This window comes from Virgibacillus alimentarius (assembly GCF_017874635.1).
GTDB lineage: Bacteria > Bacillota > Bacilli > Bacillales > Amphibacillaceae > Virgibacillus_B > Virgibacillus_B alimentarius.
This window is the reverse complement of sequence record NZ_JAGIKX010000010.1, coordinates 1-57,671: the sequence shown is the minus strand read 5'-3', so window position 1 is coordinate 57,671 and position 57,671 is coordinate 1. Positions and strand designations below refer to the sequence as shown.

Sequence of the window (57,671 nt, the reverse complement as noted above, 5' to 3'; positions counted from 1 at the left end):
ACAAAACGATATAGATCTTCTATTAAGTGGAGTAAAGAAAAACAGACAGGCTTTATCTACTGTAGGAAATAATACTAACGTCGATATAGAAACTCCATTATTAGGTAAACTATGTGATTTAGCTGAACAGTTCGGTGGTGCTGGTAAACCATCAGGAGCTGGTGGCGGTGATTGTGGTATTGCATTTATGCCGTCAAAGGAAAAAGCAAAAGATCTGTTCCGTGCATGGGAAGCGGCGGGGATTAAACCGCTGGATATTGAACTATACGGTACTGGAGCTTCGACAATTTCATCATCTTATCACTGATAATAAAGCAGGATGACTCATGGGGTGATCCTGCTTTTAAATCTAGAAGTTTGTATAATTATGCATTTTTGTGCTTGGTTGAGTCATTGATCTGTTTTTGGATAAAATGAAAAGCAGAGGGAGGGACTGTCATGAATGAAAATATTTCAATTATCGGTGTCCCAATGGATTTAGGCCAATGTCGGCGAGGTGTTGATATGGGACCAAGCGCAATTAGATATGCAGGTGTTATTGAAAGACTCGAGCAATTAAAATACGATATTGATGATTTAGGTGACATCTCGATTTCGCGCCCCGACAGGAAACAAAGGGAACAAAAAAATAAGCTGCGAAATTTACCACAGGTGGCAGAAGCAAATGAAGAACTGGGAAAAATGGTTGATGAAGAAATAAAGAAACAGCGCTTTCCTTTAATTTTAGGTGGCGATCATAGTATAGCGATCGGAAGTCTGGCTGGGATTTCTAAACACTATGAAAATTTAGGAGTTATTTGGTATGATGCACATGGTGATTTGAATTCTGATAAGACGTCACCATCGGGCAACATTCATGGAATGCCATTAGCTGCTAATCTAGGTGTTGGTATCGAAAGATTGACACATATTTTAGGGTACTCACCTAAGATTAAGCCAGAGAATGTCGTAATAATTGGTGCGCGCTGTCTGGACCCGGGTGAGAAGGATTATATTCGTGACCTGGGAATAAAAGTATATACGATGCATGAAATTGATTTAATGGGGCTGCCAAAAGTAATGGCTGAGACAATTGATTATTTGGAGGCGCGTACAGATGGATTGCATCTTAGCCTTGATTTAGATGGTTTGGATCCGTCAGAAGCCCCAGGTGTAGGAACGCCAGTTATTGGCGGACTTACCTATCGTGAAAGCCATTTAGCAATGGAGATGCTTGCTGAATCAAATCTTTTAACATCAGCGGAATTTGTTGAAGTTAATCCAATTCTGGATGATAAAAATAAAACGGCATCAGTAGCTGTCGGGTTAATAGGATCTTTATTCGGCGAAAAATTAAAATAGAAAAGTAAAAAAGACATTAAGTTTCTTTATCTAATGTGAAATTTAATGTCTTTTTTATTTATTTATGCATATTTCATTTTGATATTCATTTATTAAATCATCCAACCTCATGCTGATCTTCACAACGATGTCAGAAGTTAGAGGATGAATATTGCTAAGTGATATCATTTCTTCCCGACAATGTTCAATTTCCTTTAATAATCCAGAATTTTTTCTCATTCATATAAACCTCCATTCCAATAATCTATAATATAAAATCCCACAGCTAAATGCAAGTTAAACTTTGTTACAAATTTTGTGATTTCAATGCCAGGGGGGTTACACTAACAAATCAAAGAAATGAAAATATTTATGGACTAACATGAAATGTGGTATAATATATACTGTTAGACGTCTTTAAATAGATTTTTATAGAAATTCACGTGTAAAAGGGTGTGGGAACATGCTTGATGGGGGATTTGATCTTTTAGATGTAGTAAGAATAGGCGTAGATATAGCTCTCGTCTGGTATGTTTTATATAAATTATTAATGTGGATTCGTGGTACGAAAGCGATACAGCTCCTGAAAGGGATTATCATTGTACTGGCTGTAAGAATGTTTAGTATTGTGTTTGACTTACAAACAATACAATGGATTACATATCAAGCAATTTTATGGGGTTTTCTCGTCATCATTATACTATTCCAGCCTGAATTAAGACGAGCATTAGAACAATTAGGAAGGGGAAGCCTTTTCTCAAGAAGTACAAAATCAGAGGAAGAAATTTTGGCAAAAACAATCGATTCACTTATTGAATCGTGCAATTATATGGCAAAACGTCGTATTGGTGCACTCATTACAATCGAAAGGGAAACTGGGATGGGAGAATATGCAGAAACAGGTATTCCGATAAACGGAAAGCTAACCCATCAGTTATTAACGAATATATTTACACCGAATACACCGTTGCATGATGGAGCTGTTATTCTAAGCGGCGAAGAAATAGTCGCAGCTGCTTGTTACCTGCCATTATCAGAAAACCCCTTTATATCGAAAGAATTGGGTACGCGACATAGAGCTGCAATGGGAGTTAGTGAAGTTACTGACGCAATTACAATTGTTGTTTCAGAAGAGACAGGAAATATAACATGTACAAGAAATGGTGAAATGCATAGAGATTTTAATCAAAGCGATTTACGAGCATTTTTGCAAGAAAATTTAACTTTAAACTTAAAAACCCCTGAAACAAAAACAAGGAATTGGAGGGGGAAGAAGAATGGATAAGTGGTTTAAAAGTAAATGGTTTGTACGTGTGCTCTCTTTGGCATTTGCGATTATGCTTTATGTTTTTGTTAATGTAGAAGCGAATACCACACAGTCTGATTCAAGATTTACTCCCAGTTCAAATGACGAAACGGAAACCGTAGAAGATGTTCCAGTAGATATACGTATCGACGATGAACGCTATGTTGTAAGTGGAGTTCCTGAACATGTATCCGTTTCTTTGGAAGGGATAAACAGTATACTGACACCAACTGTCAGGCAGCGAAACTTTAATGTTTTTGTAGACCTTGAGGGCCTAGGTGAGGGTAAACATACGGTAGAAATTGAGCATGAAAATATACCTAAAGGTCTCTCTGCTTATATTGAGCCCAAAACAGTTGATGTAACGATTGAAGAGCGAGAGACGAAAGAATTTAGTGTTTTTGCGGAGTTTATGAATAAAGAACAACTCCCAGAAGGATATGAGCTTGGCGAACCAGAAGTAGATCCTGGCCAAGTAACCATAACAAGTTCAAAAAGTGTAATTGATCAAATAGCGATGGTTAAAGTGTATATCGATGTTGCAGATGTAACAGAACCCATTAATAAGCGAGAGATTCCTATCAATGTGTATGATAGCCAGGGAAATACACTAAATGTGCATGTAGAGCCAGAAAATATCCTTGTTTCTGTGGATGTGCATAATCCAAGTAAGACTGTATCTATTGATGTTCCAACAAAGGGAAAGCTGCCAGATGATTATGAGCTTGTTTCTCTATCACCTAATAAAGAGGAAGTAACGATATACGGAACAAATGATGTGTTAGCTGAAATTGATAATATATCTACGGAGGATATTGACTTATCAGAAATAAATAAATCAGAGACGATTAATACAAATCTAAAAGTTCCAGAAGGTGCAAGAATAGATGATGATAAGATAAAGGTTAAGGTTAACATTGAAGAAACGAAAGAGGAAGAAGCTGATTCAGCAAGCACTAAAGACGATGAAGATACGAAAAAAAAAACAGATAAACAAGAGTCTGAATCAAAGTCTAAATCAAAGTCTGAATCAGAAATGGAATCAAAAAACCTGAAAGAATCAAATGAATCAACAGAGTCATCGGGCTCATCAGATGAAGAAGAAAAAACGGATGAACTTAAATCTTCAGATAAAACTTTAGAGAATATACCTATTGAAATTCTAAACCAAGATGATGAACAAGAAATAGTTTTCGTTGATCCAAGCAATGCAGTGGTGGATATCACTGTAGAAGGCGATGAAAAGGAAATAAAAGAATTAAAAGAAGAAGATTTCAGTGCTTTTATAGATGTGGATGGTTTAGAAGAAGGAGAGCATGAAATTCCGATAACCATTGAAGGGTCAAGTGATATTCATGCAAGCAGTAGTTTAAAAGATGTCACGATCGAAGTCAATTCTTTAGCAAATGAATAGAATAACACCAGTAAATATACATGTAAGTATGTAAAAACGGCATTTAAATTAATGATATTGTTCTCCCTGCATCTTTTAAGGGGGTAAAGGAGAGGTACAACATGGGAATATATTTTGGAACAGACGGTGTAAGAGGGGTTGCCAATGGTGAATTAACACCAGAATTGGCATTTAGACTCGGGAGATTTGGCGGATATGTTTTAACAAAAGAAATTAAGAGCCCAAAAATCCTTATAGGCCGTGATACACGAATTTCAGGCTATATGCTCGAGGGTGCCCTCATTGCAGGTCTATTATCAATCGGCGCGGAGGTAATGCGTTTAGGTGTTGTGTCAACACCAGGAGTTGCTTATCTTACGAAGGCAAATAGCGCAGAGGCTGGAATCATGATATCAGCTTCTCATAATCCTGTCGAAGATAATGGGATTAAATTTTTCGGCCCCGATGGTTTTAAATTAACCAGTGACCAAGAAGAAGAAATCGAACGTTTAATGGAGGGCGAGGATAACTTACCGCGTCCTATAGGAGCAGATATAGGGGTCGTAAACGATTATTTTGAAAGCGGGCAAAAATATCTTTCTTTTCTAAAAGAAACGATTGATAATGATTTTGAAGGTATGCAAATTGCTATAGACTGTGCACATGGTGCAACATCTAGTTTAGCAACCCATCTGTTCGCAGATTTGGAGGCGGATATTTATTCCATTGGTTCCTCTCCAAACGGACTAAATATCAATGATGGAGTAGGATCCACACATCCGGAAAAGCTTCAGGAGTTTGTTAAAGAAAAAAAGGCTGATATCGGGCTTGCCTTTGATGGAGATGGTGATCGATTAATTGCTGTAGATGAGAACGGCAGCATTGTCGATGGTGACAAGATCATGTTTATTTGTGCAAAATATATGAATGAAAAAGGTTTTTTGCGTCATAATACCGTTGTATCAACTGTTATGAGTAACCTAGGCTTTTATAAAGCACTTGAAGAGAATGGAATGCGTAGTGATAAAACGGATGTTGGTGATCGTTATGTGATGGAGGAAATGCGGCGAGGCGGCTATAATTTAGGCGGAGAACAATCAGGACATATTATTTTCCTTGATTATAATACTACAGGGGATGGAATGTTATCAGCGATTCAGCTGTTGAATGTGTTGAAGGAAACAGGAAAGCCCCTATCAGAGCTTGCTAATGAAATGACTATTTTCCCACAAGTATTAAAAAACGTAAGAGTCATCGATAAGCAAAAAGCATTAATTAATCCAACCATTCTAGAGACAATTCAGGAAGTTGAAACAGAAATGGGAGAAGAGGGACGTGTCCTTGTTCGACCATCGGGTACCGAACCACTTGTTCGAGTAATGGTAGAAGCCCCGACAGAGGAAGCCTGTGAAAAATATGCGAATCGAGTTGTAACGGTCATTGAAGAATTACTGGGAATGAATAATTAATTGTAAAGCTGCAATCTCTAAAAGGGAAAGCAGCTTTTTCTATCCTATTTGAGGGAGGCATAATGATGATAAATATATTAGTTGTGGATGATGATCCGCATATACGTGAATTATTACGCTTTTACTTGCAAAAGGAACACTATCAACCAATTGAAGCAGTGGACGGTCAAGATGCTCTGAAACGTCTCGAAGAAAACCAAATCCATTTAGCAATTGTGGACATTATGATGCCTAATATAGACGGATATCAATTGTGTAAAGAAATTCGTGCATATTATGATATTCCCGTTCTTATGCTTACAGCGAAAGGAGAAATTATAGATAAGGAAAAAGCCTTTTTAGCAGGTACGGACGATTACCTTGTGAAGCCATTTGAACCAAAGGAAGTTTTATTCCGGATCAAGGCACTACTTCGTCGTTTTCAGATGATTAATGAAGAGAAAATCCATGTGGGTGAAATAACGATTAATCGCAAGAATTATGAAGTCGCTATTGGTGACAAAACAATTATTTTACCTTTGAAAGAATTTGAACTTCTGGCACAATTAGCTAGTTATCCAGATCGTATTTTCTCTCGTGAACAGTTAATTGACTTCGTTTGGGGGAATGACTTTATTGGTAATGACCGAACGGTTGACGTACATATTAAACGTCTCAGAGAGCGATTTTCTCCCGAGCAGAGCAAATTCTCTATCCAGACGGTACGCGGATTGGGGTACAAGTTGGAGGAAGTTAAGGAATAGGTACCACCTCACCTATCAGATTAAGTTCGGAGGTCAGTATCATGCGAACACTTTATGTCAGAATTATTGTTACAACAATGGCCATCATGATAGCAAGTTCGATTATTGCCTTTGCAGTGACCAATATCTATTATCAGCATTACCTAAAACCGGAGAATGATCGTAAAATTACTAAAATAGCTCAAAATATTGTGTATGTATTGGAAAAGAATGATAATCGGGACATTTCAACTTTTTTTGCTTCGATGACAAATTTAGGTTATCAGTTTTATGTTATTGACCAAAATGGCAATGAGCAGTTTTATGGTAAACCTTTTCGGAAAAATAATCTAAAAGCGAAGTACATCGATCATGTTTTAGAAGGAAACGTATATCATGGTATTGCACAATTTCCATGGAAACCTTTTGTTACTGGCTTTTTTGATAATGAACTAAAAAATACAGTGGGTGTACCGGTTACTCTGGATAATGAACGACAGGCGTTATTTGTACGTCCAAATACATCCCAGCAGTTTGGAGAAATGCGTGTCTTTCTAGCAGTGTTATTATTATTTGCTTTATTATTCAGCTTTTTATTAGTATTAATAAGTACACGTTTTATTGTTAATCCGATAAAGAAACTTACAGAAGCAACAAAAAAAATAGCAGCTGGGAATTATCATTTAAAATTGAATGTTCATCGCCGTGATGAGATTGGCCGACTTGCTAATAATTTCTCTATCATGAGCAATAGTTTGGAAAAAACAGAAGAAAAGAGACAAGAGTTTGTTTCCGGTGTCTCTCATGAAATTCAATCTCCACTTGCGTCAATTCAAGGATTTGCACAAACATTAAGAAATGAAAATTTATCTGAGCAAGAAAGAATACATTATTTAACAATCATCGAAAAAGAGAGTAAACGATTATCCGCTTTAAGTAAACAGCTGCTAACCCTTTCGTTTTTAGATAGTGAGATGGAGAGCAGTGAAAAAATTGCATTTGATTTAGCGGCGCAGTTGAAGGAAGTTGTGTATTCCACAGAGTGGCAATGGCGGGAGAAAGGTATTGCCTTTGAAATGAACCTCAATCCATGTGAGGCAGTAGGGGACCCGAGGCTCTTACAGCAAGTTTGGATGAATTTAATTACAAATGCGATTCGCTACACGGACAAGGGAGGAGAAGTAATAGTAACGGCAAATTGTGAAAAATCTGGCGTTTACGTTACTGTTAAAGATAACGGAATAGGGATTGCAGAGGAAGATATAACCCAGATTTTTGACCGTTTTTATAAAGTTGATAAGGCGCGTACACGTACGAAGAATAGTACAGGCCTAGGGCTAGCGATCGTAAAGAAAATTATCAGTCTACATGGTGGATCGATTATGGTGGATAGTGAACCTGGAACAGGCTCAGCCTTTCATGTTTATTTGCCAAAATCACAAATATCCGAATAAGTCCTATTTGAATATAAATATGGAGGAAACATGATGAGAGAACTTATTAAACTGATGGCAAATAGAATGAATGATATTCATGATATTTTAGTAGATACGTTTGGTGTACATATGACCGATAAGGAACTCCACTTTTGGGTTATAGGAATTATAGGGATCATTACCTATTTTATTGTTTACTTTTGTTTTAAAATTATAGAAAAGATGCAGTGGAGTATAACGATACTATCCTTTATTTATACATTTACTGTTATGGTTGTTTTGGTGTTTGCAATAGAGCTACAGCAGGCAATCACCAACCGCGGCAATATGGAATTTGCTGATGCTGTGATGGGTCTATGGGGTTATTTGGTATTTTTTTTGGTATATATCGTTGCAGCATTTATCATCTATACAATTATTAAACTTTTTAAGGGAAAAAAATAATATCTTAGCTTTTGATTATTTTCCATTTATTAACCGGTATTCCAATCCCTTTTTATAGATTATGACCAAGAGCAATCAGATTATTGTTTTGTTTAACAATAATTCCGGCGGAAACGCATCGAGTAACGCAAAAGAACTGCAATCGATGCTGAAGGTCAAATACGAAGGACTTGCACCAAAACAGCTTGATTTATTTGGGGACAGTCTCTCACCACTTTAAAGTGATGAGGGACTGTCCCCCATTCTTACTAGCCTTTTTCATAGGTCCATACGCGGTCGTGATTCGTGTTTTGCGGAAATTTTTCTCCTGCTTTAAGTTTAACTATTTTTGGATCGTTTACATTATTTCCTGTTTCTCCTATCTCACGGTATATGCCGTTATTAGGCGCTTTTTGGCCATAACGAAAATGACTGTATTCTCCCAAAATGATCACTCCTTTTTATTTTATTATGGCAATATAAGAAGTGATTCATTCACGATTGGATATTTAGATTTCTTTTGTTGAAACTGGAAGGAATAGCGGAATGCCTCGTTTATTAAAGGGAAGAAGTTTACTATCTGCCACTAAATGGCTAATATATCCAATGATACAAGTATAATAAATACCTTTCATATCAAGAGCTGCTTCTAAATGGAAGGCAATTATTCCAAAGAAAATAAGACCAATGATCGAGTGGGTATAACTGCGATGAGGAACCCAAGCAGATATAAAAATATAAATCCCTAGCAAGAATAACCATATTTCGTCTAAAAAATATCCTCCTGTCACAACACCAATACCTGTAATGAGCAGCATATGTTTTTGCTTGATGAGTGAAGAAAGTATAATCATTCCCAGTCCAATTCCAATGCCAATCGTTCTTTCTTCATCCGACCCCCCGTAAAAACTATAAGTGATCAGCAAAACTCCGATTAACTGGGCAATCGACCGAATGATTTTATGGGATATCGTGATTCTACCGCTAAGTTTCCCATCAATATCAAGATCAGGGATCAATCCTGAAATTAGTCCTAATCCCATGAAAAGAAGTGTTGCAGAAGGAGTGGCTGAAAAATAATTAGCAACAATAAATCCTGACGCAGTTCCAATCACCGCGTGTGAAGTACCTGTCATTTTGAACTTCTCCTCAAATAAGATTTTCAAACCCAATAATTATTTTACAATAAAACGGTTTAGATAGGATAGACGTCGTTTCATTTAGATCACAAAAATTTCCGGAATTTCCCCTTCCCCCTTTTTAATGTAATAAATTTCTTTTTCGTATATAATGCAAATAGCATGAATTTTTCAAATGATAGAGAGGGAAGGAACTATGAGGAAATTTTTGGTATTATTTATTGTTTTATGTTTATTATTACTAGCAGCATGTAATTCCGATTCTTCCGTATCTAAATCAAAGGATTCAGACTCCAAAGATACCTCAGCGAAGGAACAATCCGTTGCTGAAATTTTAAAAAAGACGGAAGAGGCACATAAGGATCTGGAATCACTGGAAGTTGAATTTATGGAGTCTTATGAAGGTGGACAGGATAAGGGCGTTGAAAAATATGATTATAAAAATAGTGTGGGGTTTTTGAAATATAATGAAGGGGTAGTGATGTATAAAGATAAGGATGGCTTTCTTCTTTCGTTAGATGGCAAGACAGAAGCGCCACAAATTGAAGAAAAAAATGTATTTGCAATGAAATTTGATAATCAAATGAGTCAACATAAAAATCAAATTCATTACTTAAAAGAGTTTGATTCCGATCTATATGAGAAATTTGATATGGAGGATAAGGATGAACATTTCATTCTTACTTATAGTGGAAGTGATAAAGATAAATTGCAATTAATGCAAGGATTTGCTGATACATATAATGAAAATTTAGCAGATGTTTTGGGGAGAGATGTCGAAGCGAAAGACCTTACCGTCGATAAGCTAACTATCACAGTAGAAATTAACAAAGATACGAATCAAATTGAAACCTTTGAAGAGGAAATGAAGTATTCTCAATTTGTTGATGGAAAGAATCGTGATTATGATCAAAAGGTAGTATATGAGTATTCGAACTATAATGACATTGATGAGATCAAAAAACCCGATTTCACGGGTGACAAAACTACAAAGGAGAAAGATAAATCACATGCATTAAGTAAAAAAGACGAGAAAAAATATGAAGAAGAGGCATCTGCTTATGTTGATGCATTGATTCAAGCAACTGTTTTTCAAAATGTAGATAAATACATGGAAAAGGCCCCGGATTCTAAAGAAGATAAAAAATCTGACGGGCAAATGCAAAAAAATCTATTTAAAGATTTCTATATTCAAAACACAAAACAAAATATGCAAGGATCGAGTGTTTCAGACAAGCAAATTAACGATTTGGCTGATGCCTTTTTGGGTGCACTTTCAAAAACCAAATATGAAATTGTAGATGTAACAGTCCAAACAGAAAGAGATATAGCCGTTACCGTCTCGGTTGAGGGGATTGATGATGCTTCTATCTATCAAGAAGCTGGACAAGAATTAAAGGAACTCTATGAGAATGAAGAGATTGGCAAGGAAGAGCTAGATGCAAAAAATATAGAAATATTAATTCAAAAGTATAATGAGGTAGAAGCTTTAACAGAACCAAAAATCGTGGAGGTTGATGTGACCCGAAATCAGGATTCATATGAGGTACTGATGCAGGATCAATATTTAGCAGGGTTTGTGCAGTAATATTTTTTTAAGGGTAATTAAGAAAAGATTGGAAGGAGACGGATCAGGTTGAGCAAGACATTATATTCCTTTGAGATCTCTACAACAGAAAAGCAATCGTTTACCAATTTGGACAAACAGTTGGAGCTGGCTCTTACTGAAAGCGGAATAAAAGATGGGATTATGATCGTTTATTGTCCGCATACAACAGCCGCCATCACTATCAATGAAAATGCAGATCCAGATGTGAAAACGGATTTGAAATTAGGATTGAATGAAACCTTTCCGAACAAAAAAGAATATATTCATATGGAGGGAAATTCAGATGGTCACATGAAATCTTCAGTGGTGGGTGCAAGCGAAATGTTGATTGTTTCAGATGGCAGTTTGATCTTAGGTACGTGGCAAAGTGTTTATTTTTGTGAATTTGATGGTCCGAGGAAGAGAAAAGTATTAGTGAAAATAATAGAAGGATAAACGATCAATTTAGCCTATCGCCAGCATGGAGGCGGTAGGCATTGTCAATTTAAGTCGAAATCATCAAAAAATTTAGTATGATATATTGCATTTTGCAGAAAAAGATAGTAATATAGATTCACTAATATATTGCATTTAGCAAAAGAATCTGACAATAGAGTTTAACATCAAGGGGCGTTTACATGAATAAGAAACTATCATTTTCATCCTATTTTATAATCGGGGTTATGTTATTTGCGCTATTTTTTGGAGCAGGAAATTTAATTTTCCCTGCCACACTCGGTCAAAATGCGGGTGAGAATCTTTGGCCTGCGGTAATCGGGTTTTTGATTACGGGTGTCGGGCTCCCATTTTTGGGAATTTTAGCAATAGGTTTTTCAGGAAGTCGTAATTTACAGGAACTTGCAGGAAGAATTCACCCGATTTATGGTATTATTTTTACTAGTCTACTATATTTGACGATCGGTCCATTTTTTGCAGCTCCACGTACAGGTGCAGTTGCGTATGACGTTGGGATAACACCGTTTGTAAGTGAGGAATATAGTCAAATAAGCTTATTCCTATTCTCAGCACTATTCTTTGCAGCTTCCCTTTGGCTTTCACTTACTCCGGCAAAACTAGTTGAACGATTTGGTAAACTATTATCTCCGGCTATCATTGTTCTTTTGATATTTTTGTTAGTGACGGCTATCATAAATCCGATGGGGTCTATTGAAGCACCACAAGAAGCATATAAAAGCGGAGCCTTCCTAAATGGGTTTTTAGAAGGTTATAACACAATGGATGCGTTAGCTTCTCTTGTGTTTGGTATTATCGTTATCAATGCTATCCGATCGTTTGGTGTGAAATCCACTCAAGGTGTACTGGCAGCAACAGCGAAATCAGGTATTGTTGCAGTCTTATTTTTAGGCATCATTTATACAGGCATTGCATATTTGGGAGCAACAAGCACGGAAGTATTTGGCCTTTTTGAGACTGGAGGACCTGTATTAGGGAATGCTGCTTCGCATTACTTTGGACTAGCAGGAACGATGATGTTATCCATTATTATTATCCTTGCTTGTTTGACAACAAGTATAGGGCTGATGACATCGTGTGGGGAATACTTCCATTCCCTATTTCCGAAAGTAAGTTACAAAGTATTTGTCACGTTCTTTACAACGCTCACATTTATCATTGCAAATTTCGGATTGACAAATATTATTAACTACTCAGTCCCTGTTTTGATGTTTCTATATCCGCTTGCCATTGTGGTGATGCTTTTAGCTTTCTTGTCCCCATTGTTTAACCATTCAAGAATGGTTTATGTATCGGCTACAATTGTTACATTTATGATTAGTATTATTGATGGTATCAAGACGCTTTTCGATCAATTTGAAATGGACTATGCCGGATGGCTGACATCGATAATAGCTTTTTATGAAAAATCATTGCCATTATATAATGAGGGACTTGGCTGGCTGGTGCCTGTGCTTGCTGTTATCTTGATCACAGGAATCATAGCACGAGTACAGCAGCTATCTACCGCTCACGCATAATATAAAATATAAAAGCCGTTTTCTATTCATTGATATAGAAAACGGCTTTTACTTACTGCTTTTTAAATAAGCGAAATTCATCGATTGCCCGAAGCCAGTTTTTCCGCATCACTGCAGAAACTTCATTGATCTTCTTTTTCTTCATTAATTGAATTACTGTCTTGTGTTCGGTAATTGATTGTTTGGTTAGAAAGATAGAGTTATGGAAAAATAGTCTTCGAACATGAGCTTGTAAGTAAGTAACGATATTATGAATATAGGCATTATTAGCTGTGTTTACAATGATTTGGTGAAATTCCTCATCAACTTTTAAAGCGGAGAAGTAGTTTTCTGAATGAATTGCTTTGGAAAAACGCTCATTCATATTCTCCAGAAGTGTAATCGTCTGATCAGTTATATTGGCAATGGCTAGTTCAGCGGATAAGGCTTGTAATGCAGCGAGAGTAGGGAGAAGGTCATTGAGTGAGTCTTTTTCCACTTCCGTTACTTGTGTCGCTTTACCCGGATACATTTTTACAAAGCCCTGTGCTTCTAATAACTGTAATGATTCCCGAATAGGAGTCCTGCTCACACCAAGTGCTTCAGCGAGTTCAGAATCATTCAACTTTTCACCGGGGTGCAAAGTTCCATCGATAATCCATTGTTGTAGTTGATTGAATGCGCTTTCCTTTGCGGATTTGCGAGTTGGCCTTGAATGATCAATTGGTATTGGCATAATGATTCACCCTCCAATATGATGTATTATATGTGCCTATTATACTATAAAAACAATCACTTTGATATACAATATATTGCGTTTAACAATGAAACTAGAAATACGAGATCTTTCTTCTGAAGCAAATAAAGTCATATTAGGAATGATTTAAAACATATAATGGCAATAGAGAGGATGGTATGCATTGGGGAGTTTTATTAGAAAGCTAAAGGGGGGCAGATTCATGTGTTAGGTGTAACAAATCCCGTACCTGGAATTTTACCTGTAAAAGGGAGTGGTGATGATTTCATCCATCTTTTCAAATAAATTATTGTTTCCGATCGTATTGCTTGTGATCAATTTAATGTATACCGCTTACTTCATTGGGATGTTATTCGATGGTTCCATATCCACTTTTGGAGGACTTTTCTTATTGTTTTCTTCGTTTATTGGCTTAATATCTATATTGTATATCAAAAGAAAGTTTGGTAATCGCAATAGCCTTATGATTCAAACTTTGGTTTTTATTAATTGGTTATTGATTATATTCCCTATACTGGCTCTGATACTGATTGTTCTCGCCAGCGCTGGAGTTTAAAAGAAATCCATACGATACGGCAGATGCTGAAAATGAACGTATGTTTCTGGAGTGATATATTATTAAATTACCATCATCAGTATTTTGATGAAATTTTAACACCTGAGCCTCAAGGAGTGGGTTTATGCCACAGAAACTTGCCGTTACTATTCTTTATGGCGCTGGCATACCAGAAGAGGATTTTGCGTGTGACACGATAAGAAAGATCAGCAATAAGTTTTCAAGCATATTGGTGGTCAATCAAAAATCACTGGGAAAGATAATAAATAGGAAGTGAGACTATGGTGAAAATTGAATAGATACATGAAAGTTTATCTATCGGAGATTTAGAAAAGACGATTTCCTCCTTCCAATTAGGAAAATCGTCTTTTCTTCGGATTTTTTAGTCACCATGAAAGTCAATTGTGAATGTCTCGTCGAATTAGTTTTTGTCTGCACGCGGAGCACTGTCAAAGTCGATCTTTTTATGAGATCCATCGCAAAAAGGTTTATTCTCTGAATGCCCGCAACGACATAATGATATTGCCTTTTTTGTTTCAAATTTTTCCCCTGTCGCATCTGTCAATTCGAATGAACCAGTTACAATATAGGGTCCATTATCATTTACACGAACCTTTGACTCAGTCATTTGATCAACTCCCTATATAAATCTAATAATATACCATATTATCCAGTATTCCCGTATTTATTCTATAACAAACGTATATGTTTTTATACATATGCAAGTAAAGGAAATATATTCTAGTATTTAATCATATAGAGAGCTTAATCTTTCTAATTAACCGAATCGCCCTGAAATATAATCTTCCGTGCGCTTATCTGTCGGATTATTGAATATTAAATTTGTGTTATCGTATTCTACCACCTCCCCGTTTAAAAAGAAGGCGGTTTTATCTGAAATACGGGCGGCTTGTTGCATATTATGTGTCACCACAATGATGGAGTACTCTTGTTTTAATTCTTGGATTAGCTCTTCAACCTTATGTGTTGACTTAGGGTCGAGTGCTGAAGTAGGTTCATCCATTAAAATGACATTTGGTTCTATAGCTAAGCAGCGTGCAATGCATAGGCGCTGTTGCTGTCCGCCGGATAACTCGTAGGCATTTTCATGGAGTCGATCCTTTACTTCATCCCATATATAAGCCCCGCGAAGACTACGCTCAACAATTTGATTGAGTACTTTTTTATTTCGGATTCCATGTATTTTCGGTCCATACGCAATATTTTCATAGATGGATTTTGGGAAGGGGTTTGGCTTCTGGAAGACCATTCCAACACGAGTTCTTAAATCTTCAACTTTGAGCGTTCTATCGAAAATACTTTTCCCGTTATACAGAATGGTTCCGGTTGTTTGGACTCCAGGTACAAGTTCAACCATGCGATTCAAAGTCTTTAAGTATGTGGATTTCCCGCAGCCTGAAGGTCCAATAATGGCAGTTACTTCTTTTTCGTAGATGGATAGGTTAATATCCTTTAAAGCATGCACATCACTGTACCAAAGGTTTAAATCCTGTGTATCATAGACAACCTTTTTAACCGGTAGATAGTTTCCTAAGTCTTTTTTTGTTAGTGTGTGATCACTTGTTTGTTGATAATCTAATAAAATACTCATTATGTTTCACTCCTTAAGAGATTTCATGGCAATTTCTTTAAAAAAAGGGCAAATCAAAATCGTTTTTGAAATTTATTTCGAATAATAACAGCAGCTGAATTTAAGATAAGTAACACGAATAACAAGACAATAATTGTTGCAGCGGCAAGATTCGCATATTCGGCTGTAAGTGATGAATCAAGCGTCCAATAATAGATTTGCATTGGAAGCACCGTAAAACGGTCCGTAATACCTCCTGGAAAAGGGATTAATAATGCAGGAATACCAATGACGACAAGTGGAGCAGTTTCTCCAATAGCGCGTGATAGGGACAAAATAGCGCCTGTTAATATTCCGGGCAAAGCTGCAGGAAGTATAATATTTTTGATGGTTTGCCATTTTGTGGCTCCCATTCCGTAGGATGCTTCACTTAAATGTTGTGGCACGGAACGAATAGCCTCTTGACTTGCGACAACTACGATTGGTAGCACGAGTAATGACATTGTTAAACCACCAGCAAGGACAATATTTCCAAGTTCCATTGCTCGAACAAAAATCGTCAATCCTAGAATTCCGTAAACAATGGACGGTACACCAGCTAAATTCGAGATATTTGTTTGAATAATCGCTTGCAGTCGTCCTTTTTTTGCGTACAATTCTAGATAAATAGCAGTTCCAACGCCTAAAAACATGGTAACTGGTGCAACGACAACCATTAGCCAAAATGTACCAAGAATTGCGCCCATAATACCTGCTTTGTCTGCTTGCGTTGATAATTTTCCGGTAATAAAGTCCATATTGATCCAATCTATTCCTTGAATAAGGACGCGTGCGATTAAAATTCCAAGCATAATCAGGCCAAAGATAGTAGAAAGGAAGAAGATTATTTTTGAAATGTTATTTTTTATGAGGCGCATATTTAATTTGTTTTGTACTTGTGCTGTATGAACATACTTCATTTTAATACTCCTCCCTAAACCTACGAGAGATATATCTTGCTGCTAAGTTCATGATTAGTGTAAAAACAAAGAGAGTCATGGCAACTGCATATAAACTGTAATAGATCGTTGAACCAGCAGGGGCATCTCCGCCAGTTACTTCCACAATGTATGCAGTCATTGTTTGCATGGATTGTGTAATATCAAAGGTGAAGTTTTTAGAACTTCCACTTGCAATGGTTACGATCATTGTTTCGCCAATTGCGCGGGATATTCCTAAAACGAAAGAAGCAATAATGCCTGATAAAGCTGCCGGAATAACGACGCGCGTTGTAACCTCTAATTTTGTAGCTCCTAATCCTAATGCTCCTTCTCGCATGGAGTTAGGGACAGAAGACATTGCATCCTCAGACATGGAGGCGATCATCGGAATAATCATAATTCCCATGACAATTCCAGGGCTAAGAATATTTGTTGGCTCAAGTCCGGGAATGATTTCTCTTAAAATGGGTGTAACGAATGTAAAAGCAAAAAAACCGTACACAATAGTGGGTATACCAGCAAGTACTTCCAATAATGGTTTGATTGTTTTCTTTACTCTATCTGATGCATACTCACTTAAATAAATGGCTGACATAAGACCGATAGGAGCTGCTACAATGATTGCAATTACGGATGAAAAGAATGTTCCTGTTATAAGTGGTAACACACCAAAACTAGGATCTTGACTTAAAGGTTCAAGTGTATTACCTGTAAAGAAGTCTAAAATAGGGACCCGTTTAAAAAATTCAATTGTTTCCGTTAATAAAGTAAATATAATTCCTATTGTTGTAAAAATAGAGATGGAGGTGATAATAAAGAGAAAGAACGGGATTGCTTTCTCAACTAGATTTGCAAAGCTTTTTTTCTGTTTCTTTTGATCGATTAATTCTCTGACCTGAACAGTATTATCGTCTTTCATCTTGGTGTTTGCAGCCATTATGTCGAGCACCCTTTCCAATGTTTATCGTTACAATAGGATGAGAGCCAAATTCTCGCTCTCATCCTATGAAAATTGTTTTTTTATTCTTTAAGCCCTTCTAGGAAATCAACATATTCTTGAACTTCCTCTTCTGGCAGTGGCGCAAATCCAGTTTCGCCAGCGAACTCATTTACGTGGTTCATAACGTAAATTGCATAATCCAGAACTTGCGGCTTTTCTTTAGCTTGATCAACATTTAAATATGTGAACACTGGCCGAGTGAATGGAGCATAGTCTCCGTCTTCAGCGATTGTATCAATAGATGGCTCAACAGGACCGTCACCGAAGTCTACATGTACTGCTTGTAATTTATCTTGGTTGTTTACATAGTAACCAAAGCCAAAGAAGGCAATCCCGTTAACATCTTCTGAAATAAGATTTACGAGCGTTGAGTATTCTTGTTGAAGGTTAATATCACTAACTAGATCTTTTTCCTCTAAAATGTTCTCATAGAAAAACTCATAAGTTCCGTGATTTTCATTCGGTCCATATGTGTTGATCTTTTCATCAGGAAATTCTGGATCGATATCTGACCATTTTTCAATATTTTCATCCTTTAGAAAGATCTTTTTTAAATCTTTTTCGGTAAGTTCAGTAGCCCAGTCATTGTCTGGATGAACGACAAAGGTAAGTCCATCTAATGCAACTTTTAATTCCTTTACTTCCATTCCTAGTTCTTCTGCCTTTTTAGCTTCTTCATCTTTAATTTGACGTGATGCATCATTAAAGTCAGTTCCATCTTCAGCTAAAAATTTTTTAAATCCTGCACTTGTACCTGCCCGGCTTACTTCAACAGAAACATTTTCCTGTTCATTCACCATATATTCTTCAGCTAATTTGGACATTAAAGGATAAACCGTTCCTGATCCATCAATAGCAACACTGCCTTCTAATTCATTTGATTCTTTTCCTTTTGCTTTATTTCCCTCTTCATCTTTTGAGTCATTTCCACATGCTGTAAGTATCATTGCGAAACTAATTAATACAAAGAATACAAAATACTTTTTGAAGTTCATTCAAATTGTCCTCCCCTATAGATGTTTATTTTGTTTAAGAGGTTTTCTTTTCCTCTCATTTAGAATTGTATCAACCGAGTATTAAGTGAATATGTCCTTCATGTAAATGTTTTGTAAATTTAAAAGAATTAGGATTATATGAGCGATTAGAGATTGGCAGAATCAAGGTCAATATGCTATGAATAGATTCATAGAGAGAGCTTTTTTGTTTGACAAGCGGGTACATGATTCATGGAATGATTGGAGATGAAGGGTATGTCCGAAAATAAGGAAGCACGCATTATTGACGAATTAATGCATCAAATTGTTTCAAATAGACTGGAGCCAGGGACCAGGCTGCCATCTGAAAACAAACTTGCAAATAAGTATTCGGTGCCTCGAATGACTGTCAGGAGTGCATTTGCAAAGCTGGAACAACGTGGTTATATTTATTCAAAACAAGGAAAAGGAAGATTTTTAAAAGAGAAGTCAAGGCAAATTGAATTACATCTAACTGGAAAAAACAGTTTCACGGAAAAAATGAAAAATTTAGGGCATGATCTAAAGACACGTAATATTTATTGTGAACAAATTGATTATGACGCAAAAATTTATCACATATTACAAGCGGAGAAAGATGGCAATGTACATAAAATAGGAAGAGTACGCTATATCAATGGAGAGCCGATTGCTTTACATATTTCATTTGTGAGTGAGGAAATGTTTCCAATGATCAAGAAAGATGGACATGCTATTGAATCCATGTTTTCCTATTATCATAAACTTGGCTATACGGAGTTTACGAGCAGTAAAAGTATGCTAAGTGTTGCCCATCCTACGCTTGATGAGCAATCATTGCTAGCATGCAACAGTCTAGTACCATTATTAATAGTTGAAACGGATTGCATTGACGTAACCTCTAAAAGAATTTTGGAATATACAAAAATCATCTATAGAAGTGATAAGTTTAAATATGATATAACGATCGATTAAAAGGCAGGAAGGTGCTATTTTCCCTTCGCTGCCTTTTTTGTTAAGTGAATTTACAAATAATTTACCGGATCTTAATACACACAAACTTGGCGACAAGATAAGATGAACTTGTGAAGGAGGTGCCATGAAAATGAAAAGACGCAAACGAACGGAAATTCTCATTCAGGATGATTCAAATTTAGCGCAGGATCTTGCTTCAATGATTTTGGAGAAGTATGAATGCCGCGAAGTAGTCATGCCGCAGTATGGATTGACGATGATCAAGATGCGGGAATCTGCGAAAAAATCATTGTTCTACATGGGAGAAGTTCTCATTACAGAAGCAAAAGTAGAGGTTCAATCGTGTATCGGTATTGGAATTATTGTTGGAATGGAAGAGAAAAAAGCTAGAAATATGGCTATTATTGATGCGGCTTATCAGGCAGGTCTGCCTGAAACAGAATCATGGGAAGCGGAACTAATAGAAGCAGAACAGCGAATCATTGAAAAGCGGTTAAAACATCAAGCAGATTTATCTGAAACGAAAGTTGATTTCGAAACGATGGATGTGTAATTCTATCATTTTAAAGAAAAGAGAAAAGGATGAGGAGAGATAAATATGTTAATCGATCAAGTACATGATCTGCAATATGTTTACCGAAGATTATTGCATAGTTTATCAAGGCCAGGAACGATATCATCTATTCAGAAATCAGCAGAAAAAGTGGATCATTCACTCCCCTGTTTTGATGCAACGTTACTTTGCGCGATGACTTTGCTTGATGCTGAAGTTTCTTTTCATATCCTTCCTAATGATGATGGCGATTTAATCGAGAAAATTTCGGAATATACATTAGCCAACTATGCTCCGATTACGGAAGCGGATTATATTTTTGTCCTGTGTGGAACGACAGAAACAATGATCACCGGTGCAATGGAAGATTGTAAAATTGGCACTCTTATCAATCCAGAGCATTCGGCTACATGGATTATGGAAAGCAAGACGCTAACAAATCATGATGGAGTTACATTAAGTGGACCAGGAATTAAACACACTGCAAAACTACATCTTGATTATACTGTTGGAATGTGGAATGAAAGGAATGAACGGACGAAGGAATATCCGCTCGGTATTGATTTGATTTTTGTAGATAATGAAGCACAAATCACTGGTGTCCCTAGAACGAGTATCATTGAGTTTATGGAGGTGGTCTAATGGGCTATGTTGCAGTGAAAGGCGGCACAAAAGCGATTGAAGCTTCCATGAAAAGAGTGAAGTATGACCGTATAAAAGGAGAGAAAGTTCTTGACGTGCATACAATCATGTCAACAATGAGCGCCATGGTTGACCAAGTTATGTCAGAGAGCAGTTTATATTCTCCTTTTCTAGCAGCACTTTCTATTAAACAGGCAGAAGGTAATATGGAAGAAGCTGTTTTTCTCATGCGTGCACACCGTTCGACTCTACCCCGCCTTTATTATAGTCAAGCCTTGGAAACTAAAACAATGCTGGTAGAACGGCGTATTTCAGCAAGTTTTAAGGATATTCCGGGTGGGCAGTTATTAGGGTCCACCGTTGATTATACACATCGATTGTTGGATTTTAATTTAGTAGATGAAAGTTTAGAAAAAAATAAAAGATGGCTAAAAGACTATGAAACTGCTTTGCAAGAAAATGTACCTTCAGATCATGTTCATTATTATACGAAAGTGGTTGAGTACTTACGGGAGGAAGGCCTTTTTGAAAAATATGCACTAGATAATACAGATCCGGTTGATATTACAAAGGAAAGTCTTCATTTTCCGGCTCCAAGAAGTGCCAGATTACAAGTTTTAACGAGAGGTCAAACGGGAGCTGTCACATCATTGGGTTATGCTTCATTGCGTGGTTATGGACAGGTCCATCCAACGGTGGGCGAAGTGCGTGTAGGACATGTTCCAATTCATGTTAAACATCCAAATGAAATAGAGGATGATGCTGAAAATGACTATTACATTGGAAAAATAAAGATAACAGAAGTAGAGGCTTTTGTACCAGTCAATATCAAAAATGAAGATCATGAGGAAGAACTGGCATTTGAAATAGGCTATGGTGTCTGTTATGGACAAAATGAAACGAAGGCAATTGCAATGAGTATATTAGATCAATGTTTGGAACATCCGGAATATCATTTTCCAACCCATGACGAGGAATTTGTGTTACTCCATATTGATTCGGTTGAGTCAACGGGTTTTATTTCCCATTTAAAATTACCGCATTATGTCACATTTCAGTCCAGGTTGGATAGTGTCCGCCGTGTAAAGAAAGGAAGGCAATAATAATGCATAATACGCATTTTGCGTTTTTTGATGAAAGTTCAAAAAAAGAGATTCGTCGTGCTATTTTAAAAGCAGTGGCCATTCCCGGATATCAGGTTCCGTTTGCTTCAAGGGAGATGCCAATCGCGAGAGGCTGGGGGACAGGGGGCTTGCAAATCACCTTGTCTATTATAGGAAAACCAGATGTACTTAAGGTCATTGATCAAGGGGCAGATGAGTCTGTTAATGCAGTGAGCATTAAGAAACTAGTTCACGAAACAACTGGTGTAAAGCTGACAGATCAAACCAAGGATGCTTCGATTATACAATCAAGACATCGTATTCCCGAGGTCCCTTTGACAAAGGATCAAATTATCGTTTTACAAGTTCCGGAGCCTGAGCCGCTTCGTAAGGTTGAAGCAAAGGAATATGTAACAAAAAAATTACATGCAGAAAAAGAATATAGCGCGGCTTGGCTCATGCTATTTGAACAAATCATGAAATTCGGCAGAACCTCGACAGCAGAGGATCATCCTGTATACGTTCATAACAGGTATGTTATGGCTCCTAGTCCGATTCCGAGATTTGATAACCCAAAAATGCATCAGTCGGATGCGCTTATGTTGCTCGGTGCCGGAAGAGAAAAGAAGATATACGCCATACCCCCTTATACCGAAGTGAAATCTCTTGCCTTTGAGGATTATCCATTTACGGTTGAATCCTTTGAAGGGAAAAGCTGTCATCTATGTGGTGCAACGAAAACGTTCTTGGATGAAATGATTGATCCGGAAACGGGTGATGCGATCTATCAATGTAATGATACAAGCTACTGCATTTCACGATTGAATGAAAATGAAAAAAGTGAGGTGGCGGAAAGTTATGTATGAAAAGCCAATATTAAAAGTACGTCATTTGCACAAGCAATTCGGAAAGGGCTGCACACAGTGTCAGGAAGGGCATAGTGAATCCCTCCAAAAAAATTACTGTCCAAAATGTGGAACAGTCTATGCATGTAGAGATGTTTCGTTCGATTTATTTCCCGGAGAAATTCTTGGCATTGTTGGTGAGAGCGGAAGTGGAAAATCCACGATGATGCAATGTTTGTACTTTGATGAAGCAGTTACATCGGGAGAAGCGTATGTCAATGATTCAGATCTGATGGGGAAAAACATGTTTGAATTATCAGCACAGCAAAAGCGCTCTATTCGCAACCATAAATATGGAATGGTTTACCAGAACCCTGTTCATGGATTAAAAATGGACTTTTCTTCTATAGGGAACATCGCAGAAAAATTAATTGCCGCAGGAAAACGTTATGTAAACGAAATGGAAGCAACAAGTAAAAATCTACTGGATAGTGTACACATTCCTTTATTTCGAATGAAAGAAGAACCGCAAAACTTCTCTGGGGGAATGCAACAAAGGGTCCAAATTGCAAAAGCGTTATCGAATAATCCGCCCATTCTTTTTTTGGATGAAGTAACGACGGGGCTTGATTTATCTGTACAGGCAAATGTTCTGGATTTAATTAAGAAAATACAGCGGGAATTAGGGATAAGTATGGTTGTAGTCTCTCATGATCTAGCAGTGATCCGAATGTTAGCTGACCGTACGGTTGTTATGCTAAACGGTTCGATTATTGAAGAAGGATTAACTGACCAAATTTTGGAGGATCCTCAGCGTGCATATACACAACAACTGGTCTACTCACTTATATAGGGGGATGATAATGTATGTATATTATTTATAATGGAAAAATCGTAACAGAAGAAAAGATCATCGAGGATCATGCTGTCCTTGTTAATGGGCCTTTCATCGAAGCTATTATCCCAGAAGGAGATATTTACTGGTATATTGACGCACAGTTCATTGATGCAAAAGGTGGATATATTTCCCCTGGGTTTGTCGATATTCATTCTGATTATATTGAAACCATTGTATCCCCTAGACCTACAAGTATGATGAATGTTGATATCAGTTTAAGGGAAGCTGAAAAAATACTAATCAGTCATGGCATTACGACTATGTTTCATTCTCTTTCCTTTTATCGGGAAGATGTTTTCTCAAATAAACCGATAAGACAGCCGAGAAATGTTCAGCGCTTGGTGGATGCAATTGCAGAAACACATCATGCATTGCACCTTATTCGCCACAGGATGCATGCGCGTTTTGAAATTGACAATATCGATGGAGTTGAGCAGATCGTAAAAAATATTGAAGAAGACAAAGTGCATCTACTCTCTTTTATGGACCATACACCAGGGCAGGGTCAATATCGGGATTTGGAAATATACCGGGATACGTTGAAGGGATACCGGGACTTATCGAATGAACAAATTGCTGACATTATCAAGGAAAGAAAAAATAGTAAGTGCCTGACAATAGATCAAATAAAGGAAGTCGCTAATTTGGCCTTATCAAAAAATATAGCAGTAGCTTCCCATGATGATGATGATACAAAAAAATTAAATTTAGTAAAAACACTAGGTACAACGATTAGCGAATTTCCGATAACGATGGGTGTAGCAAAAAAGGCAAAGGAAATGGGGCTAGTGACAGTTGCTGGTGCTCCGAATGTGCTGATGGGCGGTTCTCATTCAGGTAATTTATCCGCAGCGGAAGCGGTAGAGCATAAATGCGTGGATATTTTGTGCAGTGATTATTATCCATCTGCATTGCTTCATGCAATATTTGAATTAAGTGAGAAATATGGCAATGATTTGCACGAGATGTTTATGATGGTTACCCTTAATCCCGCAAAAGCTGTATGTATGGATGATGAGGTAGGTTCGATCCGGCAGGGGAAAAAGGCAGACATTCTAATTATTGAACGGATGGAAGATGGTTATCCAATGCTGACAAAGACGATGGTAAACGGTGTGATGATCACGACAACAAACTATCGATTGAACAATGAAGTTAGGAGGGAGATCCATGCCAATACTGGAAGTAAATAATTTCGGGAAAAGGTTTACCATTCACCATTTGAATAAAACAATGCACGCGGTTGAACAAATCCATTTTTCATTAAAGCCAGGCGAATTTATTGGAATCATTGGAAAAAGCGGAAGCGGAAAGTCCACAATATTAAAAAGCATTTACCGGACGTACTTACCAGATCAGGGCAGTATTCTTTATGACTCGAAACGCTTTGGAACGATTGATTTATCAAAAGCAACAGAGCGACAAATGCTATTTTTGCGCAAATACGAAATTGGTTATGTATCCCAATTTCTTAATGTGATGCCAAGAACAACGTCAAGACAGCTTGTTGAGCATTCTTTATTAGAAATGGGAGAGTCAGAAGATCGTGCACGAATGGAAGCAGAAAATGCTTTAATCCATTTTGAACTTGACCCGAAGCTGTGGGATACGTACCCAAATACATTTTCCGGGGGTGAGAAGCTTCGCTTAAACATTGCGATGGCAACGGTGAAACAACCTAGGTTATTGCTGCTTGATGAACCTACTGCCAGCTTGGACCAGCAATCTAAAAAAAAGGTCCGTGAAGTTATTGAGAAATTGAAAAGAAATGGTACTACATTGGTAGGGATCTTTCATGATATTGAATTTATGGAAGGGCTTTGTGACAAAGTTTATGATATGAAAACGAAACATTTTATTTATGAGAAAGAAGATGAGTGTATCGTATGAAGGCTGACTTGCATGTTCACAGTAATTATTCTGATGGTTCTGACTCAATCAAAAAAGTGATGCAGCGGGCGCGCGAAAATGGGGTGACCCAAATCAGTTTTGTAGATCATGATACAGTAGATGGGCTTAACGAAGCTTTTGAACTAGGACAGAAATATGGTATGGAGGTTGTACCTGGGGTCGAAATTTCAGCGTATGATTTTCGGAGAAACCGCAAAGTGCATATTTTAGGCTATCACTATCGGACGGACGCACCACATATTAAGAAGCTTTGTCAGCCTCTACTTGAAAGACGGCACGCCCATTCGTTGTGGCAAGTGGAGCAAATACAGGCGGCAGGGTATGCATTAAATAAAGATAAAATAATAGAAACAGCGAAACCGAGTCAGACGGTCTATAAACAACACATTATGAAACATTTATCATCCCCCCCTTATCCATCGACTGCATATCAGCAACTTTATAAAGGGTTATTTAAAGGGAACGGTGTTGCCTCAGGGGACATTGAATATGTGGATGCATTTGAAGCTGTCAGGGTGATTAGCGCTGATGGAGGAATTGCTGTTGTGGCACATCCTGGTCAACTAGATTCTTATGAGATCATACCGGAACTTATTGATGTCGGACTAAAAGGTATCGAAAGGAATCATCACGATCATACCGAGGAAGATCACCAAAAGGTAGAGTTGCTAGCTAAAAGGTATAATCTTATGTTGACAGGCGGAACAGATTATCATGGTTCTTTTGGTAAATCAATAGATGTAGGCGATATCTTAAGTCACACGATATTGTAATGTTAAATTAAGTTAATATAACGTTAAATTACTGTAAATTCGCCCTATTTTGAAACCCGATATGTTTTAATGAAATTATAGAAAAGGAATGGGGTGTTATCTATTACGTTTAAGTAGATTTGTCATTGTTGAAAGAAACAGGGTAGCTTGTAACACTATTTTAAATAGGGGGAGCGTCAATGTTGAAGAAGAATTGGTTGCTTATCACGTTGTTATTCATTACCTTACTACTGGCTGCATGTTCAGAGGGAAGTGCTGGAGCGGATGGGAAAGAAGAAGCGGATGATGTCATTGATATTGTTTGGTACCCGAATGAATCTGGTTCTGATATGAAATCTTCCCGTGATGAAATTGGGAAGATCATTGAAGAAAAAACAGATAAAAAAGTAGAACATCATTTGACAACAGATTACGCAATTGCAATTGAGACACTAGTAAACAACAATGCTGATCTAGCTTTTATGGGAGCTCAAGGATACGTCGAGGCAAACCAAAAAAACGATGCCATTCAACCATTGGCTGTACCAACTGGTCCATCCGGGACATTGGATGATGCTGTTTATCATAGTTGGCTGGCAGTTAACGTTGATGATCAGGAGAATTACAAAGAAGACGGTGAATATGCATTTGATACAATTGAAGATAAAAAGATGTCCTTTGTATCAAACAGTTCTACTTCCGGATTTAAAGTCCCTTCAGCAAGTATTATTGATCATTTTTCAAGTAAAGAAGTGTATGCTGATTTAGCTGAAGAAGACTTAATGGAAGGTGGCGAATTATTCTCTCAAGTATTATTTGGAAATTCGCATCAAGGTTCTGCAGTAAATCTGCTTTCAGGTAATGCAGATGTAGCTGCGTTTTGTGATACATGTGTAGAGAACTATGTAGAAGTTGCTGAAGGGGAAGAAAACAAGCAGGGATCTGTATATAAGGTGAAAGAAGATGCGGCTGAGCCTTTTAATAAAGTAACTGGCAGTGAATTTACGCTTATAAGTGTTACACCAGTTTTAAATGCGCCATTCGTTGCGAATAAGGATGTGATTGGACAGGAGGATTTTGATAAATTACAAGCGTTATTTACTTCTGATGAGGTTGCTAACAATGAGCAGATTTTTGTTCCTGAAGAATCCGGCGAATCAGGTTTATTCTTTAAAACAGATAAGGAGAGATTTTCAGAAGTAGAAGATTCATGGTTTGATCCAATCCGGGAACTTTCCAATTAATTATTTTGTATCTGTTAAGGATGGACGAAGATGAAGATGTTGATTTAATCACATGAAAAGGAGCGAGGATAACATGTCATTGTTAAAAGTTGTGGGACTAGATAAATCATATCATTCAAATTTCCGAGTATTAACTGATATAAATTTTGAAGTTGATACAGGGGAGTTTGTTTCCATCATTGGCCCTTCTGGTGCGGGAAAGTCGACGCTGCTTAGGTGTATCAATCGAATGGTAGAGGTTAATGAAGGCAAGATTCTGTTTGGAGACCTTGATGTAGGCAATTTATCGAAAAAAGCTTTGCGGAAGTTACGGACAAATATTGGCATGATTTTTCAGCATTACAATCTTGTGCCCCGACTGACAGTGATTGAGAATGTGCTTCATGGCAGATTCGGTTACAAAACAACGCTGCAAGGTATTTTAGGGAAATTTACGGAAAAGGAGAAAGAGCACGCCTTTTTCTTACTTGAAAAACTTGGCATTAGTGACCATGCTTATAAACGATGTGATCAATTAAGTGGTGGGCAGCAGCAAAGGGTAGGAATTGCTCGGGCCCTGATCCAAGAGCCAAAACTTGTATTATGTGATGAACCGATTGCTTCTTTGGATCCTAATTCCTCCAAAGTGATTATGGATCATTTAAAAGCAATTACTTCTGAACTGAATATTACTTGTTTGGTAAATTTGCATCAGGTTGACGTTGCAATCAACTATTCTGACCGGATTATCGGATTGAATCAAGGAGAAATCGTGTTTGATGGTCCAAGTCAAATGCTCACAGAAGGACGTATAAACAGTATTTATGGAACAGAGACAAGACAGTTGATTACAGTGTAAGGAGCATAACATCGTGAACGATATAATGATACGGAAACGCAAATGGCAATTTACAATATTTTTAATCATTATGATTGCTGCAACCTATGCATCTTCCATCATAACGGATTTTAATGCACTGCATGGAATTACCACGTTTCCTGCAGCATTATACTGGATCTTTTCTAACATGCTCATATCGCAAGAGACGCTAACACGACTGCCAAGTATACTGGATAAGTTGTTGGAAACGATTTTCATGTCAATTGCGGCCACAACAACCGCAGCAGTGATTTCTATGTTTTTAGGGCTGATGGGATCGACTACAACCAGAGTGAATCGCGCTTTTAGTTCGCTTGCCAGATTCACTGCTTCTATTTCAAGAAATCTCCCAGTTGTCGCCTGGGCATTAATTTTGCTGCTTTCTTTTGGGCAAAACTCTTTAACTGGATATTTGGCTTTATTTGTTGGCTCCATTGGCTTCCTCACGAGAGTATTTATTGAAACCATTGATGAAGCGAGTCAAAGTTCTGTAGAAGCACTAAGAGCAACTGGCGCAACGTACTTTCAAATTGTGAATAAAGCTGTCATCCCGCAATGTCTGCCACTCCTCATCAGCTGGATATTATTTATGATTGAAACGAATATCAGGAGTGCAACTTTAGTGGGCATATTAACAGGTACAGGAATTGGCTATACATTTGATTTATATTATAAATCGATGAACTATAATGTGGTGGCACTTGTGACATTCAGTATAGTAATAACCGTCATTATCATTGAGCTTCTTTCAAACTACATACGAAAGGTGATTCTATAATGGAAGTGGCTAATATAAGAAGAAAAAGAGATGGTCGAATAACGATTAAAGCTGGCAGTAAAGCAGAAGCTTTAATGGTTAGCACCTTAATGATATTAGCAGTGCTAACCATGATCGGATTTCTGTTATTTGACTATTCTGGACTGGAGCTTAAAAAGGCGATCTCAGAAACAGGGAATAACCTGAAGACAATGTTTTTGGAACCTGCTTTAACTCACTTTAGCTGGGGTGAGGCAATCTACCAAGTGGGAATCACAGTAGGGTTAGCCTTTCTAGCAACAGTACTAGGGGCGGTTATTTCTATTTTTTTAGCTTTGTTTGCCGCAACCAATTTATCGAATGAGTGGGTGTCAAAAGTCATTCGTATTTTCGTTGCCGTTATCCGTGCGGTACCAACTGTATTATGGGTTCTTATATTTGCTATTGCTGCTGGATTAGGCAGTGAAGCTGCGATTATCGGAATGCTTTTTCATTCAATAGCATATCTAGTCAAAGCTTATTCGGAAGTGTTTGAAGAGGTGGATGAGGGAACGCTAGAAGCGTTACGTGCAACAGGCTCCAACTGGTGGCATATTGTTATGCATGGTGTCATCCCATCGACATTAACTTATTTAATGTCCTGGACCTTTTTGCGATTTGAAATTAATTTTTCGGTAGCGGTAGCAATGGGGGCGGCAGCTGGTGCAGGTGGCATCGGATTCGAGCTTTTCATGGCCTCCGGATTCTATTTTGACTTACGAGAAGTAGGAATGATCACTTATGCAATTCTAGTTGTGGCGATTATATTAGAAATTATTTCAACCCGACTAAAAAATCGGTACTTTCCCAGTCAGTGATATAAAAAATAAAAAAAATGCCGTAACAAGAAAAATCAATAGGCATCATATTATATTAGGGGTACAAATTGGAAATCGATTCGTACCCCGTTTTTAGAGGATTTAATTGCTGAAAAGCAAAATTAATAGATACAAATATTGAAGAACGAAGCAGGAAAAATCAAATCCGACACCTTATCAAGTCAGGGTGTTGGATTTTTTATTTTATATGTAGAAAATGAGAAGGTGCAACACCAATCAAACAGCTTAAGATGTATTCGATTCGCATAATAAAAAGACATTGAGAGAAGCTTAAGAAACATGGGATACGTATAATTTACTACAAGTAAAAGGAAGGTAAAATCCGATGATACAGGCATTTTTGGAATGGATCAAAGTTATTGGGCTACCGGGATTATTTTTAGTAATGTTCCTAGAAGGGTCTTCTTTGCCTTTTCCTGGTGTGGTTATGGTGCTCACTTATGGATACTTACTTTCCCCTGGATATTTGGGTACAGCTATACTTGCAGTTGGGATGGGCATTGCTTACAGTATTGCGAGTCTTATTCCATACTTTATCGCAATAAAGTTAGAACAATTCCTCCCCAAACGCATAAAGAAAGGCTTGAAGAAAGGACAATCATTTTTTAACCGGTACGGGGTATGGAGCATTGCACTATCTCGACCGTTTGGTGTTGGTAATTATATTTCGTATATAGCGGGAATGAGTAACGTGAATGTATTTAAGTATTTTATATTAACCTTTATCGGCATTTATCCGTGGTCCTATGTAATGATTATTTTAGGAGATTTTTTCAATGGTAATTACGAGGCATTTAAACAATTTTTTCAATCATACAGCATGTATATATACGGCACCGTAATTATCTTAGTTATTGTCATTGCACTATTTTTATACAAAAAGATCAAACAGAGAAAAGGAGGAAATTTCAAAATCCGGAGGTGAGATGTATTGAATTGGGAGGATATTGCAGATGTGAAATGATAAAGGAATAAAAACTTTGCGACATTATCTATTTTGCTAAGCACCTATACATAATTTATTCATACAATAATATAAATATAACGCTACCTAGAATCATTGTATCTATTAAGATTCACACTACGTTTATCCTGATATTTTCGCTTAAAGCAATATACGATACAATGGATATGTAGAAGGTTTAACTGTAAGTAATTTGGAGATGATTGGCGAATGATAGCGTATGAAATAAAGGTACATGAAGAGATAATAGACTGGCAGAAGCGTATTTTAAAACGATCAAACTTCTTCAACCGAATGTCCAAAAAGGCTCAGAATAAAATAAATGGAATGATTCCTGGTAAAGTTCATCAGGTTATCACGGATAGTATCAAAAATATGGTGAAAGCAACCTTGTTTGGCTCCAATCTTACAACAAACAAAACGAAGTCAATGGGAATGCGATTAGAGGAACGGGATCATCTTCTGAAGGAAAAGCTATCCTCTTACCGGAAGACAGCAGTTGCTGAAGGAGCAGGAACAGGGGCGGGCGGGATTTTTCTAGGACTTGCTGATTTCCCTTTGCTTTTATCGATTAAAATGAAATTTTTATTTGATGCTGCTGCGGTTTATGGCTTTAATACGGATGAATATGAAGAACGCTTATTCATTCTTCATGTATTTCAGCTAGCTTTTTCAAATGATGAGAAACGAAGGGAAACATTCCATATTATTGATCATTGGGAAGAAACAAAGAAAACGCTTGTCGATATGGATTGGTATGTGTTTCAGCAAGAATATCGCGACTACATTGATTTAGTGAAATTAGCACAGTTAATTCCGGGCTTTGGAGCAATTGTCGGCGCTTATGCAAATTATAATCTTCTCGATCAATTAGGAGAAACAGCAATGAATGCCTATCGAATGCGGTATCTGAGAAAGTAAATGAAGGAGTGTTTGTTTTGTCTGTGAAACAAGTTAAGAATGATGTTAGTCAAGCTTTAGAAAACGCCTTTGGGATTGTAGGGATCGTGCTTGGAGGCTCAAGGGCGAGGGATAGGCATCGGCTTGATTCTGACATCGATATTGGAATCTATTACGATGAAACACGGGGCTTTGATACAAAGATAGTGAATAAGATTGCTGCACAATTAGATGATGATCACCGGGAAAACTTAGTGTCATCCCTTGGGGGCTGGGGCGACTGGATCAATGGCGGAGGCTGGCTAGTCGTGCAAGGTTTCCATGTTGATCTTATTTTCTATTTGAAGCGTCTTTTTCTCTAATGTTTGCTGAAGATAATGTGGATAAAGATGATATTTCGTATGTTGCTGGGCACTGTTTCCGAACGATTTCCTGTTTAAATCAAGTATTGTTTGCAGTGAATGAAGTGTATTGCATCAATGAGAAGAAAGCGGTGGCTATGGTTGATGATTTTCACGGGAAACCGGAAAATTACAAACAAAAGGTAGATGCGGCTTTTAGTAAACTTTCATCTAGTCAGCAAAGTACAAGAGAAGCTGTAGAAATAATACGTAAACTTGTAACAAAGACGAAGAAGATAGTGAATGTTTGATTGATTTGATACATAACTGGACGAGGGTGACTCTTTGGTCGTTGCTGTATACGTTTACCAAAGAATCGAACATTTTCTCATGTCAATTGCTGCTCCGCAAACGCTCGGTATAATGTATGGGATTGTATTAATTCTTGATGTGTTCCACTTCCAGTTATCCGTCCATTCTCGATAAACAGTATTTTATCAGCGTCTACAATTGTTGATAGCCTGTGAGCAATCACGAATGTTGTTCTTCCTTTCATAAGTTTTTCTAGCGCTTGCTGAACAACCTTTTCTGATTGACTATCTAGGCTTGCAGTTGCTTCGTCCATCAAAAGAATATTGGGATCCCTTAGAAAAGCCCGGGCAATAGCGATCCGTTGCCTTTGTCCACCCGAAAGTTTTATTCCTCGTTCACCAATCTCTGTATCTAGTCCATCCGGAAAAGACTTAATAAATTGTGCTGCGTACGCCATTTCAGCTACTTCCCACAGACGATTATCGGATATTTCATTCCAATCTTCTAAGCCATAACATAAGTTTTCACGAATTGTACCAGTCATCATCGCACTTTCTTGGGGAACATAGCCGATTTGACTTCGCCAGGATTGTATTGATAGTTTTTTAATGGATGTATTACCGATTCGAATTTCGCCACTGCATGGCTCGTAAAAGCGCTCCAGCAATCCGAATATGGTCGTTTTGCCACCACCACTTGGGCCAGCGAAAGCAACCATTTCACCGGGTTCGGCTGTAAATGATACGTTCTGAAGGACAAGTTCATTCGCAGTATATGCAAATGATACATCATTAACGTGAAGGGTTTTATTTGCAATATCGATATCTAATCCATCCTGACCTTCTTCCAAAGGCAGTTCAAGTATAGAAATAATCCGTTCGGTCGCCCCTTTTGCTTTTTGTAATTGAGTGAAAAACATGGCAAAAGTAGTAATAGGCATAATGATTTGGAAAAGGTAAAGCAAAAAGGCAACAAGGGAGCCGGTAGACATTGTTCCGCTTGCAACACGTATGCCACCATAGCCAATAATCATGACAATGACGACCATGATGACAAGATGCATTAACGGTGCAATAAAAGCAAAGATACGTGCCTCTTTTAATCCGAATCCAAGTAAACTTTTTATCCCGGCTATACCCTTTCTTTCCGCATCTTTTTCTGCGTTAGAGGCTTTCATCAAGCGAATTTCGCTAAGTGTTTGTTGGACGTTCCCTGTAAACATGGCTGTTTCATCTTGAAGACCGCGTGATATTTTCGCCATTTTTCTTCCAAGTGGAATCATAATCGCTATCGTAACAGGAACGGAGAGAAGCATAATTACTGTCATTTTCCAATCCATAACGAGTAAAATAGCAATCGCACCTATAATGGAGATCATTCCAGTTATAAATTGCGGAAAGTGTTCCGATATAAGGTCCTTAACAATGCTTGTGTCATTCACAACCCGACTTACTGTTTCCCCGCTGGATGTCTTATCGAAATAGCTGACTGGCAGCCGGGTGAGCTTTAGCCACATGTTTTCTCGTAGTTTGGCAACTATTTTTTGTCCAACTGCCGTTAACAGATAAATCGATAATCCATTGACGATCGCTTGCGTAATAAACGCTGCAACTATCGCCACAATGAGAGGAACACTTAGCGATGATATCGAAAAACCATCTATTAAATTTTTTGTCAGTATGGGAACGATTAGCCCTGCAAGCGTTGTAACAACACTTGCGATTAAACCAATCGTAAGAGACAGCTTCGGAATATTCGTCGACAATAAAAGTGAAAAAAAAGACCCAAGACCATTTTGTTCATTCTTCATGCAATTAAACTCCTTCTTGTTCGGGGTTTGTCCCCCACCCACTGCGTTAGCACTTTATGTGTCAGGGGATAAGCCCCCATATATGATTTTCTGATAAAGCAGGTGAAAAGTAAAGTGCACGCATTTTTAAATGGTTTTATTTTAGATGTAACATTCATAGGGTGATGTTAGGGAAAAGAACAATAATTGACGGTCATGATAAAATTGGATAGAGGAATGAAAGGATTCTAGAAATTTTTCATGTATAAGTCATGATATTTAAACATGAATATTGAAAGGAAGTTTCATAGATGAATCTAAAAGAAAATCTGCAGGCGATGTCTCCTGCCAACGATCCGTGGGAAGCTTATATGGATGTTGAAGAGCATGGACAGATGACCCTGTCCAATATTGAATTTACGACAACAACCCTTTGTAACATGCGCTGCGCACACTGTGCTGTTGGATACACATTACAGCATCGTGATCCAGAGTCTTTGCCGATGGACCTTATCTTAAGGCGACTAGATGAGATCCCATATCTTCGTACGCTTAGTATTACAGGCGGAGAACCGATGATGTCCAAGAAGTCGATAAGAAATGATGTCCTTCCATTGCTTGAATATGCGCATAATCGCGGTGTGAAAACACAAATCAACTCTAATTTAACGCTGCCTTATGATAGGTATACGTCGATTATTCCTTATTTAGATGTACTACATATATCACATAACTGGGGGACTGTTGAAGAATTTGTAGAAACTGGATTTGCCAACATGGAACGGAAGCCTTCCGCGGAAAACCGGAAAAACTACTTTGAGCGCATGGTTGAAAATGCTCAGCGTCTATCAAGTGAAGGAGTTATGGTGTCAGCAGAAACGATGCTAAATAAGCGCACGTTCCCGTATCTTGAAAGTATTCATGATCATGTTATTGAAATGGGGTGTTCTCGTCATGAAATTCACCCGATGTATCCAGTTGATTTCGCCAGCAGACTTGAAACACTCCATTTAGATGGTATTCGAACTGCCATTAAACGATTGCTTGATCATCGCAACGAAGGTATCTGGATGATGTTTGGTACGCTTCCTTTTTATCCTTGCAGTTCAACGGAAGAGGATTTGGAATTGCTTAAACGCCTTTACCGACAAAAAAATGTTAGCATCAGAAATGATCCAGATGGACGTTCTCGATTAAATGTAAATATTTTTACCGGAGATGTCATTGTAACTGATTTTGGTGATGAGGAACCATCGCTAGGAAACATTCAAAATACATCTTTACCAGAAGCTTATGATCGGTGGATGGCATCATCTACAGCAAAAAGCCTTAACTGTCATTGTCCAGCGGTAAAATGTTTGGGACCAAATCTACTCGTTAAAAATACGTATTATCAAGATATTGATTTTCAAAAGCGGGAAACGAATATCAAGATGTATTAAAGTCATATGAATGATAGCTAGAAAGCCACGATCACAAAATGATCATGGCTTTTCACTTTTAATGCTTCACGTACTGATTCTATGAATCTAGTACACACAGTTAAAAGAATTATTCCTTTTGAAGTAAGGATATAAAGTGGGTTAATATTTTTGCGGTTAATCCCCAAATTACTCTTTCATTATATTTATAAAATATCTCGTCGATTTGACGAGTTCGCCAATTATAATTTTCTCCGCCAATAATTAAGTCATAAGGGAAACTTTCTTCTGGAATTACTTCGAAATTCACTTTATACTTCTTCGGATTTGTTTTGAGGAAATAGGAAAGTGGTACGGTAAATACTTCTTCAACTTCATCTTTGTTCGGTGTAATCTGTTTAATGTTTTTAATTCTGCCTATAAAGGGATAGATGATTCTTCCGAAGTCAGAGACCATATAGTCGAGTGGAATTACATCATAGATATCTGCTTCAGAAATCCTAAGTTCCTCTGAAGTCTCCCGGATTGCGGTCTGTCGTTGATTTTTATCGTCCTTATCAACTTTCCCTCCTGGAAAGCAAATATCTCCAGGTTGACTGCGCAAATTCATGGAACGGACCTCAAACAAAATATAAGTTTCTTCTCCTATTTCAATGAGCGGGAGCAGTATAGCATATTTGCGGAATTTTTCTTGTCCAAGAATGGATGGATTACGGTTTTTTAACTTAGTAATAATGTTTGATGCGTTCAAAATTTCACCTCCATACACCCACTATATGCATGCTTTGTACTTTCTATTATACAAGTTCTTCCATTTGAATAACTAATATTTGAAATAACAAAGATTTTTTTTCAGATAAAGAAGGAAAATTATTGGTGCCTCTTTCTATCTGTATGTCTAAATAACAAAGGAGCCAATGTTCCTCAAAATGAACACTGGCTCCTTTTATTTTATTAATAAGGTTCAGCATCTTGGCCTTTTTCAATAGCCTCATCAGGTGCTTTTTCGGCGTCTTTATTGCCTAGAGGGTTCCTGCTTGATCCGTCTTTAACTTTATTAGCTAATCCTTCTCTTAAACGGCGACCGTATTCTTCATCTGCTGATTCTGCTAAAGCGACCATTTTATCTTGAATCCGTTTGTCACACTCGGAAAGATCGCCGACGAGATTAGAAATTAACTCATCCTTTTCCCAGTCTTCAAACCAGCGATATGTTTCACCAGCCTGTTTTGTATTATCATTTCGGTCAATTGATTTACGAACTAGATTTCCTTCAACTCTTGGTGAATGTTCCTTACCAATTTGTTCTGCTTCCTCTAGACCACCTAATATGGATGGTTCATAATTGATGTGTGGATTTTGCTTTGGACCCTTATCATTCTCATATCGTGAACTGCCTCCCTCTTGGTTTGTTGCAACATGTTTTTTCGCAGCATTAATTGGAATTTGTAAATAGTTTGCACCTAATCTGTAGCGTTGTGTATCTGAGTAAGAGAAAGTCCTTCCCTGTAACATTTTATCATCAGAAAAGTCAAGTCCATCAACAAGAACGCCAGTACCAAATGCGGATTGTTCTACTTCTGTAAAGTAATTTTCTGGATTCTTATTTAACACTAATTTACCAACAGGCAACCAAGGAAATTGATCATTAGGCCATAACTTTGTATCATCTAAGGGATCAAAATCCAGTTCAGGATGTGCATCATCACTCATAATTTGTACAAAAAGTTCCCACTCTGGATAGTCACCGTGTTCAATTGCCTCATATAAATCTTGTGTAGCATGACTGAAGTTCGTAGCTTGAATCTCATTTGCCTCTTTTACCGTTAAGTTTTTAATTTCTTGTTTGGGTTCCCAGTGGTATTTAACGAGAACTGCTTCTCCTTTGTCATTTATCCACCTATACGTATTAACACCTGACCCTTGCATCATCCGGTAGTTTGCAGGGATACCCCACGGAGAATAGATAAATGTAACCATATGAAAGGATTCAGGTGAGTTTGCACAAAAATCAAAAAAACGCTCGCTATCCTGTATATTCGTGACTGGATCAGGTCTAAACGCATGGATCATATCAGGAAACTTCATGGCATCTCGAATAAAAAAGATCTTTATATTGTTTCCGACCAAGTCCCAAATTCCATCTTCCGTATAAAATTTTATTGCAAACCCTCTGGGATCCCGAACTGTTTCCGGCGAGTGCTTCCCATTAACAACTGTTGAAAATCGTACAAACACAGGAGTTTGTTTTCCCTTTTCCTGAAAAACTTTTGCTCGTGTATATTTTGATACTGGTTCATCACCAACTGTTCCATATGTTTCAAAATAACCGTGTGCACCAGCACCGCGTGCATGGACAATACGTTCTGGTATCTTTTCTCTGTCAAAGTGACTCATTTTTTCAATGAAATCATAATTCTCTAATGTTGCAGGTCCACGATTTCCAACGGTTCTTATGTTTTGATTGTTGGTAACCGGATGACCTTGTCTAGTTGTTAGCGTCTGATCACTATCGTTTTGGTCATGAGCTTTTAAGTTTTTTGATTTATCTTCATTCACTGGATAACCATCCTTTTCTTACATAGTTATGTTTTGTTGTTTATAATTTATATGATTACGTTTTCCTAAGGGGAATTAATTATTCCTGGGAGGTTAAATTATAGTTACATAAAAGAGGACAAGAAAAATAAAAAAGCAAACATGAAAACGCGAACGTATTTATGTTTGACAACATTGAATCAGGGAAAGGTGATTTCCTTAAATATTAGTACCAGGTAATATAACTTTGTGTTAAAATAGGTGTAGAATATCAACACGCAGTTTTGCAAAGGAGTTTAACAAATGTATTCTTTTTCAGCACATGCCTTAAAAATCATACTTAGTTTATTTGGACGGTTAAAAATTTATAATAAAGATAAAATGCCACGTTCAGGTGGGTCTGTTATAGCGTGTACACATACAGGTTGGGTAGACATACTTTGGCTCGGTATTTCGATTTTGCCTATTCAAATCCATTATATGGCAAAAAAGGAATTATTTCAGACCCCTTTTCTAAAATGGCTCATGAGAAACTTAAATGCCTTTCCAGTAGATCGTGAAAATCCCGGTCCAAGTACGATAAAAGTTCCAAAAAAGTTATTAAAAGAGAACAAAGTTGTCGGTATTTTTCCAAGCGGAACTAGAACAAGTGAAGAGGTGCCGTTAAAAAGAGGAGCTGTTACAATTGCGGCGAGTTCTAAGGTTCCGATTATCCCAGTGGCCTATCATGGACCCAATAATTTTAAGGACTTATTTAAGCGGTTTAAGCCAAAAATTATATACGGTGATCCAATATATTTACCTGAAGACATGCCAAAAAAAGAAGGAATGGAAGTGATGATGAAGGACCTCAACGATACGCTAAAAGAATTACAAAATGAATTAAAGAATAAATAAGGGGACAGTCCCCCACTTTACTAAAGTGCGAAAGTGGTGAGGGACAGTCCCTTTAATTTATCATCCGTTCTAGCAGTCCATTTTCGGGGATAATGTGTTGCAATGTATAAATGGAAATAGGGAACATTGGAAGGCCTACATAGTATGGGGTAATTTCATAAAGCTGGAAATAGAGAACAAGCGTCTTGTCAGCAATATAGAAGTCCTGGTCAGGTGAAATACTAGAAAACCCATTTAAAAGTTGTATGTCCCTTTCCTGTATTTGATGCTCGACATGCTTAGAAAGGACATGGATATAATTACTGTTAGGCTTAAATAGGTCTTGAAGCGTATAATTTTCCCCTGTTTGAATATCGAATGTTAGGGATTTCATCAGCGTGAGTCCATGTGCATGATGGTCAGCCATTGCATAGTTTGTTAGGGTTAAACTAAGTAGATTACGCTCATTCGTTTTAATTTCGAATGTACCAATCATGTCAGCGAATGTGTTAGTACCTTGTTGCTGATATTGATATTGTATTAATGCACGTACCAGTTGATAAATCGTTTGATTAATGTATTGTTGTACATGCATCTCTTGCAAACCATATACTTGAGGATAGTAAATCGTAGTTCCCGGCCGTTTTATGACCATTGTTTGAATGGAGACAGGAAGTGTTTGAATGGACATTTTCATCATCCTTTACATCAGTTTGTAGTATTATATGTAACGATTGGGGAAATGTCCCTTATATTTTACGAGGGTCGCTTGGAAAACAATATTACGGTGATATTAGCTCAGCACTTGGAAGAGAAAAAGCAATAAAATACATAGGCGGGACTGAAAAACAGCCCCGCTATGGTTGATAAATACTGCCTATGAATAAGATGGCTCCCGTTTCATCATCGGTGATGGCGATGAAGAATGGTCGGTTTACTTTCATCTGGAATGGTTTATTAACGGGTGCTGATGTTGTTTCCATTTCTGTAGATGTTGCTGCAGATGCTTCTGTCCCTTCTTCATTGACGTCAATATATGTTTTTTGTTTCACTTGGCCAATCCATACGGGATCATTTCCCTGGATCATTCGGCTAAAATTGGCGTCTTTATTAAATGCTGATTCCATACCTAGTTGCTGCAATGTTTTATTCAATGAGGTTTCATAGTCAATCTGAAACTTAGGAAGAATAATTGTCCCTTTTTTTGTTTGAAATTCCGAATTCCACACCTTCCAATTTTTACTTGATAACATTTCTTCGAATTCTTTTAAACTGCTGTTCTTTTTTGGAAGAAACACCTTCATGCTCATTTCCTCTTCACCGTATGGGAGAGACACTGCTTGAAATTCTTTATCATTCAGATACTCGAGGTCTTCTGTTAGTTTCATGAATGATACATCTTTTTTTGATTTTTCGCTAAGATGAAACGTTCCATCCTTTGTCTGTTTTTGATCAAATGGATATGTCCAGCTCCCTTTAAAGTAAATCGCGTTTGTAAGGATAGATATTAAATCAGGATTTAATGGTTTATCTGCAATTTGTTCAATTTTGTCATTTGTAGCATTTTTTACCCAATTATTTATTTTATCTGCAGATTTAGTATCATGTATGTCAATCGCATTCGCTTCAGCATGAAAATAACTTTTGATTGGATGTACAAAATCCTCTTGGAATTGAAAGTCTTCATTAAGCCACATAGCATTAGCTAAGAACAGTTTTACATGATTGGATTTCTTATCCATGATGGACATCAATGATGCATTTGCTTCGTTTAACTTTTGAACTTCGGTATCCTCCACCCCTAATACCTCTGCTATTTCTTTTTGCGTAACACCATGTGCTCCATTATAGAGCATGGATAATGACAGGAATAAGCTTGTTGGTGAGATGAAAGTATTCAAATACTCGTCTGTCTTGAGTTCTGAGAATAAGTTAAACCCCAATTCATTATTAGAAGGTATAATTTCTTTGTAGTCTTCTTGATTGAATTGTATGTCATCCGTATTTCCAGGTTTATGCTGACTGGATTCTTTTTCCGTACTACAACCTACCATTGTCATAAAGAGTATTCCTAATGAAAATAAAACGGCTAATCTCTTCATGCGCACTCCTTCCCTAATACCAGTTTATTTTAATACTATTCTAACATAATTCATAATATTTTAATTTGAGAAAAGATATTGATAACTCAACCATTTAAGTGACTTTAGGAATAGTAAAATAGAGATCGTGTCCATGAATATTCCTCTTCCTATAGTGTTAAAGTAAGGGGTATATGGAGCACCTAAAAGAAATGACGAAAGAGTGGGGTATTCATGTTATTACAAAGATGCAGTAAAATACAGTTTGTGATTGTTATCATCATTTTCAGCATGGCGGTTCATTTTCATATACCAGTTCAAGCTTCCATGTACCCTTTGCAGACGAAGTATCCAGATATTATGCTTTATAAAGGAAAGACGGATAAAAAGGTGATTGCATTAACTTTTGATGATGGGCCCGATCAGCGTTTTACACCGCAAGTCTTAGAAGTATTAAAGAAACATAATGTCAAGGCGACCTTTTTTCTACTAGGTACTCGCGTTCATAAGTATCCGGAGATGGTAAAAAGAATAGACCGAGAAGGCCATATCATTGGGAATCATACATATTGGCATCCGGACCTGACAAAAACTGGTAAACAAAATTTGGCATGGGAAATAGAAAAAAACGAAAAGGAATTGAAGGAGTTAACGAACAATGTAACAGACTTATTCCGTGCTCCTTATGGTGCAATGAATGAAGATCTGGTAGAGAAACTAGGGGAAATGGGTTATCGTGGCATAGGCTGGTCGATTGATTCAGAGGACTGGAAAAGTTTGACTCCAGAAAAAATAAAACAAAATATACTTAATTATGTTCATCCTGGTGCGATTATTTTGATGCATAGTGCAGGGCATTGGTCACAAGATCTATCAGGAACAGCTGAAGCACTAGATCAGATTATTCCATATCTAAAAAAGAAAGGTTATGAATTTGTTACGGTACCAGAGCTTTGGTCATGATTGCCCAAATATAGATCAAACTAATTTCTTTCATCGTTAATCAATATGTAAGAAGGACATCTCATCATGAATAAAGAGATGCCTTTAAAAGGATCAATGCTTATACTAATTTATCAAAATGCATTCGTTTATGAAGTGCATAAATAATAGGTATTCCTAGAGCCATTACTACAAATTCGCCAATTGCAGTAGTCAGCCAAGTAATCAGAAACGGTAACCCTAAAGCTAAATTCAGCATAATTGCGATGATAAACATATTAAATGAAAAAATGATTGTGTTTGCAATCATGCGCACCCATATACTTTCAATGAATCTTCCAACTCCCATGGTCATGAGCAGTGAAATAACAGATTGTCCTACCCCGAATATCAAATCATAGATACCAAGTGGAGAGAGGAAGAGATTAGCTAAGAACACACCTAATGTGATTCCTAAGAAATACTTTTTATTGAATACAATGAGATGGTTGAACAACTCAGACAGGCGAAATTGTATATTCGTAAATCCAAATGGCTGTACCAGCACAGAAACTGCTATATAAAGTGCTGCCAACAGTCCATTGTTAACAAGTGTTTTAACATTCATAAATATTTCCCCCTAGTTTTTTTACGTGGGATGGTTTCGAACCACGGTGATATTTAAAAACTATTTTATTATACCTTTTTTTGAATAAAAGACAATAGGGATTTTGCTGGAAAAAGCGAACGATGTCATGATGATGCGAGCGTCAGTATACTAACCTAAGGAACGAGGCGAATCTTTACATGTTCATATGGTGCATCTTGATAGCTCTTGTCCAACCCTTTATTTGCTATTAATTTTTTAGAGATTACTTTTTGCTTTAACGTAAGTGTAAGCTTACTAGCAAAAGGAAATTCATTTATTGTAACGGTATCTTTGTCCACCCACTCGGTTTTTAGTTTATCCTGTTGAAAGCCGTGTAAGGAAGTGGAGAGCGGAATACCATCTCGGTAAAAGAAATGTTCCTCTTCTTTTGAGGTACCAGGTTCATTTAAACAAATATATAAAGATAAATTATCACAAAGCTGAAGAAGGCCATAGTGAAAATCAAATAAGTAGCTATCAAATGTTGATAAGGAGCGGATAATTCGGTTTCTGCGTTCTTTTTCCTTTTGTACAAAAATCTTTGCTTCCTGGGTTCTACGATTTAATAAAAATCGCATGTAATGCATACTACATAGGAGAGCTGCGTATTCATCTTCTTTTTCAACCTCATCAATCCCATGCTTATAAAGTACAGTTTTAGGAAGAATCGGGAAATTAGTAAAGGTAAAAGGGGCCATTTTTTCATCGTTCCAAAATGGTTGTTTATCGAATGATTTCCAGCCGCAATCATGATGAAAGATGGCAAATTCAACCGTTTTTTTAAACTTCGTATCAATGAAAAGAGAGTCATTCCAGTTTGCTATCATTTCACCAGAAAGCTGGGCATGGTTATCTTGTTCAATCATAATGAAATGATTAGGGTGCTCTCTAACAATCATGAATAAATCATCCTTTCAAAGAACTGTTTCGTATCGGTTATAAACTCATGATAATTCAATTGAACGGGGCATACAAATAAAAGGGAAGTTCGCTTGTGCTGTTTATTTACAGTTAATGATCAGATGGTATAATGACTAAGATATAGTAATAATTTACGAGAGGGTGAAGCTATTATGATCATTACGATTATAATCGCTGTTATTGTTGCGATTATCGTAATTTACGGTATTTCAAGTTATAACAGTTTTGTTAAATATCGTAATTGGGTTAAGGAATCATGGAGTCAGATCGATGTTCAATTAAAACGGCGGTATGATCTTATTCCTAATTTGGTCAATACAGTAAAAGGCTACGCTGAACATGAGAGAGAAACATTAGAGAATGTGATTCAGGCGCGTAATCAGCTCGTTCAAGGATCACCACAAGAGCGTATAGAAGCAGATAATCAGATTCAGGGAGCATTAAAGTCCATCTTTGCTTTAAAGGAGTCATATCCCGACCTTAAAGCAAATCAAAACTTTTTAAAACTCCAGGAGGAACTAACTTCAACAGAAAATAAAGTTGCTTATTCCCGTCAGCTTTATAACAAAACCGTAGCTGAATATAATATAAAACGTGAATCTTTTCCAAGTAATTTAATCGCAGGTATATTTGGCTTTAAAAAGGAAGAACAGTTGACGATTCCAGAAGAAGAGCGCGAAGCACCTACTGTGAATTTTTAATGGGGGATCGTTATGCTTTATAAACAAATTTTACAGAATAAACGTAAAACAATTTTTCTCGTTGCTTTATTTAGTTTACTTGTACTTGCTTTAGGGTGGGCGATCGGCTATTTGGTAAATAACGACTCGATTACTGGAATCATCATTACTCTTATTGTGCTTGCAATTTATATTCCAGTCACTTATATGACTGCCAGTTCTCAAGTTCTCAACATGTCTGGTGCAAAAGAAATCAAGAAAGGCGATCATCCGGAGTTGTTTGATATTGTAGAGGAATTGTCGATCGCTGCTCGCATCCCGATGCCAAAAGTTTATATTGTAAGTGACCCAGTACCGAATGCTTTTGCAACCGGGATAAAGCCGGAAAAAGGATCGGTGGCATTTACGACTGGTTTATTGGAAAAACTAAACCGTGAAGAATTATCGGGTGTTGTTGCTCACGAGCTTGCACATATTCGTAACTACGATATAAGGTTGATGACCATTTGTGTAGCATTAGTAGGGGTTATTATACTTATCGCAAATATTGGTTCGCGTGCTATGTTATTTGGCGGAGGACGCCGTGGTGGTGGAAATCGGAAAGCGAATCCGATTCTCATACTAGTAGCACTCATTTTTGTTATTTTAGCTCCTATTGCGGCTCAATTTGTCAAGCTGGCTGTTTCAAGGAATCGAGAATACTTAGCAGACGCTACAGCAGTTGAATTCACACGTAATCCTGTTGGTTTGATTCGTGCTTTAAAGAAAATTAGTGGTGTACCTAAAGATGTAAAAGACGCAAAAGAGGCAACTGCATCCATGTACATTGTCAGTCCATTTGGAGGCAAACGGCGCAAAACTAGGAGAAAAAGCAGCAGCCTTTGGGCAACACATCCATCAACAGATGATCGTATTAAGCGTTTGGAAAGTATGTAGATATCCGCATTTTATGTAGGTCTCTTTTTGATACAATGAATGTATTACAATAAAGAGGGTATGATTAAATTAATAGGATACTAATTAGAAAAGGACAATTATTTATGGCTTATATTTTCTTATTAATTGGGTTTGTATTGCTAATTAAAGGTGCAGATTTATTTGTTGATGGTTCATCGAATATTGCAACATTACTCCGGATATCTCCAGTGTTAATTGGATTGACAATTGTTGCATTCGGGACAAGTTCACCGGAGGCAACTGTAAGTATTATTGCAGCGCTAAAAGGAAATGCCGGCGTTTCATTGGGGAATGTTATTGGAAGCAGTATTTTTAATATTACGCTTGTTGTTGGCATTGCGGCATTTATATATCCTTTAAAAGTCGAAAGTGAGACTACAAAAAAGGAAATTCCGTTTACACTTTTAGCCAGTGTTGTATTACTTGTTCTTAGTAGTGATATGATATTACAAGGATTTGATAATAACGCATTAACCCGTAGTGATGGTCTCATATTTTTATTGTTTTTAAGTATTTTTATTTATTACGTCTTTGAGGTTGCAATGAAGAACAGACAAAAAGCAGACGATAGAAAAATACCGGATAGTGTAAAGTGGGGAAAGAGTATCTTATTCGCTGTATTGGGACTAGCTGGTATTATTTTGGGCGGGGAAATGGTTGTTAGAAATGGTACAAAGATTGCCTATTCCCTTGGAATGAGTGAAACACTAGTTGGTTTAACGATTATAGCTATAGGAACTTCACTTCCTGAACTAGTCACATCTATTGCTGCTGCGCTGAAAAAGCAAAGTGAGATAGCTTTAGGTAATATCGTTGGAAGTAATATCTTTAACATTCTATTTGTATTAGGTTCAGCATCTGTTATATCCCCGTTGGTGGTTGATGGGAAGGTGTTTATAGATCTACTTGTACTGATTTTTCTGACCGTATTACTACTTATTTTTTCAAGAACGAATTATAAAATTGGGAAAATAGAAGGAATGCTCCTTGTTTTTGGCTACCTTATATATATCGTATATATTATTTTACGCAATTAAAAAGCGGCTGTATCCCAGGTTCCGTCCTGAGATACACAGCCGCTTTTTAATTTTCAATATTAGAAGGGATAGATATTTTTCTATTTTCATAATCTTTACATTTTATTTATGGCATCTTAATACTACCTTAATAGTCAGTTGATAAGCTAGTTATTAAAGAGAGGCAATACTGGATTTAAATGGTTATGTTGGAGGTGAGGCAGTTTAATAAAGATGTGTCAAAGCATTGATGAAGGAGATTTTTCTAATACTAAAAATGGAGGAATGATCATTGAGAAAAATACTATTCGCGATGGTTGTAACATTTATTATCTTTATGTCCGTTGCATGTCAGTCTAATAAAGACGAAAAAAATTCCTCAAGTGATAAGACAGCCAAAGCAAGTGGAGACAAAGTAGAAATTACATATTGGTACGCGTGGGGAGATAAAATTGGAGAAAACAATGAAAAACTAACTGAAATGTTTAATGAATCTCAGGATGAAATTCATGTGACTGCGGAATACCAAGGTACATATGAAGATCTTCATGCGAAAACACAGGCAGCATTCGCAGCGGGAAATGCTCCTGAAGTAACGTTAAATGAAATCGCATCAATTGGTGTATTTGCAAAATCAGGAATGACAGAAAATTTAACTCCATTTGTTGAGAATGACGATATAAATCTCGGTGATTTTATCCCAGGACTTATGGGGAACTCTTATGTGGATGATGAATTATATGGTTTACCTTATTTACGGAGTACACCAATTCTTTATATGAATACGACAATGCTAAAAGAGGCTGGATTAGACCCTGAAGGACCGAAAACGTGGGAAGAATTTGAAACGTACTTAAAAAAGCTTACAAAAGAAGGAGAGCATGTTGGTATGAGTATGCCGGCTGGGATTTGGTTTTATGAAGCATTTGTCGCACAAAGTGGCGGACAAATGATTTCGGATGACGGAACGGAAGTAGAATTCAATGGGGATGCTGGTGTAGAAGCGCTTGAATTTTGGAAAAAAATTGAAGACAAAGAATATGTTAAAGTTCCTGAAGGAGATGAAGCGGGAGATATTGCCAAGCAGGACTTTGCTAACGAACGTGCGGCTATGATCTTTTCATCCACTGCAGACCTCTCTTACATGCTTACACTTGCAGAGGATAATGACTTTGCGTTAAATACAGCATTCATGCCATCCAATGAAACGCATGCTGTTCCAACAGGTGGTGCGAATATGGTTATGACAGCTGGGTTGGATAAAGAAAAGCAGAACGCTGCTTGGGAATTTATTAAATGGATGACTGCAAAAGAACAGACGATTTTTGCAAGTAAATATACGGGGTATCTACCAAGCCGTTTATCAGCGGTAGAATCTGAAGAAATGAAAGAATTATATAAAGAAATGCCTCAATTTAAAGTGGCAGTCGATCAATTGGAATATGGTCACGCACGGCCAATGGAAGAAGCGTATCCAGAGATTTCGATGACACTTCAAGATGAGATTTTAAGAACACTGCTTGATGAAGATTTAGACCCTCAAGAAGCATTAGATACTGCAGCTGAAAAAGCAAATGGAATGCTTCAACAATGATATAGGGTTTACTTTGCCATTAATATTGTGGCGTTTGGCGCAAAAGGAGAGCGTTTTGAATTGCCAGCCCTTCGTAATGCGATAATTCTTTTTTAAAAGGAGATGGTACGTATGGCGGAGATCATACTGAAAAATATATCAAAAAAGTTTAAAGAAGAGGAGGTAGTGAAGAATCTAAATGTAACGATTCGTGATGGGTCTTTTACTGTGCTGGTAGGCCCTTCAGGTTGTGGCAAGTCAACTACGCTCCGAATGATTGCTGGACTTGAGCAGCAGTCTAGTGGGGATATTTGGATCGGGGATGAGTGTGTCAATGACCTCCCCCCTGGGAAACGAAATATTGCAATGGTTTTTCAAAATTATGCTTTGTATCCAACGATGACTGTGAAGGGAAATATAGAGTTCGGTCTTAAAAATAAAAAGGTTCCTAAGAAGGAACGGGAGAAATTGATTAGAGAAATCTCAGAGATTGTCGGCTTGACAGACTACCTTGATAAAAAGCCAAATAAATTATCAGGGGGACAAAGGCAACGTGTTGCCTTAGCACGTGCTATGGTTAAAAAGCCGAAAGTTTTTATTTTAGATGAACCGCTGTCGAACTTAGATGCAAAGCTGCGCAGCCAAATGCGGTCTGAACTAATTCAACTGCATAAAAAATTAGGAACTACGTTTGTTTACGTTACCCACGATCAGGTGGAAGCAATGTCGATGGGTGATGAGATTGCTATTTTAAATAAAGGAACCATTCAGCAAATGGGGAGCCCGATGAACGTATACCATGAGCCAAATAATATCTTCACAGCTGAATTTATTGGAACACCGGCAATGAATATCTTTGAATACAACAAGGTAAAAGATCATTTATCCAATTTAAGCAGAAAAGTTAAATTTGTTGGTTTCCGACCTGAACATGCATTACTAGCTCTTACAGAAAAAGAGAAGGACGCCGGTTACCTCAAACTGGCCAGTGAGATTATAACAATGGAAACATTAGGAGCTGAAACGATTTATACAGTAAAAAATGAAGCTGGAGTTATGCATATAAAAAGCTTTATTCCTCCTTTTGAGAATGCTAAAGAACTCTTGGTTTCCATTCCATACGAAAAGCTATACTTCTTCGACCAGGAAGGGAAGCGATATCGTTCTGTCTCCACTAGACAAATGGATACTGCTTTAGCAGGTGGAGCCTAATTATGACGTGGAATAAGATTCGTCCTTATCTAATGATCTCTCCAGCAATTCTAGTATTTAGTTTGTTTTTCATCTACCCGATCTGCTACATGATTTATTTAAGTATGCATGATTGGAACTTCGTTAGCCCGGAGAAAAACTTTGTTGGTACAGCTAATTTTACAAACCTTGTTTCTGAAAAAGAGTTTATTGAAGTGATGCAAAACACGTTTGTATATACAGCTTTAACCGTATCATTAACGATTATTATAGCACTGATACTCGCTGTTTGGCTTAATAAATCAGGGACAATATATGGATTTGTTCAAGGAGCCATCTTCAGTCCGCACATTATATCGCTTGTTTCTATTTCAATGTTGTGGATGTGGTTAATGGATACGGATTATGGACTCTTAAACTGGTTTTTAAACTTGTTTGGTCTCCCGAGTGTTCCTTGGTTGACAGACCCGAGCACATCACTTCTATCTCTTGCTATCGTTGCAATTTGGAAAGGAATTGGTTTTAATACGCTAATTTTTATAGCAGGGCTGCAGAGTATTCCACGTGATATTTATGAAGCGGCTGCATTGGATGGAACGAATAGAATTCGTACGTTTATTAAGCTGACATTGCCGATGCTCTCACCTACTTTGTTTTTCCTGACGATTATAGGTATCATTAATTCGTTTCAGGTATTTGAAACAATTTCGATCATGACTCAGGGTGGTCCTATTAATTCCACCAATACATTTGTTTATTACATTTATGAATATGGATTCCGTTTCTTTAAAATCGGGTACGCTTCAGCAGCTGGTGTTATCTTGCTCGTTATTATTAGCATATTTACGATCATGTATTTCCGATTGCTCGCCCGCCGTGTACATTATCAATAAGGAAGGAAGGGAGTTAAATGAATACTACCATTCCGTATAAACTCCTGAATGGTATAGGGATTCTCATTGTTGTCAGTATTTTTGCATTTCCATTTGTCTGGATGATATCTACATCGTTCAAATCGTTAGGGGAGACAATGATTTTTCCTCCTGCATGGCTGCCGGAAAGTCTACATTGGGAGAATTTTACTGCTGCATGGAATTCTGGACCTTTTTTAACCTATTTTAAGAACAGTATATTTGTTTCAATAAGTATATTAATCTTGCAATTTTTGACTATTATACCTGCAGCATATGCTTTTGCCAGGTATCAATTTAAAGGCAATAAATTCTTTTTTGCACTTACAATGATTACATTGATGATCCCTGCACAACTCATATTTCTGCCAGTCTACTTACAATTTAGTGCATGGGGGCTGCTTGATACACTTTGGGCACTAATTCTCCCCTTTGCTTCCAGTGCGTTTGGTATCTTTTTGCTGCGCCAATCGTTTAAACAGGTACCAGAAGAATTGTTGGAAGCTGCACGTTTGGATGGGGCAAGTGAATGGAAAATTATTTTAAAAATTATGATACCTATTGCTAAACCAGTATTGATAACGTTCGGACTTTTTAGTTTTATTACACACTGGAATGATTATTTCTGGCCACTTGTCATGACAACAAGTGATGTGACACGAACGCTTCCATTGGGAATTGCAAAGCTTCGTGAAGTAGAGGGTGGTGTTGCCTGGCATATTCTTATGGCAGGGAATATGATCCTTGTTATTCCAATATTAATTGTATTTTTCTTCGCACAACGCCAAATTATCCGTGCCTTTGTTTATACAGGTATAAAGTAAAATGATAATCCATGAAAAGGGGAGTGTAAGGGATGAATAGTTGCATTGCACACCGCGGATGGTCGAGTAGAGCACCTGAGAATACAATAGCTGCATTTATACTAGCTCTGAATGAATCAAAAATTTCTGCGATTGAACTAGATGTGCATCTTTCTAAAGACGGGGTCCCTGTTGTCATTCATGACCATACACTGGAACGTACTACGAATGGGAAAGGCCCAGTAAGTACACAAAGTGCACTTGATTTAGTTCAACTGGATGCAGGAATATCATTTGGACCGCAATTTGTTGGACAAAAGATCCCTTTATTGGAAGAAGTAATGGCATTAGCAAAGGGAAAAAAGCGGCTTTTGATTGAGTTAAAGCAAATGGGTGAGTTGTATGTGGGACTGGAAGAAAAAGTTGCCGAGCTCATCAATAAATATAACATGTATCATCAAGTAGTAGTTATTTCTTTTGACCATGAATCAGTAAGAAAAGTGAAAGAATATGATCCGAAAGTTGAAATAGGCTTGGTTTTCACAGGACGGTTAACAATGCTAGCTGAGCAAGTAGATTATACAGGAGCTAGCTATCTATCAATCCAGCATAGGTTTATTACTAAGGAATTAGTAGAATTGTTTCAAGATAAGTGTGTGCAACTTGTGGCATGGACGATCGATGACGTCGGATCTCTAAATCGTATGAAGGGAATAAGTGGAAACATCCACATTACAACCAACCGCCCAGAAATAATGATAGAAGATGTTAAGAAAGCGAAAAGCGAATTTATAGGCTTAGAACATCGTCCTGTCGTTTCAACGGAAAAAACAAATGAATTACGGGTATTTAAAAATAAAAAGTAGGTGAAACGATGAAACAATTAACAGTTTCCTTTATTATTCCCTCTTTTAATGAAGCTTTAAATGTTGCCGCTGTGCTTGAAGCAATCAGAAGAGAAATGGTTCAGTTGCACTATAAATATTATGATTATGAAGTACTTTTTATTGATGATGGCAGTACGGACGGAACGATAGAAACGATTCAAAGCTTGGCATTTGATTATCCGGAAGTGAAATACTTGTCTTTTACACGGAATTTTGGCAAGGAATCAGCAGTATTAGCTGGGTTGGAGCATGCTGTTGGGGAAGCAGTTATCCTAATGGATGCTGATTTGCAGCATCCCCCTTTCCTGATTCATAAACTGATAAAGGGATTTGAAGATGGATATGATCAGGTAATTGCTAAACGCAATCGTAAGGGTGAATCTCGTGTACGCTCGCTGCTTACTTCCCTGTATTACCGCTTTGTAAATAAAGCCATTGATGTTGAGTTAGCAGATGGTGAGGGGGACTTTCGGTTATTAAGCCGAAGAGCAGTCAACTCTCTTTTGTTGCTTAGTGAGGGCAATCGATTTTCAAAAGGGTTATACTCTTGGATCGGGTTAGACCAGACAACCGTCTGCTATGATAATATTGAACGGGAAAACGGAAAGACAAAATGGACTTTCTCAAAGCTGTTGAATTACGGAATTGATGGGATTGTTTCGTTTAACAGAAAGCCGTTAAGAATTTGTGTATATTTCGGTGCTATTATATTAATTTTATCGCTAGTCTATTTGGTAACTACTTATTTTCGTGTATGGAATAATGGTGTTTCTGTTCCTAGTTACTTTATAGCATTATTTGCCATTCTATTTTTAGGGGGGATCCAACTTATTTGTCTGGGCGTTATTGGAGAATATATTGGCCGTATTTATAGTGAAACAAAAAAGAGACCACATTATTTGGTTAAACAGACAAATATTGAAGAGAGGGAACAGTATGCGATACATCAACAATGAATTTACAAAATTTATAATAGTAGGGGGTATTAACACGCTTCATTATTATCTCATTTATATTTTGTGTCTGTCTGTTTTCCAACTTCACTATTTTTTAGCACACACTCTAGGGTTTTTTGTTAGTCTAGTGGGATCTTTCTTTTTAAATTCATTTTTTACATATAAAATAAAACCTACATTAAGAAAGTTTCTTCGATTCCCGCTAACTCAGGTGGTTAATACGGGACTATCGACGGTTCTTCTGTTTCTTTTTGTTGATATTCTTAGAATAGAAAGCAGCATTGCTCCAATTATAGCAGTATGTTTCACGGTTCCCGCCACATTCATAACTACGGGAAAAGTTTTGAAGCCGTCATGTTAAGAAAAATATCAGGTTGGAGAGAAAAACTGCAAAAATACCCAGGCTTGTGTCTGTTTATTTCTCTTTTTGTAATCAGTTTAGTAGTGGCCTTTTTTAGTCATTTGTTTTTTGTGAAAGAGTGGATGGATGGGCGTTATATGACGGGAATCAATGATGGTCTTTCACAAATGCTACCCTTTAAAAAGTTGCTTTATGATGAATATACAAATGGGAATTTTTTTTATTCCAATGCATTTGGATTAGGGGGAGGGATATATTCTCAATTAAGCTATTATTTTTCTACATCGATTATCTTTCTGATAACAACTTTGATTACATTTTTACTAGAACTTCTTCATCTGATGGAAGAGCCTGATATTTTTTATTGGGCAAATATTACTTTGATTATTAGTGTCATTCGGATGGCACTCATTATCTCATTTACCACTTTGTTTTTCCGTTATATGAAGCTGGAAATTATTCCGGCGTATATTGGGGCAGCATTATACGGAACAAGTGTCATTTACTTCAGGCATGTTACATACTGGGAATTTTTCGCAGATGCTATGTTGTGGCTCCCATTGCTATTACTTGGAATTGAAAAAATTATGAGGGAAAAGAAACCAGGCTTATTTACACTGATTGTCTCTATTAGCCTGTTTGATAACTTTTATTTTTCCTATGTTCATTTTTTGCTTGCAGCAATTTACATTTTGGTGCGTTGGAGTGTACCGCAGATACAGGATGAGACAGGTAAAATACAGCAAATAAAAACATATATTTGGAGCGGTTTAGTTGGATTAGGGATTAGTGCCGTGTCTTTTATCCCAGCTGTTTATGGGTATCTGAATAATCATCGTCCTCCATATGAGGAACAGGTACCGTTATACAGTTTTCCGGATAACCCACTTTTAGATGGTAGAATTATTATTATCCCAGCCTTTGTTATTTTATGCTTATTTATGTTTTCGTTTTACAAAAACCGTTTATTTTCCCTTTTTGCTGGATTAACTATAATCACTATCTTCATGCATTTCAGTCCAATGGTTGCTAGTGTTTTTAATGGATTTTCTGCACCACAATATCGCTGGGAATATTTTTTGGCTTTAGCAGCCGGAGGGACAGCTGCTTCAGGCTTGCAGCTGATGCATAAAGTCAAATGGTGGCAAATGGGTGTAGCATTAGGCGGTGCATTTGGTTTGTATGTTGCTTTTTATCTAGATGATGAAACGCTTGTTTTTTCTTCATTAAAAGATGCTTATGAGGCTGTTGCGGCTATTTTTATCGTTGTTCCTTTTCTATTGTACGGTTTTTTTAAAAATCGGAAGATGCTAGCATTCTTTTCATTAACAATTCTGGCAACCAACTTATACATAGCAAATTTTTATCAGAAAGACACCATTTCCGAAGGAGGGGATGTTCAAACAGTATCTAAAGAATTTTTGTTGAGCGAGGAATATAACGGGAAAAATCAACGTGATTTAATAAAGCAAATTAAGCAAAAGGAGAATGATCCATTTGCCAGGATTGACTGGATGATAGAAACTAGAAATAATACACCAATTGTCCAGGATTTTAAAGGTTTAAGTGTGTATTCGAGCATTTTAAACAAGCATTTGCTTTATTTTTATTTATATGATTTAGAAATTGATATGGGAAGAGAAAGTGTAAGCCGCTACGCATCATTGGGAGATCGCGCGAATCTGTATAGCATACTCGGGGGAAAATACTATATTGCAAAAGAAGAAAAAAGTTTAATCCCATACGGGTTTGAACAAATTTTCAAAGAAGGAAACTATGTTGCCTATAAGAATCAAAACCAACTACCGTCTATTCGAACAACAGATACTGTTTTTCTTGAAAAGGATTTAATGAATGCTTCCCCAGTGGCAAAAGAGAGGGCGATGTTACAAGGGATTATTTTAAATGATGACGATATAAAGGGGGAAACGGTACCTGAAAATGAGAACATCATTAGGCAGACAAAGGTAAAAGAAGTTGGTGCTACATATGAGGGAAATGTGTTAGATGTGACAGCTGAAGAAGGGGGATTGAATCTCATTCCTGAACAAACAAACCCAGCTGTTAAAGATTATTATGTATCATTTTATTTAAAGAGTTTGGAAAAAAGTCAACGATCCCATGATAAAATTGATGAATTCCGCTTAATGGTAAATGACTTTGAAACGTACCGGAAATCGAATGATTCTATTTATAAAACAAATAGGAATAAAATCACCATCAGGGTTCCAAAGGATAAAAGTATTTCCATTCGCCTTCCTAAAGGCAAATACAAATTGAGTAACTTAGAGTTGTATGGGGAAGACTATCAATTACTTGAATCAGCAAAGAAAAAAAATGAAAGCAACTCTAATGTACCAATTTCATGGTCAGGAAACAAAGTGAATATATCGTATGATAATCAAACAAACCAACAGTATATGACATTGCCCATTCCATATGAAAAAGGATGGCGTGTTTATATTAATGGTAAGGAAAAAGAGGTAAAACAAGCTAATTACGCTTTTATTGGTATTGCATTAAAAGAAGGAATGAATAAAATTACGCTTGTTTATTATCCGCCTTCCTTTTTCTTATCACTCTTTATAACTTGTATGTCTTTGATTACATTTCTATTTATTAGGAAAAACAGGATAAAATGGTTGAGGTAAAGGATAAAAAATTAATAAATACCCAAATATCATCAAGTTCAGTTTCCCTTTTTCTTCCGTATTTATGGGCTGCTTCCAGGTGATATTTGGGTGTTTATGTTGTAACATATTAGTATTTTATTGTAAGGATAAATTTATTCTATGAAGTTTGGTCTATCATGGGCAGCAAAGGGATGCGACATTGTCGGTCCGACTCTTGTCCACGGGCATTCGGATTGTGTCTAAAATAATTGATATTATTGTAAATAATAGAGGCACTTTCTGTTAAGTCTTTATCAATAATATCAAGTGAAGCGATGTTTATTTCTTCTTTTTCAATATCGATGATCCTGAATGATTGTTGATCAAGACAGGCAGAGGTTTGGAGAAATGTCCAATTCTTTTCTTGGACAATAGAATCGACATGTGTATGACCGTTTAAATATACGCCAATACCTTCCTTTTGCTCTAAAATTTTCCACATATCAATACTTGGATGTATAGAACTTTTATCAAGTTCAGAGTTTTTTGTTGTATTATAAACAGGATGATGTGCAAACACGAATAATGGTTTTGTTCCTGATGTTTGAACTATATTTTCAAACCACTGCAGTTGCTCGTCGTCAATCCAGCCCCCATAATCTTCTAGGTCCATTTCTCTGGCAGTATCCAAGAAGGCGAATATTGCTTCATCTGTTGAAATAGTATGATATCGGCATTGTCCAGTAAGTGTGAGCACGTCTTTTCTTGGGAGTGCGTATAAATCGTGATTGCCTAAGGCATGGTAAAAGTTTCTATCCCTTTGGTTTAAAAGATTGTAAACTCCGATTAGTTCAGAGGCATGGCCAAAGTTTGTTAGATCCCCAATGGATACGTGCATATGAGCATCAATTTCTAAAAAGTGCTCAATCAATGACTGAAAAAACCTGCTGTGTGCATCGGCCAATCCTGGAACTGTTTCGTCAATTGCTGGATAATGTAAATCTCCCATTAAAGCAACTCTCATTTAAATTCTCCTTCCCAATTTTTAAATAGGGGATAATAGTCTAAAGTAAGTGGTCACTATTATCTTCACTTACAAGTATAATAGTGTAGTATTAATTTGTGATTAACTGTGCATTAAAAGATTGTAAAGTTACTTCTGAAGTTTGTATGATTTGTATGATTTTTTAATAAATATGATTGCAACAACACTCAATCTGCTATAAAATTTCCTGGAAAAATTCACCTAATCATTTTTATCTATATTGCTTGCTAATATCTCTTTTTCCTATGTCTTTTCATGACTTTTATCGCAGAAATATAGACTTAAAATAACAAGTTATTACAAACTATGATAAAATAACTAATACTTAAGATGGGGTACAAACAATTTAGAAAACCGTAACAAGTTTGACATATTTTTTTAACAGCCATAATATATATGGTACAGTAAACAATGTTTGATAAAGACCTGCGGTAGTATGTCAAAAGAAAAATAAATAACTATTTGATTATCAAGGTGCAATTCACTTAAAAAAAGCAACACGAAGCTAAACCAGCAAAAAACAGAAAATTTACTGGTAATCTGTTAAAGGATTTAGAAGCTAATTATGCTTCATTTATTACGCTCCTTTTTAGTGCGAATTAAGGTGATAGACGTGGCAAGAATCGCATCAATAGAATCTTCCACAACCTTGTCTAATCTATAAGACGAACGCGCAGCTTTTTGAATTGATTTGGCTACTTGTTCAGCATCTGGGGAACGATTCTTGCCCTTGACACGTAGATAATCAGCCAATTCTTTTAAGTCCATTTGGGATCGTTCTTCTAAACTATAGCTTTCTTGAAAGAGAACCAACATGGCCTTACCAAACACAGAGGACGTCACATCTTCTGTAAAGGTATTACATTTATAGCTTAAATATTGAAGAAAGCGTTGCTTTTCCTGT

Annotated in this window: 57 protein-coding genes, 3 pseudogenes and 1 riboswitch (1 of these 61 running past the window's edge); of the genes and pseudogenes, 42 read left to right on the top strand and 18 right to left on the bottom strand. The window is 37.1% G+C overall.

Annotation, left to right across the window (positions count from 1 at the left end; translation table 11 throughout):
• Together J2Z81_RS07575 and rocF are read left to right on the top strand one after the other, a co-directional pair.
• Positions 1-307 carry the final stretch of a phosphomevalonate kinase gene (locus tag J2Z81_RS07575; RefSeq protein ID WP_226371049.1) on the top strand. The gene continues 803 nt to the left of window position 1, outside the view, so 307 of the gene's 1,110 nt are visible here — the last part of the coding sequence; its start codon lies off the left edge, out of view; the stop codon is at positions 305-307.
• A 131-nt stretch (positions 308-438) separates the two neighbouring features.
• Positions 439-1,341: an arginase gene (gene rocF, locus J2Z81_RS07570; protein WP_029269478.1), complete on the top strand. Its 903-nt coding sequence runs from the start codon at positions 439-441 to the stop codon at positions 1,339-1,341.
• Between the two features lie 54 nt (positions 1,342-1,395).
• Here rocF and J2Z81_RS07565 read toward each other — a convergent pair whose 3' ends face one another.
• On the bottom strand, positions 1,396-1,560 hold the full coding sequence (locus J2Z81_RS07565) for an aspartyl-phosphate phosphatase Spo0E family protein (RefSeq protein ID WP_084179223.1): 165 nt from the start codon (positions 1,558-1,560) through the stop codon (positions 1,396-1,398).
• A 223-nt stretch (positions 1,561-1,783) separates the two neighbouring features.
• Here J2Z81_RS07565 and cdaA point away from each other — a divergent pair, with 223 nt between their 5' ends.
• From cdaA to J2Z81_RS15805, 7 genes and pseudogenes are all read left to right on the top strand, one after another.
• Positions 1,784-2,605: a diadenylate cyclase CdaA gene (gene cdaA, locus J2Z81_RS07560; RefSeq protein ID WP_029269480.1), complete on the top strand. Its 822-nt coding sequence runs from the start codon at positions 1,784-1,786 to the stop codon at positions 2,603-2,605.
• Entirely contained in the window at positions 2,598-4,040 is a 1,443-nt protein-coding gene (locus J2Z81_RS07555; RefSeq protein ID WP_226371048.1) for a CdaR family protein, read from the top strand. Before cdaA ends, J2Z81_RS07555 begins: the two co-directional genes overlap by 8 nt.
• Before the next feature lie 101 nt (positions 4,041-4,141).
• Positions 4,142-5,488, top strand: coding sequence for a phosphoglucosamine mutase (glmM, locus tag J2Z81_RS07550; RefSeq protein ID WP_226371047.1), 1,347 nt, complete (start codon positions 4,142-4,144; stop codon positions 5,486-5,488).
• 65 nt (positions 5,489-5,553) lie between these two features.
• Positions 5,554-6,231, top strand: a complete 678-nt coding sequence (locus J2Z81_RS07545) for a response regulator transcription factor (RefSeq protein ID WP_029269486.1) — start codon at positions 5,554-5,556, stop codon at positions 6,229-6,231.
• Positions 6,232-6,272: 41 nt separating this feature from the next.
• Positions 6,273-7,664 (top strand): HAMP domain-containing sensor histidine kinase, encoded by a 1,392-nt coding sequence (locus J2Z81_RS07540; RefSeq protein ID WP_029269488.1) that lies wholly within the window; start codon positions 6,273-6,275, stop codon positions 7,662-7,664.
• A 33-nt stretch (positions 7,665-7,697) separates the two neighbouring features.
• The gene (locus J2Z81_RS07535) at positions 7,698-8,090 is read left to right on the top strand and encodes a hypothetical protein (protein ID WP_226371046.1); all 393 of its coding nucleotides are present in this window, start codon (positions 7,698-7,700) and stop codon (positions 8,088-8,090) included.
• 85 nt (positions 8,091-8,175) lie between these two features.
• A pseudogene (locus J2Z81_RS15805) lies at positions 8,176-8,310 on the top strand (hypothetical protein); the annotation flags it as partial.
• A gap of 28 nt (positions 8,311-8,338) precedes the next feature.
• Here J2Z81_RS15805 and J2Z81_RS07530 read toward each other — a convergent pair.
• Both J2Z81_RS07530 and J2Z81_RS07525 read right to left on the bottom strand, forming a co-directional pair.
• Positions 8,339-8,515, bottom strand: coding sequence for a YjzC family protein (locus J2Z81_RS07530; RefSeq protein ID WP_084179226.1), 177 nt, complete (start codon positions 8,513-8,515; stop codon positions 8,339-8,341).
• 63 nt (positions 8,516-8,578) lie between these two features.
• Entirely contained in the window at positions 8,579-9,205 is a 627-nt protein-coding gene (locus tag J2Z81_RS07525; RefSeq protein ID WP_029269491.1) for a metal-dependent hydrolase, read from the bottom strand.
• 199 nt (positions 9,206-9,404) lie between these two features.
• Between J2Z81_RS07525 and J2Z81_RS07520 the strand changes: the two genes are divergently transcribed.
• The 3 genes from J2Z81_RS07520 to brnQ all read left to right on the top strand — a co-directional run bounded on the left by J2Z81_RS07520 (position 9,405) and on the right by brnQ (position 12,790).
• Complete coding sequence (locus J2Z81_RS07520; RefSeq protein ID WP_029269493.1) at positions 9,405-10,796, top strand: DUF6612 family protein; 1,392 nt, start codon at positions 9,405-9,407, stop codon at positions 10,794-10,796.
• Between the two features lie 48 nt (positions 10,797-10,844).
• Positions 10,845-11,252 carry a secondary thiamine-phosphate synthase enzyme YjbQ gene (locus tag J2Z81_RS07515; protein WP_226371045.1) on the top strand — a complete coding sequence of 136 codons (408 nt, stop codon included), beginning with the start codon at positions 10,845-10,847 and terminating at the stop codon, positions 11,250-11,252.
• A gap of 182 nt (positions 11,253-11,434) precedes the next feature.
• A complete protein-coding gene (gene brnQ, locus J2Z81_RS07510) occupies positions 11,435-12,790 on the top strand; it encodes a branched-chain amino acid transport system II carrier protein (RefSeq protein ID WP_029269497.1) in 1,356 nt (451 codons plus the stop codon).
• Positions 12,791-12,842: 52 nt separating this feature from the next.
• Here the strand turns inward: brnQ and J2Z81_RS07505 are convergent, their stop codons facing one another.
• The 6 genes from J2Z81_RS07505 to J2Z81_RS07480 form a co-directional block, all read right to left on the bottom strand.
• The gene (locus J2Z81_RS07505) at positions 12,843-13,505 is read right to left on the bottom strand and encodes a GntR family transcriptional regulator (protein WP_226371044.1); all 663 of its coding nucleotides are present in this window, start codon (positions 13,503-13,505) and stop codon (positions 12,843-12,845) included.
• 998 nt (positions 13,506-14,503) lie between these two features.
• Positions 14,504-14,710 (bottom strand): CDGSH iron-sulfur domain-containing protein, encoded by a 207-nt coding sequence (locus J2Z81_RS07500; protein ID WP_029269501.1) that lies wholly within the window; start codon positions 14,708-14,710, stop codon positions 14,504-14,506.
• A gap of 150 nt (positions 14,711-14,860) precedes the next feature.
• Positions 14,861-15,694, bottom strand: coding sequence for a phosphate ABC transporter ATP-binding protein PstB (gene pstB, locus J2Z81_RS07495; RefSeq protein WP_029269502.1), 834 nt, complete (start codon positions 15,692-15,694; stop codon positions 14,861-14,863).
• 53 nt (positions 15,695-15,747) lie between these two features.
• Positions 15,748-16,632: a phosphate ABC transporter permease PstA gene (pstA, locus tag J2Z81_RS07490; protein ID WP_226371043.1), complete on the bottom strand. Its 885-nt coding sequence runs from the start codon at positions 16,630-16,632 to the stop codon at positions 15,748-15,750.
• A 1-nt stretch (position 16,633) separates the two neighbouring features.
• Complete coding sequence (gene pstC, locus J2Z81_RS07485) at positions 16,634-17,590, bottom strand: phosphate ABC transporter permease subunit PstC (RefSeq protein ID WP_029269506.1); 957 nt, start codon at positions 17,588-17,590, stop codon at positions 16,634-16,636.
• A gap of 83 nt (positions 17,591-17,673) precedes the next feature.
• On the bottom strand, positions 17,674-18,648 hold the full coding sequence (locus J2Z81_RS07480; protein WP_029269508.1) for a PstS family phosphate ABC transporter substrate-binding protein: 975 nt from the start codon (positions 18,646-18,648) through the stop codon (positions 17,674-17,676).
• A 255-nt stretch (positions 18,649-18,903) separates the two neighbouring features.
• Here J2Z81_RS07480 and J2Z81_RS07475 point away from each other — a divergent pair, with 255 nt between their 5' ends.
• The 16 genes and pseudogenes from J2Z81_RS07475 (at position 18,904) to J2Z81_RS07400 (ending at position 32,578) form a co-directional block, all read left to right on the top strand.
• Positions 18,904-19,620, top strand: a complete 717-nt coding sequence (locus J2Z81_RS07475) for a GntR family transcriptional regulator (RefSeq protein WP_226371042.1) — start codon at positions 18,904-18,906, stop codon at positions 19,618-19,620.
• Positions 19,621-19,750: 130 nt separating this feature from the next.
• Positions 19,751-20,173 carry a phosphonate C-P lyase system protein PhnG gene (gene phnG / locus J2Z81_RS07470; protein ID WP_029269510.1) on the top strand — a complete coding sequence of 141 codons (423 nt, stop codon included), beginning with the start codon at positions 19,751-19,753 and terminating at the stop codon, positions 20,171-20,173.
• Positions 20,174-20,218: 45 nt separating this feature from the next.
• The gene (gene phnH, locus J2Z81_RS07465) at positions 20,219-20,815 is read left to right on the top strand and encodes a phosphonate C-P lyase system protein PhnH (protein WP_029269511.1); all 597 of its coding nucleotides are present in this window, start codon (positions 20,219-20,221) and stop codon (positions 20,813-20,815) included.
• Positions 20,815-21,918, top strand: coding sequence for a carbon-phosphorus lyase complex subunit PhnI (locus tag J2Z81_RS07460; protein WP_226371041.1), 1,104 nt, complete (start codon positions 20,815-20,817; stop codon positions 21,916-21,918). The genes phnH and J2Z81_RS07460 overlap by 1 nt, the downstream gene beginning before the upstream one ends.
• A 2-nt stretch (positions 21,919-21,920) precedes the next feature.
• Entirely contained in the window at positions 21,921-22,784 is an 864-nt protein-coding gene (locus J2Z81_RS07455; RefSeq protein ID WP_226371040.1) for an alpha-D-ribose 1-methylphosphonate 5-phosphate C-P-lyase PhnJ, read from the top strand.
• Complete coding sequence (locus J2Z81_RS07450) at positions 22,777-23,616, top strand: ATP-binding cassette domain-containing protein (protein WP_029269515.1); 840 nt, start codon at positions 22,777-22,779, stop codon at positions 23,614-23,616. The genes J2Z81_RS07455 and J2Z81_RS07450 overlap by 8 nt, the downstream gene beginning before the upstream one ends.
• A gap of 14 nt (positions 23,617-23,630) precedes the next feature.
• Entirely contained in the window at positions 23,631-24,854 is a 1,224-nt protein-coding gene (gene phnM / locus J2Z81_RS07445; protein ID WP_051681471.1) for a phosphonate metabolism protein PhnM, read from the top strand.
• On the top strand, positions 24,832-25,551 hold the full coding sequence (gene phnL / locus J2Z81_RS07440; protein WP_029269519.1) for a phosphonate C-P lyase system protein PhnL: 720 nt from the start codon (positions 24,832-24,834) through the stop codon (positions 25,549-25,551). Before phnM ends, phnL begins: the two co-directional genes overlap by 23 nt.
• The gene (locus tag J2Z81_RS07435; protein ID WP_029269521.1) at positions 25,548-26,345 is read left to right on the top strand and encodes a PHP domain-containing protein; all 798 of its coding nucleotides are present in this window, start codon (positions 25,548-25,550) and stop codon (positions 26,343-26,345) included. Before phnL ends, J2Z81_RS07435 begins: the two co-directional genes overlap by 4 nt.
• A gap of 179 nt (positions 26,346-26,524) precedes the next feature.
• The gene (locus tag J2Z81_RS07430) at positions 26,525-27,568 is read left to right on the top strand and encodes a PhnD/SsuA/transferrin family substrate-binding protein (protein ID WP_029269523.1); all 1,044 of its coding nucleotides are present in this window, start codon (positions 26,525-26,527) and stop codon (positions 27,566-27,568) included.
• 73 nt (positions 27,569-27,641) lie between these two features.
• Positions 27,642-28,406 carry a phosphonate ABC transporter ATP-binding protein gene (gene phnC, locus J2Z81_RS07425; RefSeq protein WP_226371039.1) on the top strand — a complete coding sequence of 255 codons (765 nt, stop codon included), beginning with the start codon at positions 27,642-27,644 and terminating at the stop codon, positions 28,404-28,406.
• A 25-nt stretch (positions 28,407-28,431) separates the two neighbouring features.
• Positions 28,432-29,205, top strand: a complete 774-nt coding sequence (locus J2Z81_RS07420; RefSeq protein ID WP_226981278.1) for a PhnE/PtxC family ABC transporter permease — start codon at positions 28,432-28,434, stop codon at positions 29,203-29,205.
• Entirely contained in the window at positions 29,205-30,041 is an 837-nt protein-coding gene (locus tag J2Z81_RS07415) for an ABC transporter permease subunit (RefSeq protein WP_029269529.1), read from the top strand. Before J2Z81_RS07420 ends, J2Z81_RS07415 begins: the two co-directional genes overlap by 1 nt.
• 346 nt (positions 30,042-30,387) lie before the next feature.
• Positions 30,388-30,987, top strand: a complete 600-nt coding sequence (locus J2Z81_RS07410; protein ID WP_029269531.1) for a DedA family protein — start codon at positions 30,388-30,390, stop codon at positions 30,985-30,987.
• Positions 30,988-31,236: 249 nt separating this feature from the next.
• The gene (locus tag J2Z81_RS07405; RefSeq protein ID WP_029269533.1) at positions 31,237-31,947 is read left to right on the top strand and encodes an EcsC family protein; all 711 of its coding nucleotides are present in this window, start codon (positions 31,237-31,239) and stop codon (positions 31,945-31,947) included.
• A gap of 17 nt (positions 31,948-31,964) precedes the next feature.
• Positions 31,965-32,578 (top strand): annotated as a pseudogene (locus tag J2Z81_RS07400) (nucleotidyltransferase domain-containing protein).
• A 77-nt stretch (positions 32,579-32,655) separates the two neighbouring features.
• Here J2Z81_RS07400 and J2Z81_RS07395 read toward each other — a convergent pair.
• Positions 32,656-34,389, bottom strand: coding sequence for an ABC transporter ATP-binding protein (locus J2Z81_RS07395; protein WP_226371037.1), 1,734 nt, complete (start codon positions 34,387-34,389; stop codon positions 32,656-32,658).
• A gap of 290 nt (positions 34,390-34,679) precedes the next feature.
• On the opposite strand from J2Z81_RS07395, the gene yfkAB reads away from it, so the two are divergent.
• Complete coding sequence (yfkAB, locus tag J2Z81_RS07390) at positions 34,680-35,810, top strand: radical SAM/CxCxxxxC motif protein YfkAB (RefSeq protein ID WP_226371036.1); 1,131 nt, start codon at positions 34,680-34,682, stop codon at positions 35,808-35,810.
• Between the two features lie 109 nt (positions 35,811-35,919).
• Here the strand turns inward: yfkAB and J2Z81_RS07385 are convergent, their stop codons facing one another.
• Both J2Z81_RS07385 and J2Z81_RS07380 read right to left on the bottom strand, forming a co-directional pair.
• Complete coding sequence (locus J2Z81_RS07385; RefSeq protein WP_226371035.1) at positions 35,920-36,540, bottom strand: NUDIX hydrolase; 621 nt, start codon at positions 36,538-36,540, stop codon at positions 35,920-35,922.
• Between the two features lie 203 nt (positions 36,541-36,743).
• A complete protein-coding gene (locus tag J2Z81_RS07380; protein WP_226371034.1) occupies positions 36,744-38,348 on the bottom strand; it encodes a catalase in 1,605 nt (534 codons plus the stop codon).
• A gap of 282 nt (positions 38,349-38,630) precedes the next feature.
• Between J2Z81_RS07380 and J2Z81_RS07375 the strand changes: the two genes are divergently transcribed.
• Positions 38,631-39,224: a lysophospholipid acyltransferase family protein gene (locus J2Z81_RS07375; protein ID WP_029269540.1), complete on the top strand. Its 594-nt coding sequence runs from the start codon at positions 38,631-38,633 to the stop codon at positions 39,222-39,224.
• Between the two features lie 52 nt (positions 39,225-39,276).
• On the opposite strand, the gene J2Z81_RS07370 is transcribed toward J2Z81_RS07375, so the two are convergent.
• Both J2Z81_RS07370 and J2Z81_RS07365 read right to left on the bottom strand, forming a co-directional pair.
• Positions 39,277-39,894: a DUF3298 and DUF4163 domain-containing protein gene (locus tag J2Z81_RS07370; protein ID WP_029269542.1), complete on the bottom strand. Its 618-nt coding sequence runs from the start codon at positions 39,892-39,894 to the stop codon at positions 39,277-39,279.
• A gap of 166 nt (positions 39,895-40,060) precedes the next feature.
• Complete coding sequence (locus J2Z81_RS07365) at positions 40,061-41,305, bottom strand: serpin family protein (protein ID WP_051681473.1); 1,245 nt, start codon at positions 41,303-41,305, stop codon at positions 40,061-40,063.
• A gap of 213 nt (positions 41,306-41,518) precedes the next feature.
• Here J2Z81_RS07365 and J2Z81_RS07360 point away from each other — a divergent pair, with 213 nt between their 5' ends.
• Positions 41,519-42,247, top strand: a complete 729-nt coding sequence (locus tag J2Z81_RS07360; protein WP_029269546.1) for a polysaccharide deacetylase family protein — start codon at positions 41,519-41,521, stop codon at positions 42,245-42,247.
• Positions 42,248-42,347: 100 nt separating this feature from the next.
• Here the strand turns inward: J2Z81_RS07360 and J2Z81_RS07355 are convergent, their stop codons facing one another.
• Both J2Z81_RS07355 and J2Z81_RS07350 read right to left on the bottom strand, forming a co-directional pair.
• The gene (locus tag J2Z81_RS07355; RefSeq protein ID WP_029269547.1) at positions 42,348-42,833 is read right to left on the bottom strand and encodes a QueT transporter family protein; all 486 of its coding nucleotides are present in this window, start codon (positions 42,831-42,833) and stop codon (positions 42,348-42,350) included.
• A 6-nt stretch (positions 42,834-42,839) separates the two neighbouring features.
• Positions 42,840-42,884, bottom strand: a riboswitch (PreQ1 riboswitch).
• Positions 42,885-42,988: 104 nt separating this feature from the next.
• A complete protein-coding gene (locus tag J2Z81_RS07350; RefSeq protein ID WP_029269549.1) occupies positions 42,989-43,753 on the bottom strand; it encodes a DUF3891 family protein in 765 nt (254 codons plus the stop codon).
• A 174-nt stretch (positions 43,754-43,927) separates the two neighbouring features.
• Here J2Z81_RS07350 and J2Z81_RS07345 point away from each other — a divergent pair, with 174 nt between their 5' ends.
• The 11 genes from J2Z81_RS07345 (at position 43,928) to J2Z81_RS07295 (ending at position 55,761) form a co-directional block, all read left to right on the top strand.
• Positions 43,928-44,476 (top strand): LemA family protein, encoded by a 549-nt coding sequence (locus J2Z81_RS07345; protein WP_029269550.1) that lies wholly within the window; start codon positions 43,928-43,930, stop codon positions 44,474-44,476.
• Between the two features lie 12 nt (positions 44,477-44,488).
• A complete protein-coding gene (htpX, locus tag J2Z81_RS07340) occupies positions 44,489-45,391 on the top strand; it encodes a zinc metalloprotease HtpX (protein ID WP_029269551.1) in 903 nt (300 codons plus the stop codon).
• 104 nt (positions 45,392-45,495) lie between these two features.
• Complete coding sequence (locus tag J2Z81_RS07335) at positions 45,496-46,449, top strand: calcium/sodium antiporter (protein WP_226371033.1); 954 nt, start codon at positions 45,496-45,498, stop codon at positions 46,447-46,449.
• Positions 46,450-46,720: 271 nt separating this feature from the next.
• On the top strand, positions 46,721-48,022 hold the full coding sequence (locus tag J2Z81_RS07330; RefSeq protein WP_051681474.1) for an ABC transporter substrate-binding protein: 1,302 nt from the start codon (positions 46,721-46,723) through the stop codon (positions 48,020-48,022).
• Positions 48,023-48,133: 111 nt separating this feature from the next.
• Positions 48,134-49,213 carry an ABC transporter ATP-binding protein gene (locus J2Z81_RS07325; RefSeq protein ID WP_226371032.1) on the top strand — a complete coding sequence of 360 codons (1,080 nt, stop codon included), beginning with the start codon at positions 48,134-48,136 and terminating at the stop codon, positions 49,211-49,213.
• A 2-nt stretch (positions 49,214-49,215) separates the two neighbouring features.
• Complete coding sequence (locus J2Z81_RS07320) at positions 49,216-50,085, top strand: carbohydrate ABC transporter permease (protein ID WP_029269557.1); 870 nt, start codon at positions 49,216-49,218, stop codon at positions 50,083-50,085.
• A gap of 17 nt (positions 50,086-50,102) precedes the next feature.
• A complete protein-coding gene (locus J2Z81_RS07315) occupies positions 50,103-50,927 on the top strand; it encodes a carbohydrate ABC transporter permease (protein WP_029269559.1) in 825 nt (274 codons plus the stop codon).
• Between the two features lie 32 nt (positions 50,928-50,959).
• Positions 50,960-51,772 carry a glycerophosphodiester phosphodiesterase gene (locus J2Z81_RS07310; RefSeq protein ID WP_084179229.1) on the top strand — a complete coding sequence of 271 codons (813 nt, stop codon included), beginning with the start codon at positions 50,960-50,962 and terminating at the stop codon, positions 51,770-51,772.
• Positions 51,773-51,780: 8 nt separating this feature from the next.
• Complete coding sequence (locus J2Z81_RS07305) at positions 51,781-52,749, top strand: glycosyltransferase family 2 protein (RefSeq protein ID WP_226371031.1); 969 nt, start codon at positions 51,781-51,783, stop codon at positions 52,747-52,749.
• Positions 52,730-53,110 (top strand): GtrA family protein, encoded by a 381-nt coding sequence (locus J2Z81_RS07300; RefSeq protein WP_226371030.1) that lies wholly within the window; start codon positions 52,730-52,732, stop codon positions 53,108-53,110. The genes J2Z81_RS07305 and J2Z81_RS07300 overlap by 20 nt, the downstream gene beginning before the upstream one ends.
• On the top strand, positions 53,050-55,761 hold the full coding sequence (locus tag J2Z81_RS07295; protein ID WP_390337227.1) for a YfhO family protein: 2,712 nt from the start codon (positions 53,050-53,052) through the stop codon (positions 55,759-55,761). The genes J2Z81_RS07300 and J2Z81_RS07295 overlap by 61 nt, the downstream gene beginning before the upstream one ends.
• A gap of 139 nt (positions 55,762-55,900) precedes the next feature.
• Here the strand turns inward: J2Z81_RS07295 and J2Z81_RS07290 are convergent, their stop codons facing one another.
• Entirely contained in the window at positions 55,901-56,746 is an 846-nt protein-coding gene (locus tag J2Z81_RS07290; RefSeq protein ID WP_029269566.1) for a metallophosphoesterase family protein, read from the bottom strand.
• 594 nt (positions 56,747-57,340) lie between these two features.
• Positions 57,341-57,671: pseudogene (locus tag J2Z81_RS07285) on the bottom strand (IS110 family transposase); the annotation flags it as partial.

Excerpts from the sequence above, each read along its gene's own strand:
- J2Z81_RS07420 (WP_226981278.1), top strand. The coding sequence starts at position 28,432 with ATGATACGGAAACGCAAATGGCAATTTACAATATTTTTAATCATTATG.
- J2Z81_RS07535 (WP_226371046.1), top strand. The coding sequence starts at position 7,698 with ATGAGAGAACTTATTAAACTGATGGCAAATAGAATGAATGATATTCAT.
- J2Z81_RS07325 (WP_226371032.1), top strand. The coding sequence starts at position 48,134 with ATGGCGGAGATCATACTGAAAAATATATCAAAAAAGTTTAAAGAAGAG.
- J2Z81_RS07450 (WP_029269515.1), top strand. The coding sequence starts at position 22,777 with ATGTATGAAAAGCCAATATTAAAAGTACGTCATTTGCACAAGCAATTC.
- J2Z81_RS07540 (WP_029269488.1), top strand. The coding sequence starts at position 6,273 with ATGCGAACACTTTATGTCAGAATTATTGTTACAACAATGGCCATCATG.
- phnM (WP_051681471.1), top strand. The coding sequence starts at position 23,631 with ATGTATATTATTTATAATGGAAAAATCGTAACAGAAGAAAAGATCATC.
- J2Z81_RS07355 (WP_029269547.1), bottom strand. The coding sequence starts at position 42,833 with ATGAATGTTAAAACACTTGTTAACAATGGACTGTTGGCAGCACTTTAT.
- J2Z81_RS07345 (WP_029269550.1), top strand. The coding sequence starts at position 43,928 with ATGATCATTACGATTATAATCGCTGTTATTGTTGCGATTATCGTAATT.
- yfkAB (WP_226371036.1), top strand. The coding sequence starts at position 34,680 with ATGAATCTAAAAGAAAATCTGCAGGCGATGTCTCCTGCCAACGATCCG.
- J2Z81_RS07430 (WP_029269523.1), top strand. The coding sequence starts at position 26,525 with ATGTTGAAGAAGAATTGGTTGCTTATCACGTTGTTATTCATTACCTTA.
- J2Z81_RS07565 (WP_084179223.1), bottom strand. The coding sequence starts at position 1,560 with ATGAGAAAAAATTCTGGATTATTAAAGGAAATTGAACATTGTCGGGAA.
- J2Z81_RS07520 (WP_029269493.1), top strand. The coding sequence starts at position 9,405 with ATGAGGAAATTTTTGGTATTATTTATTGTTTTATGTTTATTATTACTA.
- J2Z81_RS07475 (WP_226371042.1), top strand. The coding sequence starts at position 18,904 with ATGTCCGAAAATAAGGAAGCACGCATTATTGACGAATTAATGCATCAA.
- J2Z81_RS07365 (WP_051681473.1), bottom strand. The coding sequence starts at position 41,305 with ATGAAGAGATTAGCCGTTTTATTTTCATTAGGAATACTCTTTATGACA.
- pstA (WP_226371043.1), bottom strand. The coding sequence starts at position 16,632 with ATGAAGTATGTTCATACAGCACAAGTACAAAACAAATTAAATATGCGC.
- phnC (WP_226371039.1), top strand. The coding sequence starts at position 27,642 with ATGTCATTGTTAAAAGTTGTGGGACTAGATAAATCATATCATTCAAAT.
- J2Z81_RS07370 (WP_029269542.1), bottom strand. The coding sequence starts at position 39,894 with ATGTCCATTCAAACACTTCCTGTCTCCATTCAAACAATGGTCATAAAA.
- J2Z81_RS07505 (WP_226371044.1), bottom strand. The coding sequence starts at position 13,505 with ATGCCAATACCAATTGATCATTCAAGGCCAACTCGCAAATCCGCAAAG.
- rocF (WP_029269478.1), top strand. The coding sequence starts at position 439 with ATGAATGAAAATATTTCAATTATCGGTGTCCCAATGGATTTAGGCCAA.
- J2Z81_RS07415 (WP_029269529.1), top strand. The coding sequence starts at position 29,205 with ATGGAAGTGGCTAATATAAGAAGAAAAAGAGATGGTCGAATAACGATT.
- J2Z81_RS07395 (WP_226371037.1), bottom strand. The coding sequence starts at position 34,389 with ATGAAGAATGAACAAAATGGTCTTGGGTCTTTTTTTTCACTTTTATTG.
- J2Z81_RS07320 (WP_029269557.1), top strand. The coding sequence starts at position 49,216 with ATGACGTGGAATAAGATTCGTCCTTATCTAATGATCTCTCCAGCAATT.
- J2Z81_RS07315 (WP_029269559.1), top strand. The coding sequence starts at position 50,103 with ATGAATACTACCATTCCGTATAAACTCCTGAATGGTATAGGGATTCTC.
- J2Z81_RS07555 (WP_226371048.1), top strand. The coding sequence starts at position 2,598 with ATGGATAAGTGGTTTAAAAGTAAATGGTTTGTACGTGTGCTCTCTTTG.
- phnH (WP_029269511.1), top strand. The coding sequence starts at position 20,219 with ATGTTAATCGATCAAGTACATGATCTGCAATATGTTTACCGAAGATTA.
- J2Z81_RS07435 (WP_029269521.1), top strand. The coding sequence starts at position 25,548 with ATGAAGGCTGACTTGCATGTTCACAGTAATTATTCTGATGGTTCTGAC.
- cdaA (WP_029269480.1), top strand. The coding sequence starts at position 1,784 with ATGCTTGATGGGGGATTTGATCTTTTAGATGTAGTAAGAATAGGCGTA.
- J2Z81_RS07405 (WP_029269533.1), top strand. The coding sequence starts at position 31,237 with ATGATAGCGTATGAAATAAAGGTACATGAAGAGATAATAGACTGGCAG.
- J2Z81_RS07410 (WP_029269531.1), top strand. The coding sequence starts at position 30,388 with ATGATACAGGCATTTTTGGAATGGATCAAAGTTATTGGGCTACCGGGA.
- J2Z81_RS07545 (WP_029269486.1), top strand. The coding sequence starts at position 5,554 with ATGATAAATATATTAGTTGTGGATGATGATCCGCATATACGTGAATTA.
- J2Z81_RS07455 (WP_226371040.1), top strand. The coding sequence starts at position 21,921 with ATGCATAATACGCATTTTGCGTTTTTTGATGAAAGTTCAAAAAAAGAG.
- J2Z81_RS07350 (WP_029269549.1), bottom strand. The coding sequence starts at position 43,753 with ATGATTGTTAGAGAGCACCCTAATCATTTCATTATGATTGAACAAGAT.
- phnG (WP_029269510.1), top strand. The coding sequence starts at position 19,751 with ATGAAAAGACGCAAACGAACGGAAATTCTCATTCAGGATGATTCAAAT.
- J2Z81_RS07480 (WP_029269508.1), bottom strand. The coding sequence starts at position 18,648 with ATGAACTTCAAAAAGTATTTTGTATTCTTTGTATTAATTAGTTTCGCA.
- J2Z81_RS07525 (WP_029269491.1), bottom strand. The coding sequence starts at position 9,205 with ATGACAGGTACTTCACACGCGGTGATTGGAACTGCGTCAGGATTTATT.
- J2Z81_RS07335 (WP_226371033.1), top strand. The coding sequence starts at position 45,496 with ATGGCTTATATTTTCTTATTAATTGGGTTTGTATTGCTAATTAAAGGT.
- J2Z81_RS07360 (WP_029269546.1), top strand. The coding sequence starts at position 41,519 with ATGTTATTACAAAGATGCAGTAAAATACAGTTTGTGATTGTTATCATC.
- glmM (WP_226371047.1), top strand. The coding sequence starts at position 4,142 with ATGGGAATATATTTTGGAACAGACGGTGTAAGAGGGGTTGCCAATGGT.
- J2Z81_RS07460 (WP_226371041.1), top strand. The coding sequence starts at position 20,815 with ATGGGCTATGTTGCAGTGAAAGGCGGCACAAAAGCGATTGAAGCTTCC.
- J2Z81_RS07500 (WP_029269501.1), bottom strand. The coding sequence starts at position 14,710 with ATGACTGAGTCAAAGGTTCGTGTAAATGATAATGGACCCTATATTGTA.
- J2Z81_RS07310 (WP_084179229.1), top strand. The coding sequence starts at position 50,960 with ATGAATAGTTGCATTGCACACCGCGGATGGTCGAGTAGAGCACCTGAG.
- brnQ (WP_029269497.1), top strand. The coding sequence starts at position 11,435 with ATGAATAAGAAACTATCATTTTCATCCTATTTTATAATCGGGGTTATG.
- htpX (WP_029269551.1), top strand. The coding sequence starts at position 44,489 with ATGCTTTATAAACAAATTTTACAGAATAAACGTAAAACAATTTTTCTC.
- J2Z81_RS07375 (WP_029269540.1), top strand. The coding sequence starts at position 38,631 with ATGTATTCTTTTTCAGCACATGCCTTAAAAATCATACTTAGTTTATTT.
- phnL (WP_029269519.1), top strand. The coding sequence starts at position 24,832 with ATGCCAATACTGGAAGTAAATAATTTCGGGAAAAGGTTTACCATTCAC.
- J2Z81_RS07295 (WP_390337227.1), top strand. The coding sequence starts at position 53,050 with ATGTTTCACGGTTCCCGCCACATTCATAACTACGGGAAAAGTTTTGAA.
- J2Z81_RS07300 (WP_226371030.1), top strand. The coding sequence starts at position 52,730 with ATGCGATACATCAACAATGAATTTACAAAATTTATAATAGTAGGGGGT.
- J2Z81_RS07305 (WP_226371031.1), top strand. The coding sequence starts at position 51,781 with ATGAAACAATTAACAGTTTCCTTTATTATTCCCTCTTTTAATGAAGCT.
- J2Z81_RS07290 (WP_029269566.1), bottom strand. The coding sequence starts at position 56,746 with ATGAGAGTTGCTTTAATGGGAGATTTACATTATCCAGCAATTGACGAA.
- pstB (WP_029269502.1), bottom strand. The coding sequence starts at position 15,694 with ATGAGTATTTTATTAGATTATCAACAAACAAGTGATCACACACTAACA.
- pstC (WP_029269506.1), bottom strand. The coding sequence starts at position 17,590 with ATGGCTGCAAACACCAAGATGAAAGACGATAATACTGTTCAGGTCAGA.